General features: G+C 67.4%; 56 protein-coding genes, 2 tRNA genes and 1 pseudogene (1 of these 59 only partly in view). 31 read left to right on the forward strand and 28 right to left on the reverse strand.

The genetic code is table 11. The features are described 5' to 3' along the window. A pseudogene (locus KBY97_RS06875) lies at window positions 1-126 on the reverse strand (photosystem II D2 protein (photosystem q(a) protein)); the annotation flags it as partial. A 345-nt stretch (window positions 127-471) separates the two neighbouring features. Here KBY97_RS06875 and KBY97_RS06880 point away from each other — a divergent pair. Further along, on the forward strand, window positions 472-1,083 hold the full coding sequence (locus tag KBY97_RS06880; protein WP_255145964.1) for a photosystem I assembly protein Ycf4: 612 nt from the start codon (window positions 472-474) through the stop codon (window positions 1,081-1,083). A 5-nt stretch (window positions 1,084-1,088) separates the two neighbouring features. Then, window positions 1,089-1,799, forward strand: coding sequence for a peptidylprolyl isomerase (locus tag KBY97_RS06885; protein ID WP_255145965.1), 711 nt, complete (start codon window positions 1,089-1,091; stop codon window positions 1,797-1,799). A gap of 28 nt (window positions 1,800-1,827) precedes the next feature. On the opposite strand, the gene ilvN is transcribed toward KBY97_RS06885, so the two are convergent. Together ilvN and KBY97_RS06895 are read right to left on the reverse strand one after the other, a co-directional pair. Continuing rightward, window positions 1,828-2,358: an acetolactate synthase small subunit gene (ilvN, locus tag KBY97_RS06890; protein WP_255145966.1), complete on the reverse strand. Its 531-nt coding sequence runs from the start codon at window positions 2,356-2,358 to the stop codon at window positions 1,828-1,830. Window positions 2,359-2,428: 70 nt separating this feature from the next. Beyond that, complete coding sequence (locus KBY97_RS06895; RefSeq protein ID WP_255145967.1) at window positions 2,429-3,274, reverse strand: alpha/beta fold hydrolase; 846 nt, start codon at window positions 3,272-3,274, stop codon at window positions 2,429-2,431. 42 nt (window positions 3,275-3,316) lie between these two features. Between KBY97_RS06895 and KBY97_RS06900 the strand changes: the two genes are divergently transcribed. The 4 genes from KBY97_RS06900 (at window position 3,317) to KBY97_RS06915 (ending at window position 6,123) form a co-directional block, all read left to right on the forward strand. Further along, a complete protein-coding gene (locus KBY97_RS06900) occupies window positions 3,317-4,513 on the forward strand; it encodes a N2,N2-dimethylguanosine tRNA methyltransferase (RefSeq protein ID WP_255145968.1) in 1,197 nt (398 codons plus the stop codon). Between the two features lie 18 nt (window positions 4,514-4,531). Beyond that, on the forward strand, window positions 4,532-4,630 hold the full coding sequence (gene petM / locus KBY97_RS06905; RefSeq protein WP_094513066.1) for a cytochrome b6-f complex subunit PetM: 99 nt from the start codon (window positions 4,532-4,534) through the stop codon (window positions 4,628-4,630). A 64-nt stretch (window positions 4,631-4,694) separates the two neighbouring features. Beyond that, window positions 4,695-5,657 carry an NAD(P)H-binding protein gene (locus KBY97_RS06910; RefSeq protein ID WP_255145969.1) on the forward strand — a complete coding sequence of 321 codons (963 nt, stop codon included), beginning with the start codon at window positions 4,695-4,697 and terminating at the stop codon, window positions 5,655-5,657. 250 nt (window positions 5,658-5,907) lie between these two features. After that, the gene (locus KBY97_RS06915; RefSeq protein ID WP_094513068.1) at window positions 5,908-6,123 is read left to right on the forward strand and encodes a hypothetical protein; all 216 of its coding nucleotides are present in this window, start codon (window positions 5,908-5,910) and stop codon (window positions 6,121-6,123) included. A 22-nt stretch (window positions 6,124-6,145) separates the two neighbouring features. Here the strand turns inward: KBY97_RS06915 and KBY97_RS06920 are convergent, their stop codons facing one another. Continuing rightward, on the reverse strand, window positions 6,146-6,826 hold the full coding sequence (locus KBY97_RS06920; protein WP_255145970.1) for a pseudouridine synthase: 681 nt from the start codon (window positions 6,824-6,826) through the stop codon (window positions 6,146-6,148). Window positions 6,827-7,103: 277 nt separating this feature from the next. Here KBY97_RS06920 and infA point away from each other — a divergent pair, with 277 nt between their 5' ends. Continuing rightward, on the forward strand, window positions 7,104-7,373 hold the full coding sequence (infA, locus tag KBY97_RS06925) for a translation initiation factor IF-1 (protein WP_094513069.1): 270 nt from the start codon (window positions 7,104-7,106) through the stop codon (window positions 7,371-7,373). Between the two features lie 23 nt (window positions 7,374-7,396). On the opposite strand, the gene KBY97_RS06930 is transcribed toward infA, so the two are convergent. After that, window positions 7,397-9,031 (reverse strand): DEAD/DEAH box helicase, encoded by a 1,635-nt coding sequence (locus KBY97_RS06930; protein WP_255145971.1) that lies wholly within the window; start codon window positions 9,029-9,031, stop codon window positions 7,397-7,399. 127 nt (window positions 9,032-9,158) lie between these two features. Between KBY97_RS06930 and KBY97_RS06935 the strand changes: the two genes are divergently transcribed. The 3 genes from KBY97_RS06935 to KBY97_RS06945 are packed head-to-tail and all read left to right on the forward strand — an operon-like array spanning window position 9,159 to window position 11,106. Further along, entirely contained in the window at window positions 9,159-9,335 is a 177-nt protein-coding gene (locus KBY97_RS06935; RefSeq protein WP_255145972.1) for a hypothetical protein, read from the forward strand. Next, window positions 9,335-10,042 (forward strand): SDR family oxidoreductase, encoded by a 708-nt coding sequence (locus tag KBY97_RS06940; protein WP_255145974.1) that lies wholly within the window; start codon window positions 9,335-9,337, stop codon window positions 10,040-10,042. Before KBY97_RS06935 ends, KBY97_RS06940 begins: the two co-directional genes overlap by 1 nt. 14 nt (window positions 10,043-10,056) lie before the next feature. Continuing rightward, window positions 10,057-11,106 (forward strand): alpha/beta fold hydrolase, encoded by a 1,050-nt coding sequence (locus KBY97_RS06945; RefSeq protein WP_255146167.1) that lies wholly within the window; start codon window positions 10,057-10,059, stop codon window positions 11,104-11,106. Between the two features lie 12 nt (window positions 11,107-11,118). Here the strand turns inward: KBY97_RS06945 and KBY97_RS06950 are convergent, their stop codons facing one another. The 3 genes from KBY97_RS06950 to KBY97_RS06960 all read right to left on the reverse strand — a co-directional run bounded on the left by KBY97_RS06950 (window position 11,119) and on the right by KBY97_RS06960 (window position 16,367). After that, window positions 11,119-14,562, reverse strand: a complete 3,444-nt coding sequence (locus tag KBY97_RS06950) for a beta-1,3-glucanase family protein (protein ID WP_255145975.1) — start codon at window positions 14,560-14,562, stop codon at window positions 11,119-11,121. Window positions 14,563-14,742: 180 nt separating this feature from the next. Next, complete coding sequence (locus KBY97_RS06955) at window positions 14,743-15,129, reverse strand: ferredoxin (protein ID WP_255145976.1); 387 nt, start codon at window positions 15,127-15,129, stop codon at window positions 14,743-14,745. Continuing rightward, complete coding sequence (locus KBY97_RS06960; RefSeq protein ID WP_255145977.1) at window positions 15,126-16,367, reverse strand: 1-deoxy-D-xylulose-5-phosphate reductoisomerase; 1,242 nt, start codon at window positions 16,365-16,367, stop codon at window positions 15,126-15,128. The genes KBY97_RS06955 and KBY97_RS06960 overlap by 4 nt, the downstream gene beginning before the upstream one ends. Window positions 16,368-16,472: 105 nt before the next feature. On the opposite strand from KBY97_RS06960, the gene KBY97_RS06965 reads away from it, so the two are divergent. Further along, complete coding sequence (locus tag KBY97_RS06965) at window positions 16,473-16,691, forward strand: hypothetical protein (protein ID WP_255146168.1); 219 nt, start codon at window positions 16,473-16,475, stop codon at window positions 16,689-16,691. A gap of 93 nt (window positions 16,692-16,784) precedes the next feature. On the opposite strand, the gene cysS is transcribed toward KBY97_RS06965, so the two are convergent. Further along, window positions 16,785-18,284 carry a cysteine--tRNA ligase gene (cysS, locus tag KBY97_RS06970; protein ID WP_255145978.1) on the reverse strand — a complete coding sequence of 500 codons (1,500 nt, stop codon included), beginning with the start codon at window positions 18,282-18,284 and terminating at the stop codon, window positions 16,785-16,787. Between the two features lie 341 nt (window positions 18,285-18,625). Between cysS and KBY97_RS06975 the strand changes: the two genes are divergently transcribed. Further along, complete coding sequence (locus KBY97_RS06975) at window positions 18,626-18,796, forward strand: nucleotidyltransferase domain-containing protein (protein ID WP_255146169.1); 171 nt, start codon at window positions 18,626-18,628, stop codon at window positions 18,794-18,796. Here the strand turns inward: KBY97_RS06975 and polA are convergent. Further along, the gene (polA, locus tag KBY97_RS06980; RefSeq protein WP_255146171.1) at window positions 18,738-21,719 is read right to left on the reverse strand and encodes a DNA polymerase I; all 2,982 of its coding nucleotides are present in this window, start codon (window positions 21,717-21,719) and stop codon (window positions 18,738-18,740) included. The two genes, KBY97_RS06975 and polA, sit on opposite strands and share 59 nt — an antisense overlap. Before the next feature lie 210 nt (window positions 21,720-21,929). On the opposite strand from polA, the gene KBY97_RS06985 reads away from it, so the two are divergent. Together KBY97_RS06985 and KBY97_RS06990 are read left to right on the forward strand one after the other, a co-directional pair. Next, the gene (locus KBY97_RS06985) at window positions 21,930-22,178 is read left to right on the forward strand and encodes a hypothetical protein (protein ID WP_255145979.1); all 249 of its coding nucleotides are present in this window, start codon (window positions 21,930-21,932) and stop codon (window positions 22,176-22,178) included. A gap of 85 nt (window positions 22,179-22,263) precedes the next feature. Then, window positions 22,264-23,556, forward strand: coding sequence for a cation:proton antiporter (locus KBY97_RS06990; RefSeq protein WP_399217492.1), 1,293 nt, complete (start codon window positions 22,264-22,266; stop codon window positions 23,554-23,556). Here the strand turns inward: KBY97_RS06990 and gltX are convergent. From gltX to KBY97_RS07025, 7 genes are all read right to left on the reverse strand, one after another. Beyond that, window positions 23,488-24,969, reverse strand: a complete 1,482-nt coding sequence (gene gltX, locus KBY97_RS06995) for a glutamate--tRNA ligase (protein ID WP_255146173.1) — start codon at window positions 24,967-24,969, stop codon at window positions 23,488-23,490. The two genes, KBY97_RS06990 and gltX, sit on opposite strands and share 69 nt — an antisense overlap. 41 nt (window positions 24,970-25,010) lie before the next feature. Further along, window positions 25,011-25,084, reverse strand: a tRNA-Asp gene (locus KBY97_RS07000). Between the two features lie 99 nt (window positions 25,085-25,183). Continuing rightward, entirely contained in the window at window positions 25,184-25,702 is a 519-nt protein-coding gene (locus KBY97_RS07005; protein WP_255145981.1) for an NADPH-dependent FMN reductase, read from the reverse strand. A 93-nt stretch (window positions 25,703-25,795) separates the two neighbouring features. Next, on the reverse strand, window positions 25,796-25,984 hold the full coding sequence (locus tag KBY97_RS07010; protein ID WP_006043540.1) for a hyperconserved protein Hcp: 189 nt from the start codon (window positions 25,982-25,984) through the stop codon (window positions 25,796-25,798). 36 nt (window positions 25,985-26,020) lie between these two features. Next, a tRNA-Trp gene (locus tag KBY97_RS07015) sits at window positions 26,021-26,093 on the reverse strand. 60 nt (window positions 26,094-26,153) lie between these two features. Beyond that, window positions 26,154-26,633: a 50S ribosomal protein L19 gene (rplS, locus tag KBY97_RS07020; RefSeq protein ID WP_255145982.1), complete on the reverse strand. Its 480-nt coding sequence runs from the start codon at window positions 26,631-26,633 to the stop codon at window positions 26,154-26,156. Window positions 26,634-26,675: 42 nt separating this feature from the next. Next, entirely contained in the window at window positions 26,676-27,026 is a 351-nt protein-coding gene (locus KBY97_RS07025; protein ID WP_255145983.1) for a peptidase, read from the reverse strand. A 53-nt stretch (window positions 27,027-27,079) separates the two neighbouring features. Between KBY97_RS07025 and map the strand changes: the two genes are divergently transcribed. Further along, window positions 27,080-28,009: a type I methionyl aminopeptidase gene (map, locus tag KBY97_RS07030; RefSeq protein WP_399217443.1), complete on the forward strand. Its 930-nt coding sequence runs from the start codon at window positions 27,080-27,082 to the stop codon at window positions 28,007-28,009. Window positions 28,010-28,013: 4 nt separating this feature from the next. Here map and KBY97_RS07035 read toward each other — a convergent pair whose 3' ends face one another. Then, window positions 28,014-28,745 (reverse strand): NAD-dependent epimerase/dehydratase family protein, encoded by a 732-nt coding sequence (locus KBY97_RS07035; RefSeq protein WP_255145984.1) that lies wholly within the window; start codon window positions 28,743-28,745, stop codon window positions 28,014-28,016. 97 nt (window positions 28,746-28,842) lie between these two features. Between KBY97_RS07035 and ebsA the strand changes: the two genes are divergently transcribed. The 3 genes from ebsA to KBY97_RS07050 are packed head-to-tail and all read left to right on the forward strand — an operon-like array spanning window position 28,843 to window position 30,965. Further along, a complete protein-coding gene (ebsA, locus tag KBY97_RS07040; RefSeq protein WP_399217445.1) occupies window positions 28,843-29,256 on the forward strand; it encodes a type IV pilus biogenesis protein EbsA in 414 nt (137 codons plus the stop codon). A gap of 36 nt (window positions 29,257-29,292) precedes the next feature. Next, window positions 29,293-30,402 (forward strand): phosphotransacetylase family protein, encoded by a 1,110-nt coding sequence (locus KBY97_RS07045; RefSeq protein WP_255145986.1) that lies wholly within the window; start codon window positions 29,293-29,295, stop codon window positions 30,400-30,402. A gap of 50 nt (window positions 30,403-30,452) precedes the next feature. Beyond that, complete coding sequence (locus tag KBY97_RS07050; protein ID WP_255145987.1) at window positions 30,453-30,965, forward strand: DNA recombination-mediator protein A; 513 nt, start codon at window positions 30,453-30,455, stop codon at window positions 30,963-30,965. A gap of 79 nt (window positions 30,966-31,044) precedes the next feature. On the opposite strand, the gene KBY97_RS07055 is transcribed toward KBY97_RS07050, so the two are convergent. Then, window positions 31,045-31,464: an NfeD family protein gene (locus tag KBY97_RS07055; protein ID WP_255145988.1), complete on the reverse strand. Its 420-nt coding sequence runs from the start codon at window positions 31,462-31,464 to the stop codon at window positions 31,045-31,047. Window positions 31,465-31,550: 86 nt separating this feature from the next. On the opposite strand from KBY97_RS07055, the gene KBY97_RS07060 reads away from it, so the two are divergent. Next, on the forward strand, window positions 31,551-32,468 hold the full coding sequence (locus tag KBY97_RS07060) for an SPFH domain-containing protein (protein WP_255145989.1): 918 nt from the start codon (window positions 31,551-31,553) through the stop codon (window positions 32,466-32,468). 32 nt (window positions 32,469-32,500) lie between these two features. On the opposite strand, the gene KBY97_RS07065 is transcribed toward KBY97_RS07060, so the two are convergent. Next, a complete protein-coding gene (locus KBY97_RS07065) occupies window positions 32,501-32,980 on the reverse strand; it encodes an MAPEG family protein (RefSeq protein ID WP_399217449.1) in 480 nt (159 codons plus the stop codon). 39 nt (window positions 32,981-33,019) lie between these two features. Next, window positions 33,020-34,072, reverse strand: coding sequence for a serine hydrolase (locus KBY97_RS07070; RefSeq protein WP_255145990.1), 1,053 nt, complete (start codon window positions 34,070-34,072; stop codon window positions 33,020-33,022). Between the two features lie 124 nt (window positions 34,073-34,196). Between KBY97_RS07070 and KBY97_RS07075 the strand changes: the two genes are divergently transcribed. From KBY97_RS07075 to KBY97_RS07090, 4 genes are all read left to right on the forward strand, one after another. Further along, entirely contained in the window at window positions 34,197-34,688 is a 492-nt protein-coding gene (locus KBY97_RS07075; RefSeq protein WP_255145991.1) for a YajQ family cyclic di-GMP-binding protein, read from the forward strand. Between the two features lie 24 nt (window positions 34,689-34,712). Next, window positions 34,713-38,639, forward strand: coding sequence for a hydantoinase B/oxoprolinase family protein (locus tag KBY97_RS07080; RefSeq protein WP_255145992.1), 3,927 nt, complete (start codon window positions 34,713-34,715; stop codon window positions 38,637-38,639). Further along, a complete protein-coding gene (gene ggt / locus KBY97_RS07085; protein ID WP_255145993.1) occupies window positions 38,626-40,491 on the forward strand; it encodes a gamma-glutamyltransferase in 1,866 nt (621 codons plus the stop codon). Before KBY97_RS07080 ends, ggt begins: the two co-directional genes overlap by 14 nt. Before the next feature lie 88 nt (window positions 40,492-40,579). Next, window positions 40,580-40,720, forward strand: coding sequence for a hypothetical protein (locus KBY97_RS07090; RefSeq protein ID WP_255145994.1), 141 nt, complete (start codon window positions 40,580-40,582; stop codon window positions 40,718-40,720). On the opposite strand, the gene KBY97_RS07095 is transcribed toward KBY97_RS07090, so the two are convergent. Beyond that, on the reverse strand, window positions 40,704-41,231 hold the full coding sequence (locus tag KBY97_RS07095) for an HdeD family acid-resistance protein (RefSeq protein ID WP_255145995.1): 528 nt from the start codon (window positions 41,229-41,231) through the stop codon (window positions 40,704-40,706). The two genes, KBY97_RS07090 and KBY97_RS07095, sit on opposite strands and share 17 nt — an antisense overlap. A gap of 180 nt (window positions 41,232-41,411) precedes the next feature. On the opposite strand from KBY97_RS07095, the gene KBY97_RS07100 reads away from it, so the two are divergent. From KBY97_RS07100 to ilvD, 8 genes are all read left to right on the forward strand, one after another. Then, a complete protein-coding gene (locus KBY97_RS07100) occupies window positions 41,412-41,909 on the forward strand; it encodes a DUF2231 domain-containing protein (RefSeq protein ID WP_255145996.1) in 498 nt (165 codons plus the stop codon). After that, window positions 41,909-42,484 carry a DUF2231 domain-containing protein gene (locus KBY97_RS07105; RefSeq protein ID WP_255145997.1) on the forward strand — a complete coding sequence of 192 codons (576 nt, stop codon included), beginning with the start codon at window positions 41,909-41,911 and terminating at the stop codon, window positions 42,482-42,484. Before KBY97_RS07100 ends, KBY97_RS07105 begins: the two co-directional genes overlap by 1 nt. Continuing rightward, a complete protein-coding gene (locus KBY97_RS07110; RefSeq protein ID WP_255145998.1) occupies window positions 42,481-43,404 on the forward strand; it encodes a cytochrome c oxidase subunit II in 924 nt (307 codons plus the stop codon). The genes KBY97_RS07105 and KBY97_RS07110 overlap by 4 nt, the downstream gene beginning before the upstream one ends. Before the next feature lie 5 nt (window positions 43,405-43,409). Next, window positions 43,410-45,098, forward strand: coding sequence for a cbb3-type cytochrome c oxidase subunit I (locus tag KBY97_RS07115; protein ID WP_255145999.1), 1,689 nt, complete (start codon window positions 43,410-43,412; stop codon window positions 45,096-45,098). Between the two features lie 3 nt (window positions 45,099-45,101). Beyond that, window positions 45,102-45,710, forward strand: coding sequence for a heme-copper oxidase subunit III (locus tag KBY97_RS07120; RefSeq protein ID WP_255146000.1), 609 nt, complete (start codon window positions 45,102-45,104; stop codon window positions 45,708-45,710). Continuing rightward, window positions 45,707-47,221, forward strand: a complete 1,515-nt coding sequence (locus tag KBY97_RS07125) for a GMC oxidoreductase (protein WP_255146001.1) — start codon at window positions 45,707-45,709, stop codon at window positions 47,219-47,221. The genes KBY97_RS07120 and KBY97_RS07125 overlap by 4 nt, the downstream gene beginning before the upstream one ends. Before the next feature lie 35 nt (window positions 47,222-47,256). After that, window positions 47,257-47,559 (forward strand): hypothetical protein, encoded by a 303-nt coding sequence (locus KBY97_RS07130; protein ID WP_255146002.1) that lies wholly within the window; start codon window positions 47,257-47,259, stop codon window positions 47,557-47,559. 207 nt (window positions 47,560-47,766) lie between these two features. After that, window positions 47,767-49,437 (forward strand): dihydroxy-acid dehydratase, encoded by a 1,671-nt coding sequence (ilvD, locus tag KBY97_RS07135; protein ID WP_255146003.1) that lies wholly within the window; start codon window positions 47,767-47,769, stop codon window positions 49,435-49,437. On the opposite strand, the gene KBY97_RS14745 is transcribed toward ilvD, so the two are convergent. From KBY97_RS14745 to KBY97_RS07165, 6 genes are all read right to left on the reverse strand, one after another. Continuing rightward, window positions 49,434-49,943 (reverse strand): hypothetical protein, encoded by a 510-nt coding sequence (locus KBY97_RS14745; RefSeq protein ID WP_315857147.1) that lies wholly within the window; start codon window positions 49,941-49,943, stop codon window positions 49,434-49,436. The genes ilvD and KBY97_RS14745 overlap by 4 nt on opposite strands. Then, window positions 49,940-50,518 (reverse strand): CIA30 family protein, encoded by a 579-nt coding sequence (locus tag KBY97_RS07145; RefSeq protein WP_255146176.1) that lies wholly within the window; start codon window positions 50,516-50,518, stop codon window positions 49,940-49,942. Before KBY97_RS07145 ends, KBY97_RS14745 begins: the two co-directional genes overlap by 4 nt. Beyond that, complete coding sequence (gene pgl / locus KBY97_RS07150) at window positions 50,518-51,252, reverse strand: 6-phosphogluconolactonase (protein ID WP_255146004.1); 735 nt, start codon at window positions 51,250-51,252, stop codon at window positions 50,518-50,520. The genes KBY97_RS07145 and pgl overlap by 1 nt, the downstream gene beginning before the upstream one ends. Next, complete coding sequence (gndA, locus tag KBY97_RS07155; protein ID WP_255146005.1) at window positions 51,252-52,667, reverse strand: NADP-dependent phosphogluconate dehydrogenase; 1,416 nt, start codon at window positions 52,665-52,667, stop codon at window positions 51,252-51,254. The genes pgl and gndA overlap by 1 nt, the downstream gene beginning before the upstream one ends. An 86-nt stretch (window positions 52,668-52,753) precedes the next feature. Then, window positions 52,754-54,049, reverse strand: a complete 1,296-nt coding sequence (locus KBY97_RS07160; protein WP_255146006.1) for a glucose-1-phosphate adenylyltransferase — start codon at window positions 54,047-54,049, stop codon at window positions 52,754-52,756. Between the two features lie 78 nt (window positions 54,050-54,127). After that, a protein-coding gene (locus tag KBY97_RS07165; protein WP_255146007.1) for a glutamyl-tRNA reductase crosses the window boundary here: on the reverse strand, window positions 54,128-54,645 show its final stretch. Its footprint extends 793 nt past the window's final position; the window shows 518 of its 1,311 coding nt (coding positions 794-1,311); its start codon lies off the right edge, out of view; it ends in the stop codon at window positions 54,128-54,130.

The following is a 54,645-nucleotide window of genomic DNA, read 5'->3' on the forward strand; positions in this document are numbered from 1 at the left end:
GTAGGCGGTGGGGAACAGCAGCAGACCGGACCAACCGACAAAAACGAAACGGTCGCGCTTGAGCCAGTCATCGAGGACGTCGAACCATCCCCGAGCCGAAGGCGCGCGCCCTACAGCAATCGTCATGGGAAGAAAAAGTGCGGAAATCCCGCCAAGCTGAGGGATACCGCGAGATCGTAACAACGAAACCCGCCACTGCGAGGCAGCTTGAAATGGGCTGACACCCTTGCCGCAGCCAGCGTTCTTAAGTAATTCTTCTCATTGTTCGGCGGCGGTCGCCTGGCTGCGTCCACGCCTCGCTGCAACGGCTCGCTGCAGCTGCCCTCTGGCTCCGCTTTCTGGCCCCGCTCTGGTGCGTGGCTCTGGTGAACGGCTCTCTGGGTGGCCCACTTTCGCCGGTTCCGCCTTTGCTGCCCCCGACCTCGCCGCACAGAGGCGAGGATGGCAAGCCACCGCCAAGATTCCCGCCCCATGCCCCCGGCTTCTTCCTCCGCCGGCTCCCCGCCGCGCCCCGACCCGGCCGCCAGCTCAGCTCCCCGCGCCAGCGACCCCGCCGAGGTGCTGGAGCAGACCGTGCAGGGATCCCGGCGCCTCTCCAACCTTCTGGTGGCCTCGGCCGTGAGCGCCGGTGGTGCCGGTTTCCTGCTCACCAGCCTCTCGAGCCGGCTGGGAATCGATCTGCTGCCGATCGGCCACCCCGCCAGCCTCGACTGGGTGCCCCAGGGCCTGGTGATGGGGGCCTACGGCATTGCCGCCCTGCTGCTCGCTCTCTATCTCTGGAGTGTGATCAGCATCGATCTCGGCGCTGGCGCGAACCGCTTCGATCGCAGCAACGGCACGGCCACGATCAGCCGCCGTGGTTTCCGCAGCCTGATCAGCTTTGAGCTTCCCTTGCGGGACATCCAGGCCGTCAAGGTGGACGTGCGCGACGGTCTCAATCCCCGTCGTCGCCTTGCCCTGCGTGTGCAGGGGCGCCGCGACCTGCCCCTCACCCGGGTGGGTGAACCACTCCCTCTGGCCGAGCTCGAGCAGAGCGGGGCCGAACTGGCCCGTTTCCTGAAGGTGCCTCTGGAGGGCGTATGAAACCGATGGCGTTCTCCCTCACCCGCACCCTGCTGGTGAGCCTGCTGCTGTTCACCCCCTTCGGCCTCAGCGCCTGTGGCAGCGACCAGAGCCAGGCGGCGCTCGGTTGTGCCACGGCGGCCAGTCCCTGCCTGAGCGGCAAGGCCGTGGTGTCACTTCAGACCAGCCGCGGCGAGGTGGTGGTGGAGCTCGATGGCGCCGATGCCCCGCTCACCGCCGGCAACTTCGTCGACCTGGTGCGGCGCGGCACCTACAACAACACCGTGTTCCACCGGGTGGTGAACCAGCCCACGCCGTTTGTGGTGCAGGGCGGCGATCCCCAGAGCGCCACCCCTGGCGTGAGCCCCGAGCTGTTCGGCACCGGCAGCTTCCTGGACCCCAGCACCGGCCAGACCCGCTTCATCCCCCTGGAGCTTGGCTTGAAGGGCAAGGCCATCCCCCGCTACGGCGAGCAGCTCACCGATCCGGCTGAGGCGTCCCAGCTGCGGCTGCTGCATGAGCGCGGTGCCATTGCCATGGCCCGTTCCGAAGATCCAAATTCCGCCAGCGCGCAGTTCTATGTGGCCCTGCGACCCCTTCCCGAGCTCGATGGCCGCTACGCCGTGTTCGGCCGCGTGGTGAAGGGCATGGAGGTGGTCGACCGCATCCAGCAGGGAGACAAGTTGGTCAAGGCCAACGTGATCGAAGGCGGCACTCTGGTGAAGGGCCAGCCCTGAGGCGCTTCATGCCCAGCCCTGAGGTGCCTCAGGCCGGCACCCGTTTCTCCGAGGCGGTGGTCCTGAGGTAGGCGGTGTTCACACCGGAGGCCCGCTCCAGGGCCACTTTTCCGGTGCGCACGATTTCGAGAATTCCGTAGCTCTCGAGAATCTGCTCGATAGCCACCAGCTTGCCCGGGTCGCCCACCACCTCAAGGATCAGGGCGTTGTCGGCCACATCCACCACATTGGCGCGGAACACCTGCACCAGATCCAGGATCGCGGCGCGGCTCTCGGCCGGCGCCGACACCTTCAGCAGCATCAGCTCGCGCTCCACCGCCGGAATGGTGGAGAGGTCGATCACGTTGAGCACGTTGACCAGCTTGTTGAGGTGCTTGGTCATCTGCTCAAGGGTGCGGTCGTCGCCCTCCACCACCATGGTGAGGCGCGAGACGCCGCGTTGTTCAGCTGGGCCCACCGCCAGGCTTTCGATGTTGAAGCCGCGGCGGGCGAACAATCCAGAAATCCGGCTGAGGGCACCGGATTGGTCCTCCACCAGCACCGAGAGGGTGTGCTTCATTCCCGGCGGGCACGGCAGGCGGTCAGCTTCCCAAATTACGCGCTGGCCTCACGGGCGCCGGGGCGGGCGCTCAGCGGTGGTCTTCAGGTCGGGTCGGCAGGCGGCGCAGCCAGGCCTGCAGCAGCCGATCCACCGTGGCGGGGTCTTCGTCGTGCGGGCAATGGCCCACACCCTCCAGCCGTTCCAGTTCGAGGTCGGGCCGAAGCTTTCGCAGCTCGCCGGCCACCTCGATCGGCACCAGGCGATCGGTCTCTCCCCACAGCACCAGCAGCGGCTGGCGCAGGCGCTGCAGCAGCACCGCGGCGGTGGCTCCGCGGGGGCGCAGCGCCATGCCGATGCTCATGCCGCGCAGGGCCCAGGCGGCGGTGGGGCGCCGGGCCGGCTGGGCGATCAGCTGGCGCAGGGCGCTGTCGCCGATCACCGGCGTGTTGTAGGCCGATTGGATGCCCAGATCCAGCAGGGGCGTGCGGGCGATCAGGGGCACCAGCAGCTCCAGCGGCAACAGCCGGCAGAGCAGCAGCACCGCCCAGCGCTGCAGCCAGCGCCGCCAGGGGGCCCGCCGCGGCGGCACGGGCATCAGCAGGGTGGGATCCGGCAGCGGAGCGGCCACCACCCCCCGCACCCAGGCGGGAAAGAACACGCCGCAGCTGAGTGCCACCAGGCCACCGAGCGAATGCCCGATCAGCACCGCCGGCTGTTGCACCACCTGCTCGAGAAAGCCCTGGGCCTGCCGGGCCCACAGGCGGTTGTCGAGGCGCATCGCCGGCTGGGCCGAGGCGCCGAAGCCGATCAGATCCAGGCCGTAGACGCACCAGCCGGCGGTCGCCAATGGGCCGGCGGTGGCGCGCCAGTGGCCGCTGCCGGCGGCGAAGCCATGCAGCAGCAACAGTGGCGGCCCCTCTGGATCGCCCAACACCCGCCAATGGCAGTCCAGTCCGCGCCATCGCCACACCGCCGCATGGCCCCAGTCGGGACCGGCCGTTGCGACAGGCTGGCCCAGGGATGTCACCAACGGAGCGGGTTCACGCAAGACACCTCTCACTATTGCGAAGCTTCGGCGGCGCTGCGTCCGGGTCAGGGGTTCTTCCGGCCTGAATCCCGGCCCTCCCGCGATCTGGGGGTGCTGCTGGCGCGCCAGCTCGGCCTGGCGGCCCCCCTGCGCGTGTTGGACCTGATGACCGGCTGCGGCATCCGGGCCCTGCGCTACGGCCAGGAGAGCCCGGCTGCGCTGGTGTGGGCCAACGACGCCGACCCGGACCGCCAGCCGCTGCTGCAGGCCAACCTCGCCCCCCTGGCCGACCGCCCGGGGCTGGAGTTGCGCTGCACCGCCCTCACCGCCCAGCAGTTGCTGGCGGGTTGTCTGCAGCGGCAGGAGCGCTTCGAGCTTGTCGACCTTGACGCCTTCGGCTGCCCCACCGCCCTGTTGCCGCTGGCGCTGGAGGCGGTGGCCTTCGGCGGCGTGCTGTATGTGGCCAGCACCGATGGCCGCTCCCCCACTGGCCACGACCGTTCTGCGGCCGTGCGCACCCTGGGGGCGGCGGCCCGGGCCCATCCGGCCAGCTGGGAGCTGGCGCTGCGCCTGCAGCTGGGCGTGATCGCCCGCACGGCCTGGGCCATGGGTCGGGGCCTGCAGCCGCTGTTCAACTTCAGCGAGGGCCGCACGTTTCGCACCGCGGCGCGGATCCTGCGCCGGCCCCTGGCGGGCGAGGAGCGGCAGCTCGGCCTGCTGGCCCACTGCCACAGCTGCGGGGAGCAGCAGGTTCAGAGCCTGCTGCGCCTGCGCCAGTGGCAGGTGTGTTGCGAGCCTGGGGCGGCGCTGGCGGTGAGTGGGCCGCTCTGGATCGGTCCGCTGCAGGATCCCGCCACGCTTGCGGCGATCCTTGCCGCCACGGCTCCGGAGGATCCATCGCTCTGCCGCGCTGCCGCCCGCCTGCTGAGCAGCCTCGCCGCCGACGCGGGCCTGCCCGCCCGTTGCTGGCCGATGGCGGAGCTGGGCCGGCGCCTGGGGGGCGGTCCGCCGCCGTTGCAGGCGCTGCTCTCAGACCTGCAAGGCCAGGGATGGGAGGCCTGCGCCAGTGGGGTGATGCCCGGCCAGTTCCGCACCGATGCCCCCTGGGCGCTGGTGCTCGAACGGGCCGGGGCGCTAAATAGGTAGCCGTTTTCCCAATGGGCCATGGCCTCTGAAATCTTCGGCATCGCGGCGATCTTCTGGGTGCTCATCCCCGTGGGCCTGGCCGGCGGTGCCCTGTTGCTCAAGTTGCAGAAAGACTGAGCGGCCTGCGGCGCGTCGCCCCCTGCCTCAGCTTTAGGCTCAGCGGCCTATCCGCCGGTGGTTCATGCAGGTTCTGGTCGTCGGCGCCACTGGAACTCTCGGCCGCCAGATCGCCCGGCATGCGCTGGAGCAGGGGCATCAGGTGCGTTGCATGGTGCGCTCCCCCCGCAAGGCTTCTTTCCTGCAGGAATGGGGTTGCGAGCTCACCCGCGGTGACCTGCTGGAACCCGACAGCCTCGCCTACGCCCTTGAAGGCCAGGAGGCGGTGATTGATGCGGCCACCGCCCGCCCTACCGACAGCGCCGGCATCTACACGATCGACTGGCAGGGAAAGCTGAATCTGGTGCGGGCCTGCGAAGCGGCGAACGTGAAGCGCTTTGTCTTCGTGTCGCTGCTGGAGGCGGAGCAGCACCGCAGCGTGCCGCTGATGGACATCAAATACTGCACCGAACAACTGCTGGCGGCGTCGCAGCTGGATTACACGATCCTGCGCTGCGTGGCCTTCATGCAAGGGGTGATCGGTCAGTTCGCCATCCCGGTGCTCGAAAGCCAGACGGTGTGGGTGAGCGGCACGCCCACGCCGATCGCCTACATGAACACCCAGGACGTGGCCCGTTTCTCGCTGGCGGCCCTGTCCCATGACGGAACGATCCGAAAATCCTTCCCGGTGGTGGGCCCGAAGGCCTGGAACACCGGGGAGGTCACCCAGCTGTGCGAGCGCTACAGCGGCCGCTCGGCCCGGGTGTTCCGCGTGCGGCCGTTTCTGATCCGGTTGATGCAGGCTCTGGCGTCGCTCTTCGAGCCCGGGGTGCAGGTGGCCGAACGGCTGGCCTTCGCCGATGTGACAGGCGGTGGCCAGAGCCTGGAGGCACCGATGGAGGACATCTATGCCGCCTTCGGGTTGGACCCGGCTGCCACCACCCACCTGGAGGACTACCTCAAGGAGTATTACGACACGATCTTGCGGCGCCTGCGCGAGATGGAGGCCGACCTCGACAAGAACGCCAAGAAGAAGCTGCCGTTCTGAGCTCCAGGCGGCCGGCGGTTTTCGCCGCATTACAGGCCTTGGCCTGTCGACTCCTCACTGGCCACAGGCCGTGGCCGCATCACAGGCCCGAGCATTGGCCGGATGGTACGGCACGGGCAAGTTCATCTGTACTATGGCGGGAGACTGCTGAGGCGCTGATCTGCCCACTCCAGCTCAAACTTGCCCCCACTGACGAGCTGCTGCGCCTCCCCCGCGTCCGTTCCTTCCACACCCTGGCCCTGTTCGCCCCATGTCGATTGCTCAGATCAAGAACCTGCAGCGGCGTCTCGCCAACCTGGAGCAGGAATCGGTGCAGGAGTTGAACCGTGCCTGCGGCCATGAGTTGTGGCAGAGCCTGGGCTTTGATGCCCTCGATGCGCTGGAGGATCCCGATCGGCGCTCCAGGGCGAACTACTACTACGGCCAACTGCAAACGGTGCGAGAGCTGCAGCAGGTGATCGGCTGAGCGGCATGGGCGCCAAGCCTCCCTATCCGCTAGCGCCGCTGCGTCCGGATTTCCCGCCACCGGCCCGGCCGCCTCGCCCTTGAGCGGGGCCGCCGCCCTGGGCGGAATCAGGCAGGAGCAGCCGCTGCAGGCGTTCCTCCTCGGTCTGGCTCATCGAGCGCCACTGGCCGGCCGGCAGGTCGGTCAAGTCCAGTGGTGGTTGGCCGTCCATCAGGTCGATGGCGGCGCGGATCAACCGGAGGGTGGGCCATCCCACCGCAGCGGTCATGCGGCGCACCTGCCGGTTGCGACCCTCCCGCAGCTCCAGCTCCAGCCAGCAGGTGGGAATGGCGCGCCGCTCGCGGATCGGGGGATCCCGTGGCGGCAGGCCGGGATCCGCCAGCAGCCGGGCCCGGGCCGGCAGGGTGCGCTGGCCCTGGATGGTGACCCCCGCCTGCAGAGCGGCCAAGCCAGCCGGGGTGGGCTCCCCTTCCACCTGAACCCAGTAGCGGCGCCAGTGGCCCCAGCGCGGGTCCGTGAGCCGTTGCTGCAGCCGGCCCACACTTGTGAGCAGCAGCAGCCCCTCACTGTCCGCGTCCAGCCGCCCAGCGGCATAGACCTCCCGCACCGGGATGAAGCCAGCCAGGTGGGCCCACTGGCTGCCCGGTTCCGCCGTGAACTGGCTGAGCACGCCGTAGGGCTTGTGGAACAGCAGGGTAGGCACGGTTGTTTCAGCCAGCTCCAGCGAGTCTCTTGGCGCAGACCCAGGCCTCGGCTGGATCCACCCCACCGGCTCAGGCCCAGCGCCGCTCAGCCGGCGCTGCGGCGCGCGCGCCAGAGGTTCACCGCGCCGATCGAAATCAGCAGCAAGCCCAGATCCAGGGACAGGGAAGGAACGATCAAGGCTTGGACCCGGCGCGATCGCAGACCCTAGGGCCGGGGGGGGGGAGAGGCGCCAATTTAAGCTGTTCCTTCTCCTACAGATTGAGCACCCGCTCCGCATGATCGAAACCTCGGGCGTGATCGAGAAGGAACAGGGCAACGGCTTCTACCTGGTGACCCTCGATCAGCCCGCTGGCCACCAGTGCCTGTGCCGTGCTGCCGGCAAGCTCACCAAGTTCCGCATCAAGCTGCTGGCCGGTGACAAGGTGCTGGTCGAGATCAGCCCTTATGACCTCACCCGTGGCCGCATCACCTACCGGGAACGCAATGCCGGTGCCACTGGCCCCCGGCCGGGCGGTAACCGTCCGGGCGGTCCGCGCCGCCGCTGAAACGCCGCCGCTGAGCCGCCGCTTCAGGCGCGCTGACGGGCGTGAAGGAAGCCGGGCAGCTGGGGCCCGCGAAGCCGGATCACCTCGCCTGCTTCGTCGTGGAGGGCTTCCAGCGGCAACCCAGGCGCCCGCCCGCCGGCAGCGGCGGCAGGCTCCTCCAGCCCCGGCTTCGGCTGGATCAGATAGGGCTCCGCCACCGACCAGGTGCGCGCATAGCTGACCAGCAACGGGTCGGCGGGCGCGTACACATAGGAGGGGTGCCTGGGGATGGTTTCCTGCTCCGCCCGCTGGCCATCGATGCGGACCGCCCGGGTGATCGCCTGCACGAAACGGCTGCGGGTGACCACGGTGGTCAGGTAAGCCACGACCCGCAGGCGCGGGGCGTCGAAGCCCTCGGCGCACATGTCGATGCTCACCAGCCAATCGGCGCCACCAGCTCGAAAGGTCGCCAGCCGTTGCGCCGCCTCCGGATCCTGCGAATGCACCAGCAGCACCTGGTCGCCCTGTTCCTCCAGCAGGCCGGTGAGGCCGCGGGCATGGGCGATGTCGCGGGCAATCACGAGGCCGCCAGCCTCCGGATGGTCGGCGGCGCGCAGGGCTTCGAGCTTCAGCCGCGCCTGGAGCAGCACCCGCAGGGCAATGCTGCTGGGATCCCCCAGGCGGATCGCCCGGCGCAGGTTGCGGGCACGCCAGCTCTCCCGGTGCTCGGCCGAAAGGGGCGAACGCTCCAGTTCCACTGCCGCAAGCGACCCATCGGTGCTGGCGAGGCCGTGGTCGATCCAGCCGTTCTGGAAACGAAATTCCAGGGGCCTGACATCCCCCTGATCGATCAACTGGCGCGGTTCCACGCTCAGGTCGGGGGCAATTTCCTCGACGATCACCCCCTCCTGGCGCCGGGAGATGCGGCGGGAGGCACTGAACCCGAGGTTATCGGCGCGAAACGGGGTGCCGCTCAGCCCGAGACGCAACACGCAGCCCCGGCTGAGGCAGCCGAAGGCATGGCTCCAGGCGGTGGCTTCCGGATCGTCGGGATCCAGCCCGAGGTGATGCACCTCATCGGCGATCGCCAGCACCTTGCACGCCTGGAGGCCCGCCAGCTCCCGCTCCAGCCGCCGCCGGTGCCGCGCCGCACTCTGGTAGCTGATCAGCAGCCCCTGGCCGGGGACCATCCGGCTCCAGCCGCCACCGCCGCTGCCTTCGCCACTGCCTTCGTTAGCGCCGGGGTCACCGCCGGCGCCCTCGCCTGCAGCACTCGCTTCGAGATCGAGATCCCGCAGCTCCAGGCCCAGGCGTGCGGCGGCGGAGCGCCATTGGCTGGCGATCGACTGGCGGTGGCAGAACACCAGGAAATGGCTCAGCCGCCCTTCCGCCACCAGGCGCTGGAAGCCCAGCAGGGCCCCCAGTGTTTTGCCGGCCCCGGGCCCGGCATGCACAAGCACGTCTTCGCCCTGCGCCCCGGCGCGTTCCAGCCGCCGCCGCATCAGGTTGATCAGCTGGCGTTGCCACTGGCGCGGCTTGAGCCCACCGTCGGCATCCAGGCCGGACGCCGTTCCGGGTGCCGCTCCGGGTGCCGCTGTGGCGGTACCTGGGGCTCGCCTGCCAAGATCAAAGGAGGGTGCGGCCACGGTGCCCTGCAGTGGCGCCATTGTGCCGCCCATCACAGCGGCTGCCGGAGCGGAAAAATGGGGATTTGTTTCCAGGGTTTTTTGCTCTTTCACCCTTACGTTCAGACCATCCCCCCCAGGACCTGCAGCCCCTGCTGTTCTCCGCGCCGATGAGGCCCCGATGAGAGAGTTCCCCGAGTCCGGCCCGCCGGAACCCCTCCTCCGGGCGCATCTGGAGGGCTGTTTCCAGCAGGAGTGCGACATCGACCCCGTGATCCTGCGGGTTCGGCTGCTGCGTCATCTCGGCTCGGTGCTGCAGGCCCGCTGCCTGGAACAGGAATTGCTGCCGTTGTTCTGATGTCTTCCCCTTCCACTCCCGCCCTTCTTGCCGTTACCGGCGCCTCCGGCAAGACCGGCTGGCGTGTGGTGCAGGAAGCGCGCCAGCGCGGCTATCAGGTGCGGGCGATCCTGCGGCCGGGTTCGAGCGTGCCTGAAGGCCTCGAAGGGGCGGAGCTGATCCGGCTGGACCTATCCGACCAGAACGCCCTGCAACAGGCGCTCTCCGGCGTGGAGGCGCTGGTGATCGCCACCGGCGCGCGCCCGTCGATCGATCTCACCGGCCCGTTGCAGGTGGATGCGTTGGCGATCCGCAGCCAGATCGCCGCCTGCCGCGCCGCCGGGGTGCAGCGCGTGGTTCTGGTGAGCTCGCTTTGCAGCGGCCGGCTGTTTCACCCGCTCAACCTGTTCGGATTGATCCTGCTGTGGAAGCGGGTCGGGGAGCGCTGGCTGGAAAGCAGCGGCCTGGATTGGACCGTGGTCCGTCCCGGTGGCCTGCGGGAAAGCGAGGAAGGCCTCGACAACGAGGGCTTGCGCTTCAGCGGGCCGGATCAGCAGGAAAGCAACAGCATCCCCCGTCGCCTGGTGGCGCGCGTCTGCCTCGATGCCCTCGCAGCGCCCGCCTCGATCGGTCGCATCATTGAAATCACCAGCAGCCAGGAGCTGCCGCCCAGCTCCCTGGCCCAGTGGCTGGAGGCACCAGCCGGCGCCAGCCCCGCCCGCGCCTGAACGCTCCGGTGGCACTGTCTGGGGAAGCTCTGCTGGATCAGCTGGGGGTGCCGCCCTTCCGGCCCCGGGCGCCCTGGTGGGGCGCCGATCTCCAGACCCTGCGCGACACGCTGCGCCCGGAGCGCTTGCCGGCGGAGTCGGCGCAGGCGGTGCCGCTGGCGCTGCCCGGCGGCGAAGCCCTGCTGGGTTGTCTCGATGCCCCCGCTTCTGGCCCCGACGGCGCCGCCGCTGCTGCTCCCCCCCGCGCCCTTGTGGTGCTGCTGCATGGCCTGGGCGGCTCCAGCCGCAGCATCGGCCTGCTGCGGCTGGCCCACGGCCTGCGACAGGCGGGGTTTGCCGTGCTGCGGCTCAACCTGCGCGGGGCAGGGGCGGGCCGAAACCTGGCGCGGGGCACCTATGCCGCCCACTGCAACCGGGATCTGATCCCGGCGTTGCTTCAGGCCCGCCGCCTCGCCGCCGGCCGTCCGCTGCTGGGGGTGGGGCTGTCGCTGGGCGGCACGGTGCTGCTCAATGGCCTGCTGGACGCCGCCTCTCCTGGGTTGCTGGACGGCCTGGTGGTGGTGAGCTCTCCGATCGATCTGGCCAGCAGTTCGGCGGCCATCGGCCAGCCCCGCAACCGCCTGTATGAGCGCTGGCTGCTGCAGCGCCTGCGCCAGCAGACCCTGGCCGATCCCGCCGGTCTGCAAGAGGGCCAGCGCAGCCAGCTGCAGGCGGTGGCATCGATCCGCGCCTTTGACGCCCTGATCACCGCACCGCGCTGGGGGTTCGACTCGGTGGAGGCCTATTACGCGGGCGCCAGTCCGCTGGCTCTGCTGCAGGGCCGCCTGGCGGAGGAGCAGGCGGCGCGGCGACTGCCTCCCCTGCTGCTCGTGCACGCCCTCGACGACCCCTGGGTGCCCGCGGCCCCGGCGGTAGCCCTGAGTGGGCGGCTCACGCCAGCCTCACCGCTGCAGACCGTGCTCAGCCGCACAGGGGGCCACAACGGCTTCCACGGCCCGGGAGGCAGCTGGTCGGATCTGCTGGTGACGCGCTGGTTGCTGGATCAGGTGCGGGGGAGGCGATGACTGCCCTTGCGCTCAGCCGGCCAGGCCGCGGATCGACATCACAACATCGTTGTAGTCGAGATCGCCGCCTCCCCACTGATCTTCAAACCCGTAGATGCCGGGAGCCAGGGGCAGCATGTGGACGATGCCATCCGGATTGGCCGCCCCGACGCTGAACCATGCCGCCAGCGGAGACGGCCCGGCGGGGAGCGGTGCGGCTGTGGTCGTTGCTTGTGCCGCCAGAAAGGCTTCCACGCTGCCGCCGCTCACCAATGCGAATGCATAGAAGCCATTCGCCAATGTCAGATCCGCATGCTGTGCACTTGATGGTTCTAGAGCGGAGATGGTGATAGCGCGATCAAGGGAAGCGGCGGCGTAGCCACCATCTCCTGGAGAGATCCAGCCCGTTTCGGTGAACAATGCGCCGGTGATCGAGTCCACCCCGTAGACCAGCAGGGTGTTGGCGTTGGCCGCCACGCTGGCCGACCACACCGACAGTGAAGCGCCAGCCGGTCCGCTGTCTCTCAGCCGGAAGACACCCGTGCTGAGTGACAGCTCGGACGCATGGCCGTAATCCGCGTGGATGGCTCCGCCCCCATCTCTCAGTCGGATCTCAGGGCCTGTCGATAGGGCGATGGCGGCAGGATCTTCGCGACCTTGGCCGTAGATGCCGAAGCTGCTGGCTGCCATTGGCACCAGTGCCGCATTTCCAGCCCCGATACTGGCTGTTTCCGTGGGCTGTAAGAGGCGATGAAAGGCTGCCAGGGAGGTGGTCTCCGCCAACTGGATGCCGAGGGTGGGGGTGAGGCTGGAAGGATCGGCTGCCGCGGGATTCACGATCCAGGGTGTCAGCGGCGGGGGCGCAGCCGGTTGGCTCAAAGACTGGACGGCTCCAGTTGCCAGCCCGGCCGGCGCTGCCTCATTGGTGAGAGGGGCGAAGCCACCGAGTGTGGAGAAGGACGCTGAAGTATCGGGGAGCGACGTGTAGTTGTAGATGGTGACGCTGTTGGCTGTGCTCGGCCCGATGGACCGGCTGGGCAGCAGCAGGCCGATCTTGGCAGGGTCGAAGCGAATGCCGACAGGACTCCAGGCCGGCAATTGGCTTGTGGATGTGTTCGAAGGCGGCGCGAACGGTGGCTCAAAGGCCGTATCTTTGGCGCTCCCTGTTTCTGCAGGGATTGGTGGGGCGGCATCAACATTAGTGGGTGGAACTGCGGTGGCGCCTACGGGTGCACCAATGGAGATCTTCAGAAACCCAGCTGAATCCTGATTCCCCGCACCAACGCCAAAAGGAGGATTGCCACTGCTCCCTGGATTGTTTCCCAAGGGGTTGTAGTAGATCAGATTGTTTAAAAAGCGGTCGGAATAGGCGTATCCGTAGACATCTGGAACGAGCGCTTGGCTCAGATCTGGCTTGGCTCCAGGGGTGCCTACGTAGGGGCTGCCATTGAGGGCATAAGCCCATGTATTCCAGAAGAGATTCCTTTTTGCTTGTTCAGGCTGGGCCCATTTCCCCCAATACCCATCGCGAGCGGCGCCTTGAGAGCGGATGGTGCCCGGCACCGTTGGCCCATTCCCCCACCAGTCCAAGCCACCAGCCTGTTTCCCATTGTTCTGGAAGGTGGAACCGTTAGAAGGCAACGATCCAATGGCTTTTCCTTCGAATTTCACGGTTGAACCGATCAGGCCGAAGTTCAGTCCGCTCAACACATCGCCCACAGCAAAGGCGATGGTTGGGTTCACTCCGCCGCCACCCCCAGTGCTGATCTGCTGCCATTTCTGCCTGGCAAGATAGGAAGCAAACTTTGCTGGGTCTTTGTCATGCTCTGTCTTGAGATCAATGCCTTCGTACCAAACCCAGCCAGCGTTGCCGCCATAGATGCCTGCTGGCGATTCAAGATAGGTGAAGCCTGAGTAGTTCTTTTCGTTGTAGAAGGCAGGTGAGCGGCCCCTTTGATGAGGAAGATAGAGGCTCCCCTTGGTGCCTTGTATGGCGCCCTGGAGAACGATAAATCCTGAGTCGTTAAATGTATTGCCATCATGGAAGTCAAGGAAGAATGCATTCAAGTCGTAATTGCCGGATGCAAATCCTTTGATGCTTGTCGTTGGATTGGTTTGGGAGAGAGTTTTGAGGTACGTGCTCCAATCGTGGTAAGTGCCAGCCGGTGCCTGCCCAGGAGATAAATATCGATTGTTCTTGAAGCTATTGTTCTTCTGTAGCCCTGCCTCAGAGAGAGCCTTGGCGATAGCGGCTGTCTTGTCGGGTTTCCCGGCTGTGTTGACGCCGCCATTGACACTTTCAGCGTGGCCGTCTAGACCCAGCACAGGTTCGGCTCCTGCGATATTGAGGGTATCAAGATTGATAGGACTTAAGAAGAAGTCGATATATGTTAGGTCGCCATCAATGGAGCTTAGTTTGGCATTGAAGCCAGGTTGGAGGCCGATGAATGGTTCAATAAGTTCCTGCCAGAGCACGTTTTTGTTGGCATCAGCCGGATTGCTGGCGGATGGCGCATAAGTGATGGGATTAAAGCCGTTCTCGCCATTATTGGTATAATCAATCGGCTTTCCGATGCTGACGTAAACCCTGCCTCCTGTGAAGGCATTCAGCAGGATGTTTGGAGTGTCTTTTCCCAGCCGATCCACTGCGGCCCTCGTGGGCCCCCAGAAGAACTCCTGGCCAGATAATGGATGTTTGTATTGCCCACCCTCTGGAACCAGGGATTGAAGGTCAGAAAGTCTGTAATTTGTAGCGAAGTCAAGGTCTACGCTGCCCTTTGCTCCTGTCTGGCCAAGGGGTTGCCCAGGCACTGTGGGCAACTGACCCCAAAGAGTGACACCATCACCTCCTGAAAAGGAAATGTAGACATCATCATTCGGATCGTAGTCCGGCTCGCCACTGCCATGGGTTTTCTTGAGGTAATCCTTGAGATCTTCGGAGAGGTCAAAGACCACAGCAACAGGCAGGCTGGCTGGGTTCTGAGCCTCCACATCCTCACTTGTTTTTCCGGACACGCCCTGGCCCGTGTAGGAGTTGATGGCTGGATTCTTGCGGCCTTTGACATCAACGAGAATGTGCGGAGAAATGGTGACCGCAAGGTTCTGACTGATGCCGCTCTTGTTGGCTCCGTTCCAGAAATCTTCTTTCAGTGCTGTTGTGAACGCGGAATCTTCGTTGAAGCTCAGTAAAACCTGAGAGGTTTGCACCGCTTTGCCATGGGCTGACTTTCGCAGAACTCGCACTGCGTCAGGACGATAAATAGCCCCATTCTCCTTGTTGGTGTCCGTTGCAGTGAGATGCAATTGGAAGGAGGCTGGATCCAGGTCGCCCGTTTTGGAACTGTCAAGAAAATTGCTGAAGGTCAGTAGAACATCCCTGCCGCCTCTCCCAGGGGCGGTTGGATCTGCCTCTATAAAGGTATAAGTATTGAAGGCGATGTTGACGAGTTGCAGACTCGCTGGGCTGGATTTTTGCATGAGTACGGCTGACCGTCCTGGGGATGGGATGGTGGCGGGCCTTCCCCTAGGCTGTTATTGGTATTAGAACATGATGACCATATGCTGAAAGGCGTCTTAACAAAGCATGATTAGGTTTCGGGCGGAGGCGGACCGCTGTTGTGGGTTGCCTGCTGTGTCTGAGCACCCACAATTCGCCGCTCAAGTTGCTGTCGCGCCTCCTCCGCTGACGTGCTGCCACGGCGTGTGGCGGATCACCCAGTCGTCGATGGGGCGGCCGGCGATCAGGTGTTCATCCACGATCCGCTCGATCCGCTCCGGCGTGACGCCGCCATACCAGAGGCCTTCCGGCCAGATCAGCAGGATCGGGCCGCCTGCGCACACCCGCAGGCAGTCGGCCTTGGATCGCAGCACAATCCCCTGAGGACGCCCAGGATCCTCCAGGCCGCGCTCCCGCAGCAGGCGCTTGAGCAGGGCCCAGCTGGCGGCGCCCATCGCCGGATCGCCGCACAGGGCCTTGGTGGGGGTGGCGCAGAGCAGCAGGTGTCGCTCGACGCCGATCGTTGGCGACGGCAAGCCGGTGCTCATGCGGTCAGCAGGGTGCGGCTGGCGGCTGTGGCGGCCTCCCGCACCGCCTGGCGCGCCCAGGCATCGACGGCGAGCACGTCGGCGAGCGAGGGGGCGGCGCTGAGGTCGGCCCGGTGGCGGTCACAGACCCGTTCGATCAGTTTCGGAATGTCGAGGAAGTGCACCTGCTCCTCCAGGAACAGGGCCACCGCCTGCTCATTGGCGGCATTCATCACCGCCGGCATCGTGCCGCCGGCGCGGCCGGCCGCGTAAGCCAGGGCCATGCACGGATATTTATCGCCGTCAGGGGCGCGGAAGCTGAGCGTGCCCACCTCGGTGAGATCGAGGCGGCGCCACGGCGTTTCCAGCCGCTCCGGCCAGCTGAGGCAGTAGAGAATCGGCAGCTTCATGTCGGGCCAGCCCAGCTGCGCCAGCACCGACGAATCCACCAGTTCCACCATGGAGTGGATGATGCTCTGGGGATGGATCACGATCTCGATGTGGTCGAAATCGAGGCCGAAAAGGTAGTGGGCTTCGATCACCTCCAGCCCCTTGTTCATCAAGGTGGCGGAATCCACCGTGATCTTCCGCCCCATGCTCCAGTTGGGGTGGCTGGTGGCATCGGCCACCGTGGCCTTGGCCAGATCGGCGGCCGGCCAGTCGCGGAAGGCACCGCCGGAGGCGGTGAGCTGGAGGCGGCGCAGCCCCGGGGTGGGAACGCCGGTGGAGAGGCGCGCGGTGTCGGCCCAGGGGGTGCCCTGCAGGCACTGGAAGATGGCGGAATGCTCCGAATCGGCCGGCAGCAGGCGGCTGCCGCTGCGCTTGAGCGCCGGGAGCACCACCGGCCCGGCGGCGATCAGGGTTTCCTTGTTGGCCAGGGCCAGATCCTTGCCCGCCTCCACCGCCGCCAGGGTGGGCAGCAGCCCGGCGCAGCCGACGATGCCGGTCACCACCAGGTCGGCGCTGGCCCAGGCGGCAACGGCGCAGAGCCCTTCGTTGCCGCCCAGCAGCTCTGGGCGCCGCTGCGGTTGCTGCTCCTTTGGCAGGGCCTTGAGCCGTGCCGTGAGTTCAGCCAGCAGCTCCGCCTCGGCCAAGGCCACCACCTCGGGGCTGTGGCGCACGATCTGCTCCACCAGCAGGGAGAGGTTGCGGCCGGCGGTGAGCCCCACCACCTTGAAGCGATCGGGGAACTCCTCGGCCAGCTCCAGGGTCTGGGTGCCGATCGAGCCGGTGGAGCCCAGCACGCTGATCGCTTTCATCAGAACGGCCCGGAGCTGCAGGGCGCCAGTCTCCCATTGCCAGCTGCTTGATGGCCGGTCGGGTTTGGCCGCGCGTCACACTGAACCCACTTGCGGCGGTCTCCCGTGCTCTGGCTCAAGCGCTGGAACTTCATCGAGCGGGCCCGCCTGGAGCGGGAGCTGTGGGATGCCTTTGAGCGCCAGGAAGACATTGAGGCGCTGGTGGCGGGCTGCCCGGAAGACGATCCCTTCCGCCAGGAGGTGTGGCAGACCACCCTGGGGCGGATCCGCAAGATCGAGAAGCTGATGGTGGGCAAAGGGCCCCAGCCGCCAGCCGATTCCTGAACCGGGCCCGCAGGCCATTGAGCCGGGCCAGCCGACCCCCAGCGGGCCGGGTTCAAGCCTGCCGATTCCGCCGCCGCAGGCGTTCGGGGCCGCCTACTTCCTGATCCACTCGGTGAGGCCGGTGGGGCGGTCGATCAGCTCGATGCCGGCGCTGCGCAGCTGGTCGCGCAAGCCATCGGCGGTGGCGTAATCCTTGCTGGCCTTGGCCAGCCGGCGGGCCTCGATCACCGCCTGGATGTCGGCCTCGCTGGGGCCGCCCGCGCCAGGGGCTGCTGCTTCTGTGGCAGGCAGCTCCGCCACCAGACCCAGCACAGCGCTGAGCTCCCGCAGCAGCAGCCAGCGCTTGCGCAGGTCGTCGTCGGCGCCGGAGGCGGCATCGCCTCGCTCCAGCCGATTGGCGAGCGACCGCAGGGGCCGCGCCAGCTCGAACAGCACCGCCAGGGCGGCGGACGTGTTGAGGTCGTCGTCCATGGCGTCGCTGAAGCGCTGGCGAGCCTCCTCCAGCGGAGCTGCTGGGTCAACGCTGTCCGCCTGGGCGCTGCCGCAGATGGCGCTGGTCGCGGTGGCGGCAGGCCAGCCGAGCGCCGCGGCCTGCTGATCGCCCACCAGCAGGGCCGCATTGAGCCCCTTCCAACCGGTCGCCGCCGCTTCGAGCGCTGCGGCGGTGAAGTCAAGCGGCTTGCGGTAGTGGGCCTGCAGCACCAACAGGCGCAGGGTCATCGGCGTGGTGCCGCTGTTCAGCAGGGCGCGGATCGTGGTGAAGTTGCCGAGCGACTTGCTCATCTTTTCGCCGCCCACGTTCACCATGCCGTTGTGCAGCCAGAAGCGCGCCAGCGCCTGGCCGGTGGCCACTTCCGACTGGGCAATTTCGTTTTCGTGGTGCGGAAAGATCAGATCCGCCCCGCCCAGGTGGATGTCGATCGTGTCGCCCAGTTCCTGGCGCACCATCGCCGAGCATTCGATGTGCCAGCCTGGACGCCCCGGCCCCCAGGGGGAAGGGAAGCTGGGCTCCTCCGGTTTGGCCCCTTTCCAGAGGGCGAAGTCGAAGGGGTGCCGCTTGCGGGCCTCTTCCGCCTCGCCCATGCGGCCACTGGCCCCCTCCTGCTGCTCCTCGAGGCTGCGGCCGCTGAGCTTGCCGTAGTCGGCTTTCTTCAGCACGGAGAAATACACATCACCATCGGCGGAATAGGCCGCGCCGCTGGCTTCGAGCTCGGTGATCATCTGGCGGATGCCGTCAAGGCAGCGGGTGGCCCGCGGCAGGCGATCGGGCGGCAGGATCCCCAGGGCGGCCATGTCCGTCTGGAATTCGCGGATGTTGCGCTCGCTCACCGCTTCCATCGAGCTGCCTTCGGTGGCGGCGCGGGCCAGGATCTTGTCGTCGATGTCGGTCACGTTCTGCACGAAGGTGACCGCATAGCCGCGCCATTGCAGGTACCGGCGCAGCACGTCCCAGGCGATGTAGCTGCGGGCATGCCCCAGGTGGCAGAGGTCGTAGACCGTGACCCCACAGCAATAGATCGACACCTGGCCGGGCACCAGGGGCTCAAAAGCTTCAAGGCGGCGGGTGAGGGTGTTGGTGAGCCTGAGGGTCAAGGGGAGCGAAGGTGTCCGTCCCGGCACCGTAGGGCGTGACCTTTGCTGGTACCTAGGGTCCCACCCCGCTGGAGGCGCCTGCGTTTGCCCAAGGCCTTCTCCATCCTCTAGGCAGGGCTCCAGGCCGTGGCTGATCTGGAGGATCGGTTATGGATCCCGGATGCCCTCAACATCCCCACCCGCTATCCCGATAGCCCTCTTTGCTGGTGCGCCAACCGGTCATTTCGGTCGTCTCCAGAGCAACGACGCCTTTTGCCATGCCCGTGCGCTTGTTGACGCAATCCGTGATGCGCTGACCTGAAGCAGGCCAGGTGCTGGCTGAAGTGTCCGCCTGGGCGGTGGTGTTCGGCAGCTATGGACGCGGCACCGCCGGGGTGGGCAGTGATCTGGATCTGCTGCTGGTCGATGCCGTAGCCGTTGGTCCCCAATGCGGCAGGTTGGTGCTCTCGCCGCTCACTTCGCCTCCATCCAGTTCGGCCCCACGCCCGTCTCCACCAGTAGCGGCACGCTGAGCTGCACAGCGCTCTCCATCACGGCCTTCACCCGTGCGCGCACGGTTTCGGTGGCCTCAGGGGCGGCTTCCAGCACCAGTTCATCGTGCACCTGCAGCAGCAGCCGTGCCGGTAGCCCTTCGCTGGCCAGCTCGTGGTGCAGACGCACCATCGCCAGCTTGATGATGTCGGCGCTGGATCCCTGGATCGGTGCGTTCGCCGCCGCCCGCAGCTGCTGCGCCTCCATGCCCGCCCGCCGCGCCACCTCCAGTTCGATCGCCAGGGGGTCTTTGCCGAGCAGCCGGCCCAGCCCATTGGCATCGAAGGGGAACGGGCGCCGCCGCCCCAAGATCGTTTCCACATAGCCCCGGCTGAGCGCCAGGCGCTCCTGCAGCTCCAGGAACGCGAACACCTTCGGGTAGCGCTGCTTGTAGCGCGTCAGGAACTCCTTCGCCTGCGCCTGGCTCAGCTCGGTTTCGCGCGCCAGCCGCTGCGCGCCCATGCCGTAGATCACGCCGAAGTTGATTGTTTTGCCGAGCCGCCGCTCCTCGGCGCTCACCACGTCTTTCTCCAACAGCAGCCGCGCGGTGAGCGCATGCACGTCGTCGCCGTCGTTGTAGGCCTGCACCAGCACCTCTTCGCCCGAGAGGTGCGTGAGGATGCGCAGTTCGATCTGGGAGTAGTCGGCGCTGATCAGATTCCAGCCCTCCTGCGGCAGGAACGCCTTGCGGATCCGCCGGCTGAACACCGTGCGGATGGGGATGTTCTGCAGATTTGGGTGGCTGCTGGAGAGCCGCCCGGTGGCGGTCACCGCCTGATTGAAATCGGTGTGGACCCGCCCCGTTTCCGGCTCCACCAGCAGCGGCAAGGCATCCACGTAGGTGCTCTTGAGCTTGCTCAAGACGCGGTGCTCCAGCACCAGCGGCACCACCGGGTGGTCGTCTTCCAGCTTCTCCAGCACCGTCGCATCGGTGCTCCAGCCGGTTTTGGTCTTCCTTGATTTCTTGCGGTCCAGCCCCAATGTGTCGAACAGCAGCTCCCCCAGCTGCTTCGGCGACGCCAGGTTGAAGTCCACCCCGGCGGCCGCCTTGGCCTGCTGATCCAGCAGCAGCAACTGGTCGCCCAGCTCCACACTCAGCTCCGCCAGATAGGCGGTGTCGATGCGGATGCCCGTGGCCTCCATTAGCGCCAGCACCGGCTCCAACGGCAGCTCCATCTGCTTCAGCAGCGCGTTCAGCTGCGGCCCCATCGCCGCCAGCTGCGCTGTCAGCCGCGCCGCGAGCCTGCGGGTGAGGTGCACATCCATGCCGCAGTAGAGCGCCGCCGCCTCGATCGGTACCGAGGCGAAGTTCTGGCCCTTGCCCACCAGCTCACCGAAGCCCGTGGGCGTGAAACCGAACTCCCGCTCCGCCATCGCCTCCAGGCTGTGCTTGGCATTGGCGTCGCGCAGGTAATCCGCCAGCAGCGTGTCGATCACCACGCCGCCGAGGCTGAGGCCATGGCGCAGCAGGATCAGCCGGTCGAATTTGGCGTTCTGCAGCGCCTTGGGGTGGGTGTCGCTGGCCAGCCATGGGGCGAGCGCCGACAGCACCGCCTCCAGCGGCAACTGCTCCGCCGCCGCCGCCGGCTCATTGAGCAGATCGGCCGCCACCGGCGGCTCATGCCCGAGCGGGATGTAGGCCAGATCCGTCAGCCCTTCCCCCCAGCAGACGCCGAGCCCCACCAGTTCGGCCTTGAACGGGTTGAGCGCGGTGGTTTCGCTGTCGAGCGCCACCGGCTCCGCCGTCTCCGTGGCGGCCCATAGCCGAGCCACCAGCGCTTCCAGCTGGGCCGCCGTGCTGATGATCTCTGGCTGCAGGGCCGGCAATCCCGCCGCCGCCCCCCCCGCTGGAGCTGGTTCGGCCTCGCCCGGGATCTCAGCTGGCGGGGAATTGGCAGGCGCTTCCCTTGCTACTGGTGTTGCCGCAGTCGCACCCGCACCGGCACCCGCAGGCACATCCGCAGGCGGTTCGGCGGAGAAGGCCCGCTCGAACGCCCCCAGCTGCCGCACCAGGCTGTGCAGCTCCAGCTCCTCCAGCCGCTGGGCCAGCGCCGCGCCGTTCACCTCCCCCAGCGCCAGCCGCGGCTCACTTGGCAGCGGGATGTCGATCAGGATCTCCGCCAGTTGCCGCGACAGGTAGGCCTTGTCCTTGTCCACCGTCAGCTTCGTTTTCAGCGCGCCCTTCAGTGCTCCCTTGCTGTCCTTCGCGTCCGCCAGGCTTTCGAGCGCGGCGTACACCCCATCGAGGCTGCCGTTCTCCTGCAGCAGCACGATGGCCGTCTTGGGGCCCACCCCCTTCACCCCCGGGATGTTGTCGCTGGCGTCGCCTGTCAGCGCCTTGAGGTCCACCACCTCTTCCGGCGTCACGCCGAGCTTGCTGATCACGCCCTCACGCTGAATCAGCGTCGGCCCGGCGTTCTTGGCGTACGGACCGCCCCCCATGTAAAGGATGGCGATGTCCCGCGCGTCATCCACCAGCTGGAACAGGTCGCGGTCGCCACTCAGGATCCGCACCCGCCAGCCGTCGTTCGCGGCTCGATTGGCGAGGGTGCCGAGCACGTCGTCGGCTTCGTAGCCCGGCGCCATGCACAGCGGCAGATCCATGGCGCCAGCCAGGATCTCCTGCAGGTTGGCCAGGTCGCTGAAGAAGTGCTCAGGCGCTTCGTCGCGGTGCGCCTTGTAGGCGGCATCCGCCACATGGCGAAAGGTGGGCTCGGCGGTGTCGAAGGCGATCACCACCCCCTGGGGGGAGAGGCCCTTCACGTTGTCGAGCAGGGCCTTGAGAAAGCCGTAGGTGACGCTGGTGGGCACCCCATCGCGGGTGGCCAGGCCTCCTTCGCCGCCCTTGGCGAAGGCATAGAAGCTGCGGAAGGCCAGCGAGTGGCCATCCACCAACAGCAGCATGGGCCGCACCTCCCCCACCGGTCGCTGATCCGCAGGACCGTGCTCAGCCGCACTGTTCGTTGCCTTGGCCACGGTCTGCCCCACCCTCAGCTGCGCCTCAGCCTGCCATCTGGCACCCGCAGAGCGCCGTAGATTTCCGCGAGCCCCCGTGGGCCGCAGCTTGCGGCTGCCTGCTGCGGCGCCACCGGTCGCTTCCCGCACGCGCACGCCATGGATTCCCAGTCCCAACGCCAACCCCGCCGTTACACCATTCATCTCCTGCTTCTCGGCGGCCATCAGCAGGTGATCCATTTCGCCACCCTCGATGCGTTCCAGCAGTGGTACGGCGGCGTGCTCAACGGCGGCAGCGGCGATGCCTTCGTCAATGTGCCGATCAACGACCTCGAAGGCGAATACCTGGTGCTGCGCCCCAGCTCCGTGGTCGGCGTCCGCATCGTGCCGGAATTCGCCTCCCGATGACCCATCCGGCTGTTGTGCCTCAGGCGCCGGGGGCCGCTTGAGCAGGCTGGAACTGATCTGGGGGGAGGCGTTCTTCGCCGGAGCGATGGCCCAGTTGCTGGCCCAGCTCAGCCGTCTGCCGGCGGTGGTGCTGTTGCTGGCGGTGGGTCTGGCGATCGGCAGGGCCGGCTTCGACATCGTCGACACCGAGTCGCTCGGGCCGGTGCTCGAACCGCTGGTGAGCCTGCTGGTGGGCCTGATCCTGTTCGATGGCGGCCTCAATCTCAGGCTGGCCGGCCGGGATCTGCAGCGCACCGTCGTGCAGGTGGTGCTGGTGCGGGCCGTGCTCGGTTTCCTGGCGGCGGTGCTGCTGGCCCATCTCCTGGCCGGTCTGGCCTGGCCGCTGGCCCTGGTGTTCGGCGCGATTGCGCTCGCCACCGGCCCCACGGTGGTCACCCCGATGGTGCAGCAGATGGGCCTGCGGCCCTCTCTGGCCAATGTGCTCGAAGCCGAAGGGCTTGCCCTCGAACCGCTCGGCGCCGTGCTGGCGCTGCTGCTGTTGCAGCTTGCCATCGGTGATCTCGGCAGCTGGCAGGAGGTGGCCGGCCGTCTGGTGCTGCGGCTGGGCGGCGGCGTGCTGATCGGCAGCCTGGCGGGATGGCTGCTCTCCGAGCTGTTGCGCCGCCTGCTGCAGGGCTCCGAGCGGCTGGATGCCTTGGCGCTGCAGCTCAGCCTCGGCGTGCTGTTCCTGCTGGTGGGCGGCTGCGAAACCCTGCTGCCTGAATCCGGTTTGCCGGCCGCGGTGTGTGCCGGAGTGGTGGTTGGGCTGCGATTGAAGAGCGGGGCCAGCCAGCTCGATGACCTGATCCGGCAACTCGCCTTGCTGGCCATCACCGTGTTGTTTCCTCTGCTGGCCGCCGATCTCTCCTGGTCGGAGCTGAGCCCGCTGGGGTTGGGTGGCGTGGTCTGTGTGCTGGTGCTGATGCTCTGCCGCTGGCCGGTGATTCAGGTGGCGGGCCTGGGCCTGCCTGGGCTCGGCTGGCGCGAAAAGCTCATGCTCAGCTGGATTGCGCCGCGGGGCATCGTCACCGCCGCCGTGGCCAGCCTGTTTGCCCTGCGCCTCGACGAGGCGCAGGTGCCGGGTGGTGGTGCGCTCAAGGGTCTCGTGTTTCTCACGATCCTGCTCACCGTGGGCCTGCAGGGGTTCACCGCCGCTCCCCTGGCGCGGCGGTTGGGCCTGGTGGAACCCGCCTCTGAGACTGTCGCAGAGGCAGAGGCTGGATCAGCCGCAGGCTCAGAGGCGGGATCAGAGGTTGGCAGAGACGTTGGCTCAGAGGCTGCGCTGCAGGCGTGCGATGGCCTCGCCGTTGGGTTGGAGCAGCAGCAGGGTGGCCACTAGGTCGGGGCCCTGCAGGCTGCCGAGCAGGGCCGCCCGCAAACTCTTCATCACCACTCCCTTCTTGACCCCCGCCGTCTTGGCGGCCTCCCCCAGCAGCGCCCGGGCCTGATCGGCAGCAAGGCTGTTGCCAGCAGCAAGGCTGTCACTGGCGGGCTCGCTGTTGCCGGCAGGCTGGCCGGGATCTGCCTGCTCCAGGGCCTGAAGCACCACCGCCAGGGCCGGCTTGGCCCCTACGCTCTCGATTTGTTGGCGGGCTTCATCGTTGAGACTGGGGCGCTCGAAGAAGGGCCGTGCCTGCTCCACGCCGTCTTGCAGCGTCACCAGGGAGGGGCCCAGCAGAGCGGTCAGCTCCAGCTCCCAGGCGGCATCCCCTGACGGGGAGCTCCAGCCCTGGGCCTGCCAACGCGGCGCCAGCAGCTCCAGCAGTTGTTCGGCCGGCAGGCCATGCAACACCTGGGCATTCAGCCAGTTGAGCTTGTCCCAGTCGAAGCGGGCGCCGGCCCGGTTGACCCGCTCAAAGCTGAACACCGCTGCCGCCTCGGCCAGGCTGAAGCGCTCGCCCATGCCCTCCGGCGGCGACCAGCCCAGCAGGGTCATGTAGTTGGCCAGGGCGTCGGCGGTGTAGCCCAGATCGCGGAAGTCGCTGAGCGAGGTGACCCCATCGCGCTTCGAGAGCTTGCGCCCTTCGCTATTGAGGATCAGGGGCGTGTGGGCGAACACCGGCACAGGGAGCCCGAGCGCGCCATAAAGCAGCAACTGCTTGGCGGTGTTGGCGATGTGGTCTTCGCCGCGGATCACGTGGGTGATCGCCATGGCGGCGTCGTCGACCACCACCACCAGGTTATAGAGGGGGTCGCCGATGGCAGCGGCTGCGGCGCGCCGGGCGATCACCATGTCGCCGCCCAGATCGCTGCCGCTCCAGCGCATCTCCCCCCGCACCAGATCGTTCCAGACAATCGTGGCGCCGTCATCGATGCGGAAGCGGACCACCGCCTCACGGCCTTCAGCAATGAAGGCCTGCTCCTGCTCGGCGCTGAGGTTGCGGTGACGGTTGTCGTAGCGGGGTGCCTCCTTGGCGGCAGCCTGGGCCTCGCGCATCTCGGCAAGCTCCGCCTCGCTGGCATAGCAGCGGTAAGCGTGACCACTGGCAAGCAACTGCTGGATCGCGGCGCGATGTGCCTCGATGCGCTCGCTCTGGATCACCGGCTGTTCCTCCCACTCCAGCCCCAGCCAGCGCAGGCCGTCGAGGATGTTGGCGGTGTATTCAGGCTTGGAGCGCTCGCGATCCGTGTCTTCGATGCGGATCAGGAACGCTCCACCCAGGTGGCGGGCGAACAGCCAGTTGAACACCGCAGTGCGAGCGGTGCCGATATGAAGCGTGCCGGTAGGGCTGGGAGCCAGGCGAACCCTCACCGTCAATGCGTTCACTCCTGGAGGATGGGATGGATTGGAAACGGGACTGACGGGGCTCGAACCCGCAACTTCCGCCGTGACAGGGCGGTGCTCTAACCGATTGAACTACAGTCCCAGTTCATCCGTACTGGTGGCTCGGCTTGGCCGGGCTCCCGTGCGGGGTGCGCTGTCGCGTCGGCGACTTTGGCAGTATCAGTTGCCGCCTGTCCCGTCGTCAACCAGGCGGTGCAACGGCAGGTGCCAGCCGGTGCAGCTCCGCCACCATCGCGGTGATCGAGGCCGGGTTGGCGGGCTTCTGGCCGCTGCTGAGCAGCTCCCGGCCCAGCACGGAACAGCCGAGATGGGCAAACTGCAGGCGCATGGCGCTCAGCACCTTCTGGCCCCCGCCACCGCTGTGGCTGGCCAGGGCTACGGGTAAACCGCTGAACAACTCACGAAAATCGCCACTGCCCCGCGAGAGCCAAGCCAGCGCGTTGTTGAGCGTGGGTGGCAGCGAGCCGTTGTATTCGGGCGCGCACACCCAGAGCCGCCCTAGGGCGCGCAGCTGGTGGGCCAGTTCATCCACGCCGGGGTGGCCACCGCCGCCAGCCGCTTCGGCCGCAGGGGTGTACAGCGGCAGGCCGAGGGCCACCAAATCCACCACATGGCAAACGTGGCCCTGAAGCTGAGCTTCCTGGGCCACGCGCGAAGCAAGAACAAGATTGTGGCCATTGCTGGCCGCAAGAATCAACATGGGGGGTAGGCCGCCACGTTCGCTGCGGCTGGGCAAGCTTTGCCAGTGAAAGCTTTGCCAGTGGAAGCTGATGCCTTGGAGGACACCGAGCCCTCAGGGGCGAAAGCCAGCCGGTTCAATCAGGCGCACCTGATTGCCACGGGCGGTGAATTCCCGACCTTGATCACTCTGAACGACCACGCGGCCACCGGATTTGACCCGGATCACACGGGCCCGGACCCAGCCCAGTGCGGCCGACTCCAGAACCTTGACCACATCACCGGGTTGTAGATCCAACTCCATATCCGGAACCAGAAAAGTGCAGGAAGGGCCATCGAGCGCGCCGTGGAGGACTTGAACCCCCGACATCAGGTTTTGGAGACCTGCGTTCTACCAACTGAACTAACGGCGCAAGGCGATGACCCTCAGAAGGTGCCGCAGAGCGGCACCGGGATAGACGGGAATCGGGGGATCAGCGGTCGAAGCGTTGCTTGACCCTGGTGGCCTTGCCCACCCGATCACGCAGGTAAAAGAGCTTGGCACGACGCACCTTACCCCGGCGTTCCACCTTGATAGTGGCCACCTGAGGGCTGTGCAGCATGAACACCCGCTCCACGCCGATGCCCTGGAAGATCCGGCGCACGGTGATGGTTTCGTTGAGGCCGCCGTGGCGCTTGGCGATCACCACGCCCTCGTAGGGCTGAATGCGTTCCTTGTTGCCCTCGCTGATCCGCACGCCCACCCGAACGGTGTCGCCCACGTAGATCTCGGGAAGGTCGCTCTTGAGCTGCTCCGACTCAAATGTGCGCATCAGCTCGTAGGCGCTGAGCTTGCCGGTGCGCACGGCAGGCGTTGCTGCAGTGGTGCTCGCCTCAGCGGTGCCCACCGAGGGAGTGCCCGCTTCGGGAGTGCTGGTTGCGCTGGTGCTGTCTTCGATGAGTTCCGCTGCCATCCCGGCTTCCTTCACGCCTGAGCAAACAACGACTTTACCGGGTCATCCGCCCCCCCCTGGCGCGTCGTTGCCGGTGCGGCTGGTGGCAGTGGCCTCGGCGGGGCGTCGGGCGGCGGCAGCCCGCTGCCATTTGCCGGCCACCATGGCGCCGCCGGTGACCAGCATCCACAGCAGTCCCAGACCATTGAGGGCCACATAGAAGGTCTTGCCGGTGGTGCCCAGCCATTCGCCTTCGTGCAGCACCATCAACAGATGGGCCTGATCGCGGCTGAGGCCGCCCCAGTCACGCAGCAGCCGGTAGCCCATGCCCGTGGCCACGGTGAGCAGCATCGGTGCGAGCACGAACGGGGCCACCTGCGCATGCCAGCGCCGCAATGCCGCCAGGTTCTGCATGGGTGCCTGGTTGAAATTGGTAGCTTGGAGTCTGAGATGTCAAGGACCCATCGATGAACCTGTTCGCCGATCTGCTGGCCGCCACCCAAGGATCGAGCGCACAGGGCGGCAGTGGCCAGAGCCCAGCCGTTCGGCCCACCGGCGGTGCGGCCGTTGGCATGGCGTCGGATTCCACTTCCACTGTGGTCACCCAGGCCGGGCCGCGCATTCAGAAAAGCCGCCGCGGCGTGGAGATCAAGTCGGCGCGTGAAATCGGCATCATGCGGCGCTCCAGCCGGATCGTGGCCACCGTGCTGCGTGAGCTGCTGGAACTGGCCGCCCCCGGCATGACCACCGCCGACCTCGACCGCCACGCCGAACGGCGCATCCGCGAACTGGGTGCCACTCCCAGCTTCAAGGGCTACCACGGCTTCCCCGCCAGCATCTGCGCCAGCATCAACAACGAAGTGGTGCACGGCATCCCCAGCAGCAAGCGGGTGATCCGCGAGGGCGATCTGCTCAAGATCGACACCGGCGCCTACTTCGAGGGCTACCACGGCGATAGCTGCGTGAGCCTGTGCGTCGGCGCCAGCACCGACGACGCCAGTCGGCTCAGCCGCGTGGCCCAGGAGTCGCTGATGCAGGGCCTGGCCCAGGTGAAGGCGGGCAACACCCTGCTCGACATCGCCGGTGCGGTGCAGGATCACGTCGAAGCCCACGGCTACAGCGTGGTGGAGGACTACACGGGCCACGGCGTGGGCCGCAACCTGCACGAAGAACCCTCGGTGTTCAACTTCCGCACCAACGATCTGCCCAACGTGAAGCTCCGCCCCGGCATGACCCTCGCCGTGGAGCCGATCCTCAACGGCGGCAGCAAGCAGTGCCGTACTTTGCGCGACCGCTGGACCGTGGTGACTGTGGATGGCAGCCTTTCGGCCCAGTGGGAACACACGATCGCCGTCACCTCCGACGGCTGCGAGATCCTCACCGACCGCAACTTCTGACCGCTCAGCGGCTGCGGCTGGTGAGCCCGAAATAGAGCCCCCGCGTCAGCACCGCCAGCGGGAACAGCACATAGGTGAGCGGGTTGGGGGTCACGATCACCAGCCCCACGCCCCTTCGCACCTGCGCAATCACCTGACCGGCCACGAAATCGGCGCCCATCACGCCGTAGGGATTGAGAGCCGAGCGAAACGGGCCGAGCACCAGCCGCCGGATCCGGCAGGCCTGAGGCCCTTGCTGATCGAGGCTGCGCAGGCTGAGCAGCTGACCCAGCAGCCGCTTGCTGATCTCGTAGAGCGGGCTCACCGCCGGCATCAGCTCGGCTTCCGAGGTGTTGACCCACAGCTCGCGTCGCGGGCGGTCAGGCGCCGGATCCGGCAGCGACAGGTACAGCTCCACCAAGCGCCAGCTGCTCAGGGCATTCACCTCAAGGCTGCGCTCCACGGCGGCTCGGCTGCGATCGCCATGCACGTTCACGCCGTGGTTGACCACCAGGATGTCCACCGCCAGCAGCTGATCGCGCAGTGCTGCTTCCGCGCCGCAGCACCAGCACACGCTGGACAACGGAATCTGCTGCCCCATGGCATCGCTCAGTTCCACCGCCGTGGGCTGGGAGGTGAGCGCCATCAGCTGCGCCCCCTGGCCGTGCAGGCGGCGCAGCAGGGCGCTGCCGAAGGCGCCAGCGGCACCGGTGACCGCCACATGCCTGCCTTGCAGCGGCAGCAATCCGGAAGCCATCGCGTTCATTGCGGGGAAGTGGTGGGCGAACCACCGTGGCAGCCGGTACGATCGTATGTGGACATTCTTTGTGTTCTGAGGACAGGCACCATCAATCGTGTTCAGTGAGGGCACAGCACAGGGATCATCCACCCTCCCCCAGGAAGCCGCCCAGGTGGCCCTGTTCGCTCCCTACTGCGGTGGATTGAGCCGTGAAGGTTGGCTGCAGCGCGGCCTTGATCAGCTCGCCCTCAACCGGGTGAATGGGCTGCGCCCGCTGCACCCGAACGGGGCGCACCGCTTCGAACTGAGCTGGACCTCCGGTGCCGCCCCCCAGCAGCCGAGCCAGTGCGAGCTCGCCTTCCCCGATCACCCCGAGATTCACTACAGCTTCACGGTTCCCACTTATCACCTCGTGGGCTGGTTGATGGACCTTCTCGAAGACCGGGCCGTCAGCGGCGGCGGTGACCTCCCCGAAACCTTCTGGCGCTGGCTGATCCTTGGCGAGGTGCCGCCACCGGTCTCCTCGTAGGCTGCTCCCCACCCTGGCCGCGGCGAACCTTTCCCCATGAGCAGCACTCTGCTGATCGGTTCGTGCCACCCCTTCAGCGGTAAATCAGCGCTGGTGCTCGGCCTCGCGAGGCAGGCTGCCCGCATGGGAGTGCCGGTGCGGTTCGGCAAGCCCCTGGCCACCAGCCTGCGGCTTGATCGCAGGCCTTCCCCGGGCGGCGATGGCCCAACGGCCCCCTTGATTGACGACGACGTGCGTTTCGTCGGCGCCATCCTCGGCTTGGCGCCGGATTGCCTCCTGCCTTCGCTGCAGTTGCTGGAGCCGGCCACCGCGCGGCAGCGCCTGCTGCAGGGTGATCTGGGCTCAGGGGAAGGATTCGAGGCCCTGCGCGATCACCTCAACGCCCCCAGTGAGGGGCTCACGCTGCTGGAGGCCTCCGGCAGCCTCAGTGAAGGCCTGCTCTATGGGCTGAGCCTGGTGCAGTTGGCGCACGGGCTGGATGCCCCGGTGGTGCTGGTGCACCACTGGCTCGACAGCTGCAGCATCGATCCCCTGCTGCAAGCTCGCGACCAGCTCGGCGAGCGTCTGGCCGGCGTGGTGCTCAACGCCGTTGATCCTGACGCCGTCGAGACCCTCCTGCAGGAGGAGGTGCCCGCCATGGAGCGCCTGGGACTGCCGGTCTTCGGTGTCCTGCCGCGCAGCCCGTTGCTGCGCAGCGTCACTGTGGAAGAGCTGGTCGAGCGGCTGGGCGCCAAGGTGCTCTGCTGCCCCGAACGGCTTGATCTGCTGGTGGAAACGCTCTCGATCGGGGCGATGAACGTCAATTCCGCCATGGAATTCTTCCGGCGTCGGCGCAACATGGCTGTGGTCACCGGTGCCGACCGCACTGACATCCAGCTGGCGGCACTGGAGGCTTCCACTCAGTGCCTCATCCTTACCGGCGCAGGCGATCCGCTCTCCCAGTTGATCAACCGCGCCGAAGAACTCGACGTGCCCCTGCTCAAGGTGGAGCACGACACCCTCACCACCGTGGAGGTGATCGAGCGGGCCTTCGGCAATGTGCGTCTGCACGAATCCGTCAAGGCCACCTATGCCATCCGGCTGGTGGAGGAACACTGCCGCTTCGAGCGTCTGTTCGAACGCCTGCGGCTGCCGATCAGCGCCTGAAGCTCCTGCAGGGGCGCTGCTAGTTTCGTGCGATCGGCTGCACGTGCTCGGTGACCCGGTCCCTTGATCTGCCCCCTCTGGACCGGATTGACACCCTGGCTCAGGAACTGGCCCTGCTGCAGGACACGGGCAAGCGACGCATCGCCATCCTCGGCAGCCGCCATGTGCCGGTGGTGTCGATCCATCTGGTGGAGCTGGTGGCCCGCTCCCTGGCCCAAGAGGGCCACAGCCTCGTCACCTCCGGATCCCAGGGGGTCAATGCCGCGGTGATCCGCGGCGTGCTCGGCGTGGATGCCTCGCGCCTCACCGTGCTGCTGCCCCAGAGCCTGGAACGCCAGCCGCTGGAGTCACGTCAGCAGCTGGAGAAGGTGCTGCACCTGGTGGAAAAGCCCGACCACGACGACCTGACCCTGCCGATGGCCAGCACCCTCTGCAACCAGGAAATCATCGGTCGCTGCGATCAGCTGATCTGCTTCGCTTTCCACGACAGCGAAACCCTGCTGGCCAGCTGCCGGACCGCCGAAGACATGGGCAAGGTGGTCACCCTGCTCTTCTTCGACTGAGCGCTGCGGGGCCACCGGCTGTTTCAGCGGTCACGCCTGTTTCAGCGGTCACCGGCTGCTGCAGCGCCCATGCTCTGCTTCAGCGGCCATCAGCCAGCACTTCCAGCTTCGTGCCCACGCGGCGCATCACCACCACTGCAGCGCCCGGCAGCAGCCGCTCCCCTTCCAGGCTTTCTGCCGCCCAGCTCTGGCCCTGCCAGCGCACGCGGCCGCGCCCCTGGGCATCAAAGCCAGCGATCACCACGGCCCGGTCGCTTGCTTCGATCCGGTCGCGCCCCGGCCGTTGCCGCTTCGACCACACCCAGATCGCCGCCCCCCCCGCCACGCTGAGCAGCGCGAACAGCACCAGTTGCGCGGGCAGCGCCAGCCCCAGCAGTGCCGTCAGCGCCGATACCACCAGGGCCGCCGTGGCCGCGACCAGAAAGCCGCCGAAGTCCGGCACCGTCACTTCCACCAGGAACAGCACGGCCGCCACCGCCAGCCAGATCAGGGGTGCCATGACGGGGGTCTCGAATCGTCCCCAGTCTGCTGGCTGGGCTCAGCCTGCCTGCCTACTGTGAGGGCACCCCGTATGGTGCCGCCTTCATGGAGGTTCTCTTTTCCTTGCCCGCGCTGGCGCTGCTGGCGGTGCTGGGCGTCAGCAGCGTCAAGATCACCAACGGCGGCCGCTCGATGCTGGTGGAGCGTCTCGGCAAGTACGACCGCCAGCTCACCCCCGGCCTGTCGCTGGTGCTGCCGATGGTGGAGCGGATCGTCAGCAACGAGTCGTTGAAGGAGCGGGTGCTGGACATCCCGCCGCAGCAGTGCATCACCCGTGACAACGTCTCGATTGAGGTGGATGCGGTGGTGTATTGGCAGCTGCTGGAGCACGCGAAGGCTTACTACGCCCTCGACAACCTCAAGTCGGCGATGGTGAACCTGGTGCTCACCCAGATCCGCTCGGAGATGGGCAAGCTCGACCTCGACCAGACCTTCTCCACCCGCTCCGAGGTGAACGAGGTGCTGCTGCGGGAGCTCGATCAGGCCACCGATCCATGGGGCGTGAAGGTCACCCGCGTGGAACTGCGCGACATCCAGCCCTCCAAGGGGGTGCAGCAGGCGATGGAGATGCAGATGAGTGCCGAGCGAGAGAAGCGGGCGGCCGTTCTGCGCTCCGAGGGCGAGCGCGAATCGCAGGTGAATGCCGCCAAAGGCCGGGCCGAAGCGTTGGTGCTCGATGCCAAGGCCAAGCAGGAAGCCGTGCTGCTCGATGCCGATGCCCAGGCCAAGCAGCAGCTGTTGCTGGCCAGGGCCAGGGCCGAATCCGCGGCCCAGCTGGCCGCCGTGATCGATTCCCATCCCGCCGCCGCCGAGGGCCTGCGGCTGCTGCTCGCCAAGGACTGGATGGCCATGGGTCAGGCGATGGCGGCGAGCAAGGGGGGATCAGTGCTGATGGTGGATCCCCAGAGCCCCGCCTCCCTGCTGGCCGCGCTCAAGGGGCTGCAGGAGAAGGGCGGCAGCTGAGCGCTGATCACGGCAGCCAGCCAGCGCGGACGTCAGGCGCGCAGCAGTGCCTTGAGCCCTTCGCTGTAGAGCAGGGCGGTGCAGAGCAGGGCGCCGATCCAGCTGAAGCTGCGCAGCAGCGGCTGGTTGGCCACATAGGCACCGACGTAGGCCAGCCGCAGCGCCGGGTGCAGCAGGGCCGCCAGCGCCACCAGCGGCGACGCTGTCAGCCCCGCCGGCACCGCCAGCAGGCAGAGCAGACAGGCGGGCGCATGCAGCGTGAAGGCTTCAAAACAGTTCTGATGCGCCCAGCTGGCCCGCTGGCCCCAGGCCGGCAGCCGCTCGAACATCGCCCGGGGAGCGGCCAGGTCGGCGGGGGTGAAATCCGCCTTGGCGCGGCCCGCCCCCAGTGGCACCAGGCTCAGCATCACCACGGCCCCTGCCAGCACCAGCGACCAGGCCAAGGGGACCCTCAGGTCGCCCGTCAGCAGCAACGGCACTGGCAGGTCCATGAACGGCAGTGGCAGGTCCATGGGGGGCGGAGTGGGGATTGATCTGTTCTACCGGGTGGCTCAGCCCCCGAAGAACCCTGCCGCGGCCTGAAGGATCGCCGCGATTGTGTCGACAAAGGTCTGCACCGTGGCCTTGGCGGCGGCGGGATCGGTGTCCTGCCAGTTCTGCTGGAAGGAGAAAGTGATCCAGCGGCCATTGCACAACCGCATCCCGCCGGCCAGCGACATCACCTGGTCGGGGGTGAAATCAAGGCTCCCCCCCTTCAGGAACAGATGGGCGCGGGGCACATCCAGCACCGTGATCGCGGGGGGCAACGCCAGGATGCGCCTGAAGGCGATCAGGGAACTGGGGCTGCTGAACAGCTCTCCCTGCAACGCCATGGAATAGAAACGGACGAAATCCGCAGGGGATCCCACCATTGTTTCCTGGTCGTTGATGATCGGCCGCGTCTGCGTTCCGCTGTCGTCAAGGGCTTTCTTGACCCCTTGCCAGCCCAGATCCACGCCGACGGGCGCTCCCAGCAAGTACGAGAAGAACTGACGCGTGCTGGTGGGAATCCGGGTGTCAGGCAAGCCGAGGGAGGCGATCAATGCCCGCACGCTGCCTGCGCCGATCCGCTGCATCACCAGGTCGGTGGCGGTGTTGTCGCTGTGCATGATCATGGCTTCAAGCGCCACCGAAGCGGGAATCGTGCCGCTCACGTTCTCCAGCACTTCGCTGCTGAGAGACCGCACCGAATCATTCACCGGCAGCTGTTCCTGCAGGCTCACCTTGCCGCTTTCCAGCTGCCGCAGGAATTCAGCCAGCACATACACCTTGAAGCTGCTGCCACAGAACAGCGGGCGGCCTGGATTCAGCCCCTGCTCCCAGGCTGCCGTCGCTCCTGCTCCTGGCCCCGCTGCTCCTGGCGCTGGAGACTGCATCAGGAACCCCTTCTCTCCCCGCAGGCCCTTGAAGGACGTGAGGATGGTCTGATTGAGGGCGTCAATGCTGCCGGACGGGGCAGGGGCCGTCGCCGCGTGGGAGCGTCCGGTTTGGAGAAGCATCGACAGGGCGGAGCCCAGGGCCACACCGCCGATGGAATCAATGACGAAGCGCCTGCTCGGAGACATGGCCATCAGGTCAGGAGGAGTCGAGAAGGGGCGCAGCCCTTCTGCCCCGCCCATCTTCTCCCTGGGCACAGGACCCCCTGGAGCACTTTCCTAAAGTCAGGCCTTCAGCGCCGAGCACCTGCCCATGGCCGACACCTATTCCTTCGACGTGGTGTCGGAGTTTGATCGGCAGGAGCTGGTGAATGCCCTCGACCAGGTGCGCCGTGAGGTGGGCCAGCGCTACGACCTCAAGGACTCCAAAACGGAGATCGACCTGGAGGAAGACAGCCTCACGATCACCACCGCCAGTGACATGACCCTGGAAGCCGTGGCCGATGTGCTGCGTCAAAAGGCGGTCAAGCGCGAGCTCTCGCTCAAGGTCTTCGATTTCCAGCCGGCGGAGCCGGTGGGCGGCAACCGCGTGCAGCAGGTGGTGAAGTTGCGCAAGGGCCTCAGCCAGGAGCTGGCCAAGCGGCTCAGCAAAACGGTGCGTGATCAGATCAAGAAGGTGACCGTGGCGATCCAGGGCGAGAGCCTGCGGGTCACCGGCAAGAACAAGGACGATCTGCAGCAGGTGATCCAGCTGCTGCGCGCTGAGGATCTGGAGCTGCCGCTGCAGTTCGAGAACTTCCGCTGAGCGGTGCAGCAGGAGCGTCCGCCGGTGAGCCCCATCCCCCGCAGCGGCCTCCCCGGCAGAGGTCTCCCCGGCTGGCGCTTCTGGATCGATCGCGGCGGCACCTTCACCGACCTGGTGGCCCTCAGCCCCAGTGGCATCACCACGGTGCGCAAACTGCTCTCGCACCCGCTGCAGAGCTCCGCCGGCCCCGGCTCCGCCAGCGGTGGCCTTGATCCTGCCGTGGCCGCCATTCGCGGGTTGCTGAACCTGACGGCGGAGCAACCGATCCCCGCCGGCTTGATCGCCGAGGTGCGGGTGGGCACCACGGTGGCCACCAACGCCCTGCTGGAGCGTCGAGGTGCTCCCACCCTGCTGCTGGTCAGCCGCGGCTTCGGCGACGCGCTGCGCATTGGCGATCAGCACCGCCCTGATCTGTTTGCGCTTGACATCCGCCGGCCCGCGCCGCTGCACGCCCGGGTGCTGGAGGTGACGGGCCGCCTGGCGGCCGATGGCCACGAGCTCGAACCGCTCGTGCTGGATGACCCCCTGGCCACAGCCCTGGCCCAGGCGCGCGCCGATGGTCTGCGCAGCTGTGCGGTGGCGCTGCTGCATGCCGCTCGCCATCCCCGCCATGAGCGGCAGCTGGGGGCCTGGCTGGAGCGCTTCTGTTTCGAGCAGGTGGCGCTGTCCCACGCGGTGGCGCCGCGGCCGCGCCTGATCGCCCGCGCCCAGACCGCTGTGGTGGAGGCTTATGTGGGGCCGGCACTGCAGGCCTATCTGGCCGGGTTGCGGCGCGCCCTCGGTGCCGGCACCTCGCTAAGGGTGATGCAGTCAAGCGGCGGCCTGCTCGCTCCTGAGCTCATCCGGGCCAAAGACACGATCCTCTCCGGGCCGGCGGGCGGCATGGTGGGCGCGCTGAAGGCTGCTGCTGGGGCGGCTTGCACGGGTGCGACGGCTGCTGGGGCTCTTTGTGCCGGGGCGATCGTGGGCTTCGACATGGGGGGCACCTCCACCGATGTGTTCCATGTGGCGGCACAAGAGCCCGCCTCCACCGGCCCGCAGCTCGAGGCTGCCGGTGAACGCTGGGAGCGCAGCGACAGCACTGTGGTGGCCGGCCTGCCTCTGGAGGCGGCGATGCTGCCGATCCACACCGTGGCCGCCGGCGGTGGTTCCGTGCTGCATTTCGACGGCGAGCGGCTGCAGGTGGGTCCCGCTTCCGCCGGCGCCCAGCCGGGTCCGGCCTGCTATGGCCGCGGCGGCCCGCTCACGATCACCGATGCCAACCTGCTGCTGGGCCGGCTGCAGCCCGCTGGCTTCCCGGCCGTGTTCGGTGCCACCGGCGACCAGCCGCTTGATCCAGAGCCCGCCAGCGCTGGCTTCGCGGCGCTGGCCGCCCGCATCGCTGCCGCCGTGGGGCGCCCGCACCAGCCGGAAGCCCTGGCGGAAGGCGCTGTGGCGATCGCCATCGACCACATGGCCGCGGCGATCCGGCGCATCTCAATCCAGCAGGGTCACGACATCCGCTCCGCCACCTTGGTGTGCTTCGGCGGAGCCGGCGGTCAGCACGCCTGCGCACTCGCCGAAACCCTGGAGATCGACACCATCCTTCTGCACCCCCTGGCCGGGGTGCTCTCCGCCTATGGCCTGGGCCAGGCCGATCAACGGCTGTTGCGCGAGCAGGTGGTGCGCGAGCCGCTCACGGCGTCGCTGCTGCCGCGCCTGGCGGCCTGGGCCGAGGCGCTCACGGCCGCCGGCGCCCAGGTCCTTGGTGCCGCTGATGGCACCGCTGCAGCTGTTGACGGTGCTGCTGCTGGTGCCTGGGCCGTTGCTGGTGGCCCGGCGTCAACCTTGCGGCGGGAGGTGCGGGTGGCCCTGCGTTACTCCGCCAGCGAGGTGAGCCTGCAGGTGCCCTTGGGGGAGCTGGCGGCGATGGAGGCTGCCTTCGACGCCAGCCATCGCCGCCATTTCGGCCACGCGGAAGCGGCCCGGACGGACGCGGCTCCAGCCTTGGTGGTGGAACGCCTGGAGGTGGAGCTGGTGTGGCCGGCAGCAGCGACCAGGGCAGTGCCTTTACGGGTTGCCGCTGCTGCCACAGCCACGGCTCCAGCTCCGGCAGCTGCCTCCGGCGCCGCGCCTGCCTCCCCCTTCCCCACGGTGCCCCTGTATGCCGAGGGGCGCTGGCAGGCGGTGCCGCTGCTGCGTCGGGAGCAGCTGGCGGCTGGCCAGACCCTGCAGGGACCGGCGCTGCTGCTGGAGGCGATCGGTACCCTGGTGCTGGCGGTGGGTTGGCGCGCCGAGGTGCTCCCGCAAGGGGAGTTGCTGCTGCGGCGCACCGCCAGCGACAAGCCCACAGCCGCCTCCTCGGCGGCTCCAGCTGCCACATCAAACGCCACAGACGCTGTTCCAGCCGCCTCCTCGGCGGCTCCAACCGCCGTCGACCCGGTGCGACTGGAGTTGTTTCATCATCGCTTCGCCGCGATCGCCGAGCAGATGGGGGAACGGCTGCGCCAGAGCGCCCGTTCCGTGAACATCCGCGAGCGGCTGGATTTCTCCTGCGCCCTCTTTGATGCCGCCGGGGCTCTGGTGGCCAATGCGCCCCACATCCCGGTGCACCTCGGCTCCATGGGCGAAAGCGTCGCCAGCCTGCTGGACATGGTGGGGCGCGGGGAGCGGCCACCTCTGCGTCCCGGCGATGTGATCGCCACCAACGACCCCTACAACGGCGGCACCCATCTGCCCGATATCACCGTGATCAGTCCGGTGTTCGCCGGTGCGGATCGGCCCTGCTTCTTCGTGGCCTGCCGCGGCCACCACGCCGATGTGGGTGGCCTCACCCCCGGCTCCATGCCACCCCACAGCCGCTCGATCGCCGAGGAAGGCCTGCTGCTCACCAATGTGCCGCTGTTGCGTGAGGGGGTGTTCGAGGCCGCGGCCTGGCAGCAGCGCCTGCAGGCCGGTCCATGGCCGGTGCGCAATCCCCACCAGTTCCTCGCCGACCTGCAGGCCCAGATGGCGGCCAACCAGCTCGGTGCCGCGGAGCTGGAGCGCCTTTGCCGCCGCGAGGGGCTGGCGGAGGTCACGGCCTACATGGCCCATGTTCAGGACAACGCCGCGGCGGCCGTGCGGCGGGTGATCGGCAGCTTGAACGGCGGTCACTGGAGTGTGGAACTGGACGGCGGCGCCCGCATCGCCGTGGCGGTGAAGATCGATCGCAGCGCCGGCACGGCCCGCATCGACTTCAGCGGCACCTCCCCCCAGCAACCCGGCAACCTCAACGCCCCCCTGGCGATCACCAAGGCTGTGGTGCTCTACGTGTTCCGCTGCCTGGTGGCGGAGCAGATCCCCCTCAATGCCGGCTGTTTCCGGCCATTGGAGCTGGTGGTGCCCGAGGGCTGCCTGCTGCGGCCGCGGCCGCCGGCGGCGGTGGTGGCGGGCAACGTGGAAACCTCCCAGGCGGTGGCCAATGCCCTGTTCGGGGCCCTCGGGGTGATGGCGGCGGCCCAAGGCACGATGAACAACCTCATCTTCGGCGATGCCGATTGCCAGTATTACGAAACGATCTGCGGCGGCAGCGGCGCCGGGCAGGGATTCGCGGGGGCTGATGCGGTGCAGAGCCACATGACCAACTCCAGGCTGACCGATCCAGAAGTGCTGGAGCAGCGCTTTCCGGTGCGGCTGGAGAGCTTTCGCGTGCGCCAGGGCAGCGGCGGCGCGGGCCGCTGGCGCGGCGGGGAAGGGGTGGAGCGGCGCCTCCGCTTCCTGCAGCCGATGACGGTGTCCCTGCTGACGGGATCGCGCCGGGTGCCCCCCTTTGGCCTGGCCGGTGGAAAACCGGGGGCACCGGGCCGCAACCGCCTGGAGCGCGGCGGCCAGCCTGCCCTGCTGCTGGAAGGGGCCGCAGAGCTGCAGGTGCAGGAGGGTGATCTGTTGGAGATCTGCACCCCGGGGGGCGGCGGCTATGGCGAGAGCTGAGCAGGGGCTGTTGCGGCGGCTGGTGGGGCTGGCGGCCAGCGTGCCGTTCTGGCCGCTGACGCTGCCGTTAGCGCTGCCCTTGCAGTTGCAGCTGCCGGGGCGGGCCCAGGGGTGGCTGGCTGGTGCGGCGGCAGCGGCAGCGCCCGCCAATGTGTTGCAGGAGGCCGGCCAGCGCTTCCAGCCCGTCGTGTCGGCAGGGGGCATGGTGGCCACCCAGGAGGCGCACGCCAGCCGCGTGGGCCGCGATGTGCTGCGGGCCGGCGGCAATGCGGTGGATGCGGCGGTGGCGGCCTCCTTCGCCCTGGCGGTGACCCTGCCCCAGGCCGGCAACCTCGGCGGTGGGGGCTTCCTCGTGCTCTGGCGCCCGGAACCGGCCGCGCCGGGCACACCGCTGCTGGAGGGGGAGCGGCGGGTGGGCCGAGGCCGGGCGGTCACGATCAACTTCCGCGAAACCGCACCCGCCGCCGCCCGGGCCGACCTCTTCCTCGATGCCAGCGGCCAGGTGGATCGCCAGCGGGCCACCCGCAGCTTGCAGAGCACGGGCGTGCCGGGCACGGTGGCGGGCCTGCTGCTGGCTCAGCGCCGTTACGGCCGTTGGCCGCTGGCACGGGTGATGGCCCCGGCGATCCGCCTGGCGGAAGAGGGCTTCCCGGTGAGCCGGGATCTGGCCCGCTCCCTGGAGAGGGCCGCCCCCCTGCTGCGTGCCGATCCCAGTTCCGCGGCGCTGTTCTTCCGCCCGGACGGTCAGCCCTATCGCCCCGGTGAGCGCTGGCGTCAGCCCCAACTGGCCGCCACCTTGACGCGCATCGCCCGGCAAGGTGAGGCGGGCTTCTACCAAGGCCCGGTGGCGGAGAGCCTGGCCGCGCTGATGGGCCGCCAAGGTGGGCTGATCACCCTCGCCGACCTGGCCGCCTACCGCGCCCGTGCCCTGCCGCCCTTGATCGGCAGCTGGCGGGGCCAGCCGGTGATCACCATGCCGCCGCCCAGCTCCGGCGGCGTCACGCTGATTCAGTTGCTCGGGGTGCTGGAGGGGTTCCCGTTGGCGGCCATGGGGCTCAACAGCGCGGCCACGATCCACCTGATGACCGAAGCCATGAACCTGGCCTACCGGGATCGCAACACCTTGCTCGGCGACCCGCGCTTTGTGGCGATGCCGCTGCAGCTCCTGCTCAGCCCGGCCTATGCGGCAGCCCAGCGCCGCCGCCTCCGCACCGACCGCCACACGCCTGCCGCCGAATTGTCTCCATCGCCAACAGGCCGGCCGGAGGGCCCCAACACCACCCACCTCTCGTTGATCGACCGCGACGGCCTGATGGTGGCCACCACCACCACGCTCAACTTCGCCTACGGCAACGGCGTGAGCGTGCCGGGCGCCGGCTTCCTGCTCAACAATGAGATGGACGACTTCACCGCCAAGCCGGGCGTGCCGAACGCCTACGGGTTGGTGCAGGGTGAAGCCAACGCCATCGCTCCGGGAAAGCAGCCGCTCAGTTCGATGAGCCCCACCCTGGTGCTCGATCGCGGCGGCGGCCCGCTGCTGGCCACCGGCAGCCCGGGCGGCAGCCGCATCATCACCACCGTGCTGCAGGTGCTGCTCAACCGGCTGGAACATGGCCTCAACCTGGCCTCGGCCGTGAGTGCGCCCCGCTTTCACAGCCAGCTATGGCCCGATGAAGTGGCGGTCGAGCAGGGCTTCAGCCCCGACACGCTCGCCCTGCTCCAGGCGCTGGGCCACCGGCTCCGGCCGTCCCGGGCCATGGGCTCGGCCCAGTCGGTGGAGGCCCTACCGGGGGGAGGCAGCCTTGGGGTCGCCGATCCCCGCCGCCCTGATGCCCTCGCTGCCGGGGAGTGACCCCTCGCCCTGCCCCACGGCAGCGGGCGCGCCGAAGCCCCACAATCAGGCCCGACCGCCGCCGACCGGCTGAAGCCGGTGAACCCCCATGGCTCCGTTGCTTCCGGTTCCGCTTGCCCCCGCGGTGTTCACTGTCCGCGACTGGCTCTGGAGTGGCGGCCTGATTGAGGTTTCGCTGGTGATGGCGGCGTTTCTGGTGGCCGCCTGGTTCGTCAATCGTTCGCGCTGATGGTGCTGGGATCAGGGGCGGTGAGCAGGTTGACGCCAGAGAAGGCCAGTGCCACGCCAAACAACGTGCCGATCACCCAGAGGCTGTCGCTGGGCCATTCCGCGATCAGCAGCCCGCCCAGGATGGCGGTCACCAGGCCGTCGGCGATCACCAGGCCCCGGGCCGGCACCTTGGCAGCGGCGCCGGCGGCCAGTTCCATCACCCCTTCGAAGGCCATGAGCAGACCCACAAACAGGGTGAGGCTCACCTCGCTGCTCACCGGAAACACCAGGATCCAGAGGCCGCCGCCCACGTAGAGCAGCCCGCTGAGGGCACGAAACAGCTTGGTGCTGAGGTCGCCGCCGCCGGTGAGACGCAGCAGCTGGGAGATGCCCCCGGCCACCGCCACCCCGCCCAGCACGATCGTCAGCAGCGTCGCCGACACGAACGGCAGGGCGATCGACAGCCCGGCAGCCGCGAACACAAGGGCGGCAGCCAGCCAGCGCAACGGCTTGGAAGCAGGAATTGACATCGGGCACGGTCTCGCGACAACCAACGCTAAGGGCATGAACGGGGTTGGCTCCCCCCCGTCCGCAGCCTGCACTCAGCGATGTGTCGGGTTGCACAAACGCACTAGCTTTATTTCTTGATAATGACGCGTCCGCCCGAAGCAACGCTTCAAGGTGGAGACAGCCATTCCCCGTTAGCGGCCATGCTCGAGCTGCTGCCCCAGCTCAACGATCGCAACCTCCCCTGGGTGGACACGATCCATCCGATCGTCGTTCACTTCGTGATCGCCATGGCCCTGATCGCGTTCGTGTTCGACGTGATCGGCCGCCTGGCCGGCAAACCGGAGCTCTATGAGGTGAGCTTCTGGAACCTGCTGTTCGCCACCGCAGCGATCTTCGTGGCGATCATCTTCGGTCAGGTGGAAGCGGGCCTGGCCAACCCCTACGGCGAGTCCCGCGACATCCTCAACCTGCACAGCACGATCGGCTGGGCGCTGGCCGGCATCCTCTCGGTGCTCACGGCCTGGCGCTATGTGATCCGCAGCAAGGATCCACGCCGCTTGCCGCTGGCCTTTCTCGGCGCCGGCTCCGTGCTGAGTGTGTTGGTGGTGGTGCAGGTGCTGCTGGGCAGCGAGCTGGTCTGGATCTACGGCCTCCACACCGTCAAGGTGGTGGAAGCGATGCGCGAGGGCCTGGTGTGATGGCCCTCGGTTCGAATGATCTGCCTTACGTCCTGCCGATTCACCCGAACCTGGTGCATCTCACCCTCGGGCTGTTCATCATCGCCATCGCCTTCGACATCGCTGGGGCCCTGTTCCCGCTGGAGCGGCGTGTGTTCCGCTTCCTGGCCCTGCCGGTGACCCGCTCCGCCCTGCACGATGTGGGCTGGTACAACCTGCTGGCCTGCAGTGTGGTGAGCTTTTTCACCGTCACCGCCGGCTTCTACGAGATGCAGCTGGCCGTGCCCCTGCCCGGCATCACAAGCAGCTTCGGCCTCAGCAGCACCGGCAGCATGCTCTGGCACGGGGCCGGCGGCCTGCTGCTGCTGATGGTGATCGTGCTGATGGCCGTGTGGCGGGGCTTTCAGCGCTATGTGTGGCGCCGGGACATGGGGCGCCAGGTGCAGTGGAGCTACCTGGCGCTCGGCATCGTGATGTTCGCGTTGCTGGGGGTCCACGGCACCATCGGCGCCCAGTTGGCCGTTGAGTTCGGTGTGCACGTCACCGCCAACCAGCTGCTGGCCGCCGGCGCCGATCTCCGTGAGGCCCTGCCATGACCAGCTCCGCCCCCGCACGTTTCAATCCCGCGGCGGTGGCCGCCGTCAGCGCCTGGGTGGGGCTGCTGGTGCTGCTGTCGCACTGGCTGGGCCAGCAGGCCTACCGCTGGCTGCCGGTGCAGGCCTCCAGCGCCGCGCCCCTGGTCGACGACCTGTTCAGCCTGGAAACCGCGATCGCCTGCTTCGTTTTCGTCGGTGTGGTGTCGGTGATGGCTTACGTGCTGCTGTTCAACCGCGCCGAGAAATACGACATGGACGACGCCGCTCCGGTGGAGGGCAACACCCTGCTGGAGATCATCTGGACGGTGATTCCGCTGGTGCTGGTCATGGCGATCGCCTGGACCACCATCGGCGTGAACCGTGAGATCGGCGCCATCGGGCCGATGGACCACAGCCATGGCAACACCAATGAGGCGATGGCGGGCGCCCCCACGGCAGAGATCCAGGTGATCGCCCGCCAGTGGTCGTGGGAGTTCCGCTACCCGGACGCCGCTGTCTCCAGCACGGAGCTGCACCTGCCGGCCGGTCGCCGCGTGGGCTTGCAGCTGGAGAGCGCCGATGTGATCCACGGCTTCTACGTGCCGGCCTTCCGGCTCAAGCAGCAGGTGATCCCCGGCCGCTCGATCGCCTTCTTCATCACCCCCACCCGCGAGGGCCGCTACCGCCTGCGCGATTCCGAATACAGCGGCACCTGGTTCGCGGCCAACCAGGTGGATGTGGTGGTGCAGAGCGAAAACGCCTACCAGGACTGGCTCACCCGCGCGGCGACCCAGCCCCTGCGGCCCGGCATCAGCGATGCCTCCCGCGAATACGCCCAGCAGCAATCACGGCTGCGCTCCTCCGGCTACCCCACCGTGCGCCCGGCTCCCCCCCCGATGGTCAACGTGCCCGGCTCGAACACCCTTCCCCACGCAGGTTGACCCCCATGACCCTCACCTCTCTTGATCCCGGCATCCTCAAGGCCTCCCACCCGGTGCCGGGGGCGCCGAACAACTGGAAGCGCTTCTTCAGCTTCAACACCGATGCCAAGGTGATCGGCATCCAATACATCGTGACCTCCCTCTTTTTCCTGTTGGTGGGAGGGCTGTTGGCGATGATCATGCGTGGAGAACTGATCACGCCTGAGGCGGATCTGGTGGATCGCACCGTGTACAACGCGCTCTACACGATGCATGGCACGATCATGCTGTTTCTGTTCATGTTTCCGGTGCTCAACGGGCTCAACAACCTGTTGATCCCCTGCATGATCGGCGCCCCCGACATGGCCTTTCCGCGCCTCAATGCCGCCGCCTTCTGGCTGGTGCCAGTGTTCGGCGTGATTCTGATGGCCAGCTTCCTGGTGCCTGGTGGGCCGGCGGCCTCGGGCTGGTGGTCGTATCCACCGGTGAGCCTGCAGAACCCCCTGGGCCATCTGATCAATGGCGAAGCGCTGTGGATCACGGCGGTGGCGCTTTCCGGCGTGTCGTCGATCATGGGGGCGGTGAACTTCGTCACCACGATCCTGCGCATGCGCGCCCCTGGCATGACCTTCTTCCGCATGCCGATCTTCTGCTGGACTGCCCTCTCCGCCCAGACGATCCAGCTGATCGGCCTGCCCGCCCTCACCGGCGGTGCCGTGATGCTGCTGTTTGATCTGGTGGCGGGCACCTCCTTCTATCGCCCGGAAGGGGGCGGCGACCCTGTGCTTTATCAGCACTTCTTCTGGTTCTATTCCCACCCGGCGGTGTATGTGATCATCCTGCCGGTGTTCGGCATCTTCTCCGAACTGTTTCCCGTGCACGCCCGCAAGCCCCTGTTCGGCTACGTGTTCGTGGCGATCGCTTCGCTGGTGATCGTGGGCCTCAGCCTGGTGGTGTGGGTGCACCACATGTTCCCCAGCGGCGTGCCCCAGTGGATGCGGGATCTGTTCATGGTGTCCACCATGCTGATCGCCGTTCCCACCGGCATCAAGGTGTTCGCCTGGCTCGGCACCCTGTGGGGCGGCAAGATCCAGCTGAACACACCAATGCTGTTTTCCCTCGGTGGCCTGTTCAACTTCGTGTTCGCCGGCGTCACCGGCATCATGCTGGCCACGGTTCCGGTGGATATTCACGTGAACAACACCTACTTCGTGGTGGGCCACTTTCACTATGTGATCTATGGCGCCGCCACCATGGGTGTGTACGCGGCGATCTATCACTGGTTTCCTAAATTTACCGGCCATATGTATTTCGAGGGGCTGGGGAAACTGCATTTCCTGCTCACCTTCGTGGGCACCAATCTCAACTTCTTCCCGATGCATCCACTCGGGCTGATGGGCATGCCCCGGCGCGTGTCGTCCTACGACCCCGAATTCGCCTTCTGGAACGTGATCGCCAGCCTCGGCGGCTTTCTGCTGGGGGTGTCGATCATTCCCTTCCTGCTCAACCTGGTGAGCTCCTGGGTGTGGGGGCCCAAGGCGCCAGCCAACCCCTGGAAGGCCATCGGCCTGGAGTGGCTGCTCCCCTCCCCTCCTCCCGCTGAAAACTTCGAAGACAACGTTCCCACCGTGATCAGCGGCCCCTACGGCTACGGCACGGGCAAACCCCTGGTGGAGCACCAGGAGGCCTATGAACGTGCCCTGCAGGAGGCCTGAACCATGACCACCCTTCCCACGGCCCCCCCCGGCCCCACCCCCACCCATGGCGAAGGCCATGCCAGCCATCCCAGCTACACGCTCACCGGGTTCATCATTTTTCTGTGCTCGGAGAGCGTCATCTTTCTGGCGTTCTTCGCCGCCTATGCCCTGCTGAAATCCACGGCCACCAGCTGGTTGCCGCCGGGTGTGGAGGGGCTGGAGTGGCGTACACCGCTGCAGTTCACGGTGGTGCTGGTGTCGAGCAGCGGCACGATTGCGGTGGCGGAGCATTTCCTTGGTAAAAAGCGCCTGTGGGCGTTCCGCGGCTTCCTGCTGCTCACGATGGCCATGGGCGCCCTGTTCCTCTATGGCCAGGCGAGCGAATGGAGCGGCCTTTCGTTCGGCTTCACCACAGGCACCTTCGGCAGTCTGTTCTATCTGCTCACTGGCTTTCACGGCCTGCATGTGGCCACCGGCATCCTGCTGATGGGGCTCATGCTGGGGCGCTCGTTTTACCCCGATAACTATGAGAAAGGTGAACAGGGTGTCATCGCTGTCTCCCTGTTCTGGCACTTCGTTGATGTGATCTGGGTTCTGCTCTTTCTGCTGCTCTACGCCTGGCAAGCATGATCATTGATGACACCCACTACGACGTGATCGTCGTCGGCAGCGGCGCCGGTGGCGCCACCCTGGCCAGCGCTCTGGCGGCGAAGGGCCGCTCGGTGCTGCTGCTGGAGCGGGGCGCCGCCTTGCCTCGCGCAGATCAGAACGTGGCCGATGTGGACCTGTTCCGCAAAGACCGCTACCACCCCGGTGAGCAGTGGTTCGGCACCGACGGCGATCCCTTCTCGCCCCAGGCGGTGTATGCCCTGGGTGGCAATACCAAGATCTGGGGGGCGGTCCTGGAACGCATGCGGGAGCAGGAGTTCGGCCCAGTCCGCTATCAGGAAGCTGCCGCGCCCTCCTGGGGCCTCGACTACAGCAGCTTCGCCCCTTGGTACGACCGGGCTGAAGCCCTCTACCGCGTGCATGGCCGCCAAGGCGTGGATCCCACCGAACCCAGCCGCTTCGCTGCCTACACCCGGGCGCCACGGCCGCTGGATCCGTTGCTGGAAGAGCTGCGCGAAGGCATCCGCCGCCAGTCGTGCCATCCCTACGACCTGCCGCTCAGCTGGTCGGAGGATCCGGTCGACCCCAGCGGCGACGCGGAGCTGTTCGGCGTCACCCCCGCGCTGGCGGGCGAGGCCACCAGCCTGCGCACCAACGCCAGGGTGAACCGCCTGCACGTGAACCCCAGCGGCACGGAGGTGCGTGGGGTGGAGGCGGAGATCGACGGCCAGAACTGGCTCTTTCGCGGCGATCAGGTGGTGCTGGCCGCCGGAGCGGTGAACACGGCGGTGATCCTGCTGCGCTCCGTCTCGGATCGCCATCCCGCCGGCCTGGCCAATGGCTCCGGCCAGGTGGGCCGCAACCTGATGAAGCCCCAGCTCACGGCGATCCTGCAGTTGGCGGCCCGCGCCAACTCCGGTGCTTACCCCCGCAGCCTCGGCGTCAACGACTACTACTGGGGCGACAAGAATGTGAGCTTCCCGCTGGGCCACATCGAGAGCGGCGGCGGCGTGCTGCAGGACACCCTGTTCGCCGAATCCCCCCCCGTGCTCTCGCTGGTGACCCGGCTGCTGCCCAATGCGGCGCTGCGGCAGCTGGCGGCCCGATCGGTGTGCTGGTGGGCGATGAGTGCGGTGCTGCCCGATGCGGCCAATGCGATCAGCCTGCGGCGCGACCGCATCCGCATCCACTACCTCCCCAACAATCTCGAAGCCCACGACCGGCTCGTGTACCGCTGGATCGACACCCTGCGGCGCACCGAGAAAGACCCGCTCACCCAGGTGGTGCGTCCCTCGCCGGTCCACCCCCGCGGCGAAGCCCCGCTGGCGGTGATGGGCTACGCCTGCGGCACCTGCCGCATGGGCAGTGACCCGGCCACCTCTGTGGTGGATCTGGAGGGGCGCAGCCATCAGGTGGCCAACCTCTGGTTGGCCGATGCCAGCGTTTTCCCCAGCTGCCCGTCGGTGTCGCCCGGCCTCACGGTGATCGCCAATGCCCTGCGCGTGGCGGAAAGCCTGGCGCACGCCTCCTAGGCTGGGTCACTGGGCTTTTGGAGTGGAGCCAGCTGATGGCAGAACAGAACGGGTCTTCGCGCGGCGGCAGCACCATCCTGGCCAGCGCCATCGCCGGAGCTGTGCTGGGGGCGACCGGGCTGGCTTGGTGGCTGCTCAACGCCGCCGAACGCCGGCGGCTGGCCGAGCGTCAGCGCCGCCGCCTCACCCTGTCGCGCTTTCAGGATGGCCCCAGTGAAGGTGAGGGCTACGTCCGCCGCCCGCTGCTCGAAAAAGAGCTGCAGCACAAGGTGCAGGAGCTCAACCAGGCGATCGAAGACGTGCGCCGCCAGCTCGAGTGCCTCACCCCCGACAGCTGAGCTGACGGCCGCCGCTCAGCCAGCGTGTCGTGGCCACGGTTTCGCCGCAAGCGTCCAGGGTCTCTCAGCAAGCGGCCAAGCTCAGGCAGCACGTCAGATGGCAGCGAGAGATCCCAGTTGCCGGCAGTGGCAACCGCCTGCCTCCTCCCCCCTTGAACCCTTTTCCTGTGGATCGGTAGGTTGCTCTCCGGTGTCCCCCTGGCTTCCATGCTCCGTTCCGCCGCCATCACCGCAGGTGTCCAGCGTTCCCCCAACCGCGCCATGTTGCGGGCGGTGGGCTTTGGCGACGGCGACTTTGAGAAGCCGATCATCGGCATCGCCAACGGCTACAGCACGATCACGCCCTGCAACATCGGCCTGAACGACCTGGCCCGGCGCGCCGAGCAAGCCGCCCGCTGTGCCGGTGCCATGCCCCAGATGTTCGGCACTATCACCGTCAGCGACGGCATCTCGATGGGCACCGAAGGGATGAAGTATTCGCTTGTGTCGCGGGAGGTGATCGCCGACTCGATCGAAACCGCCTGCAACGCCCAGAGCATGGACGGCCTGCTGGCGATCGGCGGCTGCGACAAGAACATGCCCGGCGCCATGCTCGCCATGGCCCGCATGAACATCCCGGCGATCTTCGTGTATGGCGGCACGATCAAGCCCGGCCGGCTCGGCCCCTGTGATCTCACCGTGGTGAGCGCCTTTGAGGCGGTGGGTCAGTTCTCCGGCGGCCGTATTGATGCGGAGGAGCTGCTGGCGATTGAGAAGAACGCCTGCCCCGGCGCCGGCAGCTGCGGCGGCATGTTCACTGCCAACACGATGAGCTCGGCTTTCGAAGCGATGGGCCTGAGCCTGCCTGGCAGTTCCACCATGGCGGCGGAAGATCCGGAGAAGGCGGAGAGTGCCGCCCGTTCGGCCGAGGTGCTGGTGCGCGCCATCGAGGCGAACATCCGCCCCCGTGACCTGATCACCCGCGAGGCGATCGAAAACGCAATCAGCGTGATCATGGCCGTCGGCGGCTCCACCAACTCGGTGCTGCACCTGCTGGCGATCGCCCGTACCGCCGAGGTGCCGCTCACCATCGATGACTTCGAAACCATCCGCCAGAGGGTGCCGGTGATCTGCGATCTCAAGCCCAGCGGCCGCTACGTGACCGTGGATCTGCATAACGCCGGTGGCATCCCGCAGGTGATGAAGCTGCTGCTCGATGCCGGCCTGCTGCATGGCGATTGCGGCACGATCGAAGGGTGCACCCTGCGCGAGGTGCTTGCCGATGTGCCCACTGAGCCCCCGGCCGATCAGGATGTGATCCGGCCCCTCTCCAATCCGCTCTATCCCAAGGGCCACCTGGCCATCCTCAAGGGCAACCTGGCGGAAGAGGGGGCGGTGGCCAAGATCAGCGGCGTGAAGACCCCCGTGATCACCGGCCCAGCCCGCGTGTTCGAGAGCGAGGAAAGTGCCCTGGAGGCGATCCTGGCTGGCTCGGTGGGCGCCGGTGATGTGGTGGTGGTGCGTTACGAGGGCCCCGTGGGTGGCCCCGGCATGCGCGAGATGCTCTCCCCCACCGCCGCGATCGTGGGCAAGGGGCTGGGGGAATCGGTGGCGCTGATCACCGATGGCCGCTTCAGCGGCGGCTCCTACGGCCTGGTGGTGGGCCATGTGGCGCCTGAGGCGGCCGTGGGCGGCACGATCGCACTGGTGGAAGAAGGCGACAGCATCACTGTCGACGCCCACCAACTGCTGATCCAGCTGAACGTGGACGCGGCCGAGCTGCAGCGCCGCCGCTCCGCCTGGGTGGCCCCCGCCCCCCGCTACCGCACCGGCGTGCTGGGCAAGTACGCCCGTCTGGTGAGTAGCAGCAGCCTGGGCGCTGTCACCGATCCGGTCTAGGCCTGCCAGGGGTGCTCGTTGGCGGGGTCCCCGGCGTCTGCGGGTCCAGGAACGTCTGCGGGCACAGCAATGTTTGTGGTGGAGGGGAGGCTGAGCAGGGCGCGCAGGCGCCGGGCCAGGGCCTCCAGGGGTGCACCGTCCGGCGGCCGCTCGGTGCGCAGCCCCGTCACCCCGTCCATCCAGACGGGGTGCTGGCCGTGCCAGAGCATCGGTTGCTCTGGTTGCTGCGGCCAGCTCAGCATCATGTGGAGGTCGTTGCCGCTGCGGTAGAGCTCCAGTTCGATGTCGTGCAGCGGCAGGCGCTCCCCGTCGATCCCCCGCGTCTGAAGGAGCAGGCAGCAGTCGCCAGGGTCGCCGGAGTCTTGACAGACGGAACCATCACTGCCTGAACCACCACTGCCGGAGCCATCACTGGCCATGGTGCCCACCACCGCATGGCGGTGCGGTTTGAGGCAGAGATCGGCGGCCGCGGCAATTCGCCGGCTGAGCTCATCGGCGGCGCTCAAGGCACCGCTCGCACCGCCACCAGAGCCAGCTGCAGCGGGCCGGCCCGAAAGCCCGTATTGAGTTGGCCGTTGTCGCCGAATTTGGAATGCAGCACCTGCAGGCGCGTGATCTTGGCGGGATCAAAGCGCAGCGGCAGGTTCAGCGGGCGGGCCCGCACCGAGGCGCGCAGCTGAGCGAAGGGAATCTCCACCAGCTGGGGCGGTTGGTCGGGGTTGCTGATGCTGGTGTCGAATTCCGCCACCCAGCGCAGCCCGCCGGGGATCAGCTCCGTGAGGCCGGCCACGCCATCGGCGCAGGCCACGGCCAGCTTGTAGCGGCGACCGTCGCCGCGCAGTTCCAGCTGCAGGGCGCGGTAAGCGCCCAGGTTCAACGGCGGGGAGAACAGCGGCGAGCGACAACTCACGAAGCCACCGCCCTGCTCCACCACATCGGCCTCCAGCACCAGACCCTCCGGGCCGATGCGGCAGACGCCGCTGCTGCGGCCGCCCATGATCGTGTCGTTCAGGGCCAGCCAGCCGCTGAACCCATCGCCGCTCACCACCAGCAACGGTGCCACCATGCCAGCCGGCTCCATCACGGCTTCAAGCCTGCCGCAGCGGCGGGATCGGCGAGGATCAGCACGGTGCTGCGGGGTTTCACCAGGCGGGCAGGGGTGCGCACGGCCGGCTCGTTCGGATCAAGCAGGCGCTGCAGGGCCTGCTGCTTGCCGGCGCCGCTCACCAGAAACACCACCAGGCGCGCGGCACTCAGCACCGGTGCCGTGAGGGTCACCCGGGGCAGGCCCTTGCCTTCGCTGATCGTCACCGGGCGATCCACCACCGTGGTGGCGGCGGTGCCCGGAAACAGCGAGGCGGTGTGGCCGTCTTCGCCCAGACCCAGCAGCACCACATCCAGCACCGGCGGATCGCCGGGGCAGAGGCGAGCCAGCACGGCCGCGAAGGAGGCGGCGCTGGCTTCCGGTGTGTCCTGCTCGGTGGGCACGGGATGGAAGCAGGCCTGCCGGCCGGGGCCGGCGGCCAGCAGGGAGCGGCTCAGCAGCAGCGCATTGCTGGAGGGATCATCGGCGGGCACCCAACGTTCATCCCCCAGCAGCACATCCACCCGGTTCCAGGGCAGATGGGCCGCGCCGAGATGGCGGTAGGCGGCCTCCGGCGTGGTGCCGCCGGCGAGGGCGATCTGGGCCCTCTCCCGCTCCGCCAGGGCCAGATCAATGGCGCTGGCGATCGTGGTGGCGGCGCATTCGGCCAGCTGCTCCTGTCCCCCAGGCACCACCTTGAGCTGATAAGTGGCCGCTGGGGTGTCCCCCATCAGAGCCACTCGGTGTGGAACGCACCATCGCGATCCACCCGTTGATACGTGTGGGCGCCGAAGCAGTCACGCATGGCCTGCAGCAGGTTCTGGGGCAGGCGCGCGGTGCGGTAGCTGTCGATGTAATCGAGCGTGCTGCTCAGGCAGGGCACGGGAATGCCGGCCTGGGAGGCATCCGCCACCACCTGGCGCAGGCCCGGCAGGCGGCGGTTGATCTGTTCGGCGAACCAGGGGTCCACCATCAGGTTCACCAGGCCCGGGTTGGCGTTATAGGCGTCCTGGATGCGTTGCAGCAGGCGGGCGCGGATGATGCAACCCCCCTTCCAGATCTGGGCGATCGAGGAGAGGTGGAGGTTGTAGTTGTGCAGCTTGGAGGCTTCTACCAGCAGGGCCATGCCCTGGGCGTAGCTGGCGATGCAGGCGAGGATCACCGCATCGCGCAGCGGCGGCAGGCCAGCGGCGGGTTCGCCCAGGTCAACGGGATGGGGTGCCGGACCCGGCAGCACCGCTTCGGCCAGTACCCGTTCCGCCTTCATCGAGCTCATCACCCGACCGTTGAGGGAGGCATAGATGGTGGGCACGGGCACGCCCATCTCCAGGGCGCTGATCACGGTCCAGAGGCCGGTGCCTTTCTGGCCGGCCACATCGAGGATCTTCTCGACCAGATCACCGCCATCCTCAGGATCGCGGGTGCGCAGGCACACCTCGGTGATCTCCACCAGATAGGAGGAGAGCTCCTCCAGCTGGTTCCAGCCGTCGAACACATCGGCCATGGCGAGGCCATCGAGGCCGGCTCCCCGCTTCATCAGGTCGTAGGCCTCCACCAGGATCTGCTCGATCCCGTACTCGATGCCGTTGTGCACCGTCTTGACGAAATGGCCGGCGCCACCGGGGCCGATGTAGGTGACGCAGGGGCCGTCTTCCACCTGGGCGGCCATCTTGGTGACCAGGCTCTCAATCGCGTCGTAGGCCGCCTTGGTGCCGCCGGGCATCATGCTCGGCCCCTCCAGGGCGCCCTTGGCGCCACCGGACACGCCCATGCCGATGTAGCCGAAGCTCTTGCTCTCCAGCTCCTTCACACGCCGCTCGGTGTCGGCGTAAAGGGAGTTGCCGCCATCGATCAGCAGATCGCCGTCCTCCAGATGGGGGGAGATGGCGGCGATGGTGTCGTCGATCGGCTGACCCGCCTTGATCATCATCAGGATGCGGCGGGGGCGCTCCAGGCTGGCCACAAACTCCTCAAGGGAGTGGGCTCCGATGATCTGAAGGCCGGCGCCGCGGCCGTTCAGGAACTCTTCCGTCTTCGCCCAGGTGCGGTTGTAGACGACGCTGGAGAAGCCGTTGCGTTCAGCGTTGAGGACCAGATTTTCGCCCATCACGCCCAGGCCGATCAGGCCGAAGTGCGCTTTGCTCATGTGGGTTGGGCTGCAAACCTTTCCGAGCCAGTGTGCCCCTGCGACCTGCCTGCCGCTGCCGCCTGCGCGGCTGTGTCAGCAACCGCTCAGATCACGGTGCCGTCGGCGATGGTGGCGTTCTTCTCCACCACCACGATGCCGTTGCGGATGTAGAAGCCCAGCTCCGGCTGGTCGGCTTCTTCGATGTGGTCCTTGTTCACGATCGTGACGTTGCGACCGATGCGCACGTTCTTGTCGAGGATCGCGCGCCGCACGGTGGTGCCATTGCCCACCCCCAGCGGGATCCCGCCCCGCTCGCGCAGCACGGCCCGCTCTTCTGCCGATTCGAAGTAGTCGGCGCCCATCACCAGGGTGTCCTGCAGCACCACCTCGGCCTCGATGCGCGAGCGCACGCCAAGCACGCAGTGGTGGATGCTGCAGGCCTGCAGCAGGGAGCCTTCGCCGATGATCGACTGGGTGACCTGGGTGTCGAGCAGCTTGCTGGGGGGCAGATACCGCGGCCGCGTGTAGATGGGGAATTTCTCGTCGTAGAAGGAGAAGGCGGGGCTGGGCTGGTCGGTGAGCGCCAGGTTGGCCTCATAGAACGCCCCGATCGTGCCGATGTCCTCCCAGTAGTCGTTGAAGACGAAGCTGCTGAGCTTGTCGCCGCGGGCCAGCGAGGTGGGAATGATCTCCTTGCCGAAGTCGGTGGATTCCGGATTGCTGGCCAGCAGGTCGAAGAGGGTGTCGCGGCTGAACACGTAGATGCCCATCGACGCCAGGTAGGGGCGCTTGAGGGCATCGTCGGCCGAGAGGCCGTGGCGGGCGGTGTCGACCGCCATCGCCTCCAGTGCTGCGCCCTTCGGCTTTTCGCTGAACTCGCGGATCCAGCCCTGGGGATCGGTGCGCATCAGGCCGAAGCCCTCGGCCTGGGCCGCATCCACCGGCAGCGCCGCCACGCTCAGGTCGGAGCCGGTTTCGATGTGGTGGTGCACGAAGCTGCTGTAATCCATCCGGTAGAGCTGGTCGCCGGAAAGGATCAGGTAGTGGTCCACGTCCCATTCGTGGAACAGCCACTGGTATTTGCGTACCGCGTCGGCGGTGCCTTCAAACCAGCTGGGGCTGTCCGGTGTCTGCTGGGCGGCGAGCACCTCCACGAACCCCTGCCCGAAGCCGGCGGAGAGGTTGTACGTCTGGGTGAGGTGGCGGTTGAGCGACGCGCTGTTGAACTGCGTCAGCACGTAGATCTTGTTGACACCGGAGTTGATGCAGTTGCTAACCGGGATGTCGATGAGCCGGTATTTACCGGCCAGCGGCACCGCCGGCTTGGCCCGCATCTTTGTGAGCGGGAAGAGCCGGGTGCCCGCTCCGCCGCCGAGGATGATCGCCAGAACCCGCTTCATCACTGCCCCCAAAGACTGCTGTTGTCAGCATTCGAGCACCGTACCGGAGCACGTGACCCCCAGTCGGTGATCTGGAACTCAGCCTTCTCCGCTTGGCTCATCAAGCGCGAACAGTTCATGGAGCACCTTCATGGATTGGTGGCGTTGCTGCCTTGGCTGGGGGGCCCGCAGATGGGTGACAGGGCTGTGCAAAATCTTGTTGACGATGCCCTTGGTGAGGGCTTCCACCACCTTGCGTTCCCGTGCCGAGAGATCGGGGCCCATGCGGCTGAGCGCTTTCTGCAGCTCCTGCTCGCGAATCAGTTCCAGCTGCTGGCGGAGCCTGTTGAGGGTGGGCACCGCTTCCAGACCATCCCACCAGTCGAGGAACTGGCGGGATTCCTCCTGCAGGAGCCCTTCGGCTTCGGCGGCGATCTCTCGGCGGGCCTCCTGGTTGCGGGCCACCACCTCCTGCAGATCGTCCACATCAAAGGCTTCCACCCCGCCCAGTCCGGCGACGTCAGAGCTGATGTTGCGCGGCACGCCGATGTCGATCAGCTTCAGCGAGGAGCGGCGGTTGAGCCCTTCCAGCCGGGCGGCGTCGATGATCGGCTCTT

Source organism: Synechococcus sp. ATX 2A4 (genome assembly GCF_024346375.1).
Classification (GTDB): Bacteria; Cyanobacteriota; Cyanobacteriia; order PCC-6307; family Cyanobiaceae; genus MW101C3.

Bases quoted from the DNA above. Each gene is read 5' to 3' on its own strand.
- KBY97_RS06880 (WP_255145964.1), top strand. From the start codon at position 472: ATGCCCCCGGCTTCTTCCTCCGCCGGCTCCCCGCCGCGCCCCGACCCG.
- KBY97_RS06885 (WP_255145965.1), top strand. From the start codon at position 1,089: ATGGCGTTCTCCCTCACCCGCACCCTGCTGGTGAGCCTGCTGCTGTTC.
- ilvN (WP_255145966.1), bottom strand. From the start codon at position 2,358: ATGAAGCACACCCTCTCGGTGCTGGTGGAGGACCAATCCGGTGCCCTC.
- KBY97_RS06900 (WP_255145968.1), top strand. From the start codon at position 3,317: ATGGCCCCAGTCGGGACCGGCCGTTGCGACAGGCTGGCCCAGGGATGT.
- petM (WP_094513066.1), top strand. From the start codon at position 4,532: ATGGCCTCTGAAATCTTCGGCATCGCGGCGATCTTCTGGGTGCTCATC.
- KBY97_RS06910 (WP_255145969.1), top strand. From the start codon at position 4,695: ATGCAGGTTCTGGTCGTCGGCGCCACTGGAACTCTCGGCCGCCAGATC.
- KBY97_RS06915 (WP_094513068.1), top strand. From the start codon at position 5,908: ATGTCGATTGCTCAGATCAAGAACCTGCAGCGGCGTCTCGCCAACCTG.
- infA (WP_094513069.1), top strand. From the start codon at position 7,104: ATGATCGAAACCTCGGGCGTGATCGAGAAGGAACAGGGCAACGGCTTC.
- KBY97_RS06930 (WP_255145971.1), bottom strand. From the start codon at position 9,031: ATGGGCGGCACAATGGCGCCACTGCAGGGCACCGTGGCCGCACCCTCC.
- KBY97_RS06935 (WP_255145972.1), top strand. From the start codon at position 9,159: ATGAGAGAGTTCCCCGAGTCCGGCCCGCCGGAACCCCTCCTCCGGGCG.
- KBY97_RS06940 (WP_255145974.1), top strand. From the start codon at position 9,335: ATGTCTTCCCCTTCCACTCCCGCCCTTCTTGCCGTTACCGGCGCCTCC.
- KBY97_RS06950 (WP_255145975.1), bottom strand. From the start codon at position 14,562: ATGCAAAAATCCAGCCCAGCGAGTCTGCAACTCGTCAACATCGCCTTC.
- KBY97_RS06955 (WP_255145976.1), bottom strand. From the start codon at position 15,129: ATGAGCACCGGCTTGCCGTCGCCAACGATCGGCGTCGAGCGACACCTG.
- KBY97_RS06960 (WP_255145977.1), bottom strand. From the start codon at position 16,367: ATGAAAGCGATCAGCGTGCTGGGCTCCACCGGCTCGATCGGCACCCAG.
- polA (WP_255146171.1), bottom strand. From the start codon at position 21,719: ATGCTGCTGTTGGTGGATGGCCACTCGCTGGCCTTCCGCAGCTTCTAT.
- KBY97_RS06985 (WP_255145979.1), top strand. From the start codon at position 21,930: ATGGATTCCCAGTCCCAACGCCAACCCCGCCGTTACACCATTCATCTC.
- KBY97_RS06990 (WP_399217492.1), top strand. From the start codon at position 22,264: ATGGCCCAGTTGCTGGCCCAGCTCAGCCGTCTGCCGGCGGTGGTGCTG.
- KBY97_RS07005 (WP_255145981.1), bottom strand. From the start codon at position 25,702: ATGTTGATTCTTGCGGCCAGCAATGGCCACAATCTTGTTCTTGCTTCG.
- KBY97_RS07010 (WP_006043540.1), bottom strand. From the start codon at position 25,984: ATGGAGTTGGATCTACAACCCGGTGATGTGGTCAAGGTTCTGGAGTCG.
- rplS (WP_255145982.1), bottom strand. From the start codon at position 26,633: ATGGCAGCGGAACTCATCGAAGACAGCACCAGCGCAACCAGCACTCCC.
- KBY97_RS07025 (WP_255145983.1), bottom strand. From the start codon at position 27,026: ATGCAGAACCTGGCGGCATTGCGGCGCTGGCATGCGCAGGTGGCCCCG.
- map (WP_399217443.1), top strand. From the start codon at position 27,080: ATGAACCTGTTCGCCGATCTGCTGGCCGCCACCCAAGGATCGAGCGCA.
- KBY97_RS07035 (WP_255145984.1), bottom strand. From the start codon at position 28,745: ATGGCTTCCGGATTGCTGCCGCTGCAAGGCAGGCATGTGGCGGTCACC.
- KBY97_RS07045 (WP_255145986.1), top strand. From the start codon at position 29,293: ATGAGCAGCACTCTGCTGATCGGTTCGTGCCACCCCTTCAGCGGTAAA.
- KBY97_RS07055 (WP_255145988.1), bottom strand. From the start codon at position 31,464: ATGGCACCCCTGATCTGGCTGGCGGTGGCGGCCGTGCTGTTCCTGGTG.
- KBY97_RS07060 (WP_255145989.1), top strand. From the start codon at position 31,551: ATGGAGGTTCTCTTTTCCTTGCCCGCGCTGGCGCTGCTGGCGGTGCTG.
- KBY97_RS07065 (WP_399217449.1), bottom strand. From the start codon at position 32,980: ATGGACCTGCCACTGCCGTTCATGGACCTGCCAGTGCCGTTGCTGCTG.
- KBY97_RS07070 (WP_255145990.1), bottom strand. From the start codon at position 34,072: ATGTCTCCGAGCAGGCGCTTCGTCATTGATTCCATCGGCGGTGTGGCC.
- KBY97_RS07075 (WP_255145991.1), top strand. From the start codon at position 34,197: ATGGCCGACACCTATTCCTTCGACGTGGTGTCGGAGTTTGATCGGCAG.
- ggt (WP_255145993.1), top strand. From the start codon at position 38,626: ATGGCGAGAGCTGAGCAGGGGCTGTTGCGGCGGCTGGTGGGGCTGGCG.
- KBY97_RS07090 (WP_255145994.1), top strand. From the start codon at position 40,580: ATGGCTCCGTTGCTTCCGGTTCCGCTTGCCCCCGCGGTGTTCACTGTC.
- KBY97_RS07095 (WP_255145995.1), bottom strand. From the start codon at position 41,231: ATGTCAATTCCTGCTTCCAAGCCGTTGCGCTGGCTGGCTGCCGCCCTT.
- KBY97_RS07100 (WP_255145996.1), top strand. From the start codon at position 41,412: ATGCTCGAGCTGCTGCCCCAGCTCAACGATCGCAACCTCCCCTGGGTG.
- KBY97_RS07105 (WP_255145997.1), top strand. From the start codon at position 41,909: ATGGCCCTCGGTTCGAATGATCTGCCTTACGTCCTGCCGATTCACCCG.
- KBY97_RS07110 (WP_255145998.1), top strand. From the start codon at position 42,481: ATGACCAGCTCCGCCCCCGCACGTTTCAATCCCGCGGCGGTGGCCGCC.
- KBY97_RS07115 (WP_255145999.1), top strand. From the start codon at position 43,410: ATGACCCTCACCTCTCTTGATCCCGGCATCCTCAAGGCCTCCCACCCG.
- KBY97_RS07120 (WP_255146000.1), top strand. From the start codon at position 45,102: ATGACCACCCTTCCCACGGCCCCCCCCGGCCCCACCCCCACCCATGGC.
- KBY97_RS07125 (WP_255146001.1), top strand. From the start codon at position 45,707: ATGATCATTGATGACACCCACTACGACGTGATCGTCGTCGGCAGCGGC.
- KBY97_RS07130 (WP_255146002.1), top strand. From the start codon at position 47,257: ATGGCAGAACAGAACGGGTCTTCGCGCGGCGGCAGCACCATCCTGGCC.
- ilvD (WP_255146003.1), top strand. From the start codon at position 47,767: ATGCTCCGTTCCGCCGCCATCACCGCAGGTGTCCAGCGTTCCCCCAAC.
- KBY97_RS07145 (WP_255146176.1), bottom strand. From the start codon at position 50,518: ATGGAGCCGGCTGGCATGGTGGCACCGTTGCTGGTGGTGAGCGGCGAT.
- pgl (WP_255146004.1), bottom strand. From the start codon at position 51,252: ATGGGGGACACCCCAGCGGCCACTTATCAGCTCAAGGTGGTGCCTGGG.
- gndA (WP_255146005.1), bottom strand. From the start codon at position 52,667: ATGAGCAAAGCGCACTTCGGCCTGATCGGCCTGGGCGTGATGGGCGAA.
- KBY97_RS07160 (WP_255146006.1), bottom strand. From the start codon at position 54,049: ATGAAGCGGGTTCTGGCGATCATCCTCGGCGGCGGAGCGGGCACCCGG.